This is a genomic window from Bradyrhizobium nivariense, from assembly GCF_029846695.2.
Classification (GTDB): Bacteria; Pseudomonadota; Alphaproteobacteria; order Rhizobiales; family Xanthobacteraceae; genus Bradyrhizobium.
Genome location: NZ_JARWCR020000077.1, coordinates 1 through 45,353 on the forward strand (window position 1 = coordinate 1; position 45,353 = coordinate 45,353).

At 64.3% G+C, this 45,353-nt stretch carries 42 protein-coding genes and 2 pseudogenes; 36 read left to right on the top strand and 8 right to left on the bottom strand.

Translation table 11 applies throughout. The features are described from left to right. Positions 1–243, top strand: a pseudogene (locus QCM77_RS38330) (IS5/IS1182 family transposase); the annotation flags it as partial. Between the two features lie 79 nt (positions 244–322). Here the strand turns inward: QCM77_RS38330 and QCM77_RS38335 are convergent. Next, a complete protein-coding gene (locus tag QCM77_RS38335) occupies positions 323–526 on the bottom strand; it encodes a DsbA family protein (RefSeq protein WP_462804382.1) in 204 nt (67 codons plus the stop codon). Here QCM77_RS38335 and QCM77_RS38340 point away from each other — a divergent pair. After that, positions 500–712, top strand: a pseudogene (locus QCM77_RS38340) (IS91 family transposase); the annotation flags it as partial. The gene QCM77_RS38335 and the pseudogene QCM77_RS38340 sit on opposite strands and share 27 nt — an antisense overlap. 92 nt (positions 713–804) lie before the next feature. Here the strand turns inward: QCM77_RS38340 and QCM77_RS38345 are convergent. Continuing rightward, the gene (locus tag QCM77_RS38345; protein ID WP_280096328.1) at positions 805–1,794 is read right to left on the bottom strand and encodes an alpha/beta fold hydrolase; all 990 of its coding nucleotides are present in this window, start codon (positions 1,792–1,794) and stop codon (positions 805–807) included. Here QCM77_RS38345 and QCM77_RS38350 point away from each other — a divergent pair. From QCM77_RS38350 to QCM77_RS38360, 3 genes are all read left to right on the top strand, one after another. Next, complete coding sequence (locus QCM77_RS38350) at positions 1,775–2,677, top strand: TetR/AcrR family transcriptional regulator (RefSeq protein ID WP_462804383.1); 903 nt, start codon at positions 1,775–1,777, stop codon at positions 2,675–2,677. The two genes, QCM77_RS38345 and QCM77_RS38350, sit on opposite strands and share 20 nt — an antisense overlap. Positions 2,678–2,967: 290 nt before the next feature. Then, positions 2,968–3,147 carry a hypothetical protein gene (locus QCM77_RS38355; protein WP_231171117.1) on the top strand — a complete coding sequence of 60 codons (180 nt, stop codon included), beginning with the start codon at positions 2,968–2,970 and terminating at the stop codon, positions 3,145–3,147. Between the two features lie 130 nt (positions 3,148–3,277). Further along, positions 3,278–4,336: a YeiH family protein gene (locus QCM77_RS38360; protein ID WP_280096329.1), complete on the top strand. Its 1,059-nt coding sequence runs from the start codon at positions 3,278–3,280 to the stop codon at positions 4,334–4,336. Positions 4,337–4,444: 108 nt separating this feature from the next. Here QCM77_RS38360 and QCM77_RS38365 read toward each other — a convergent pair whose 3' ends face one another. From QCM77_RS38365 to QCM77_RS38385, 5 genes are all read right to left on the bottom strand, one after another. After that, the gene (locus tag QCM77_RS38365; RefSeq protein WP_280096330.1) at positions 4,445–5,317 is read right to left on the bottom strand and encodes an ABC transporter ATP-binding protein; all 873 of its coding nucleotides are present in this window, start codon (positions 5,315–5,317) and stop codon (positions 4,445–4,447) included. Next, on the bottom strand, positions 5,314–6,222 hold the full coding sequence (locus tag QCM77_RS38370; RefSeq protein ID WP_462804384.1) for an ABC transporter permease: 909 nt from the start codon (positions 6,220–6,222) through the stop codon (positions 5,314–5,316). Before QCM77_RS38370 ends, QCM77_RS38365 begins: the two co-directional genes overlap by 4 nt. Beyond that, positions 6,219–7,640, bottom strand: a complete 1,422-nt coding sequence (locus QCM77_RS38375) for an ABC transporter substrate-binding protein (RefSeq protein WP_280096332.1) — start codon at positions 7,638–7,640, stop codon at positions 6,219–6,221. Before QCM77_RS38375 ends, QCM77_RS38370 begins: the two co-directional genes overlap by 4 nt. Before the next feature lie 166 nt (positions 7,641–7,806). Continuing rightward, positions 7,807–8,583: a Crp/Fnr family transcriptional regulator gene (locus QCM77_RS38380; RefSeq protein ID WP_280096333.1), complete on the bottom strand. Its 777-nt coding sequence runs from the start codon at positions 8,581–8,583 to the stop codon at positions 7,807–7,809. A gap of 242 nt (positions 8,584–8,825) precedes the next feature. Continuing rightward, positions 8,826–9,122 carry a gamma-butyrobetaine hydroxylase-like domain-containing protein gene (locus QCM77_RS38385; protein WP_279659925.1) on the bottom strand — a complete coding sequence of 99 codons (297 nt, stop codon included), beginning with the start codon at positions 9,120–9,122 and terminating at the stop codon, positions 8,826–8,828. Positions 9,123–9,332: 210 nt separating this feature from the next. On the opposite strand from QCM77_RS38385, the gene QCM77_RS38390 reads away from it, so the two are divergent. The 25 genes from QCM77_RS38390 (at position 9,333) to QCM77_RS38510 (ending at position 36,885) form a co-directional block, all read left to right on the top strand. Continuing rightward, positions 9,333–10,106: a ferredoxin--NADP reductase gene (locus QCM77_RS38390; RefSeq protein ID WP_280096334.1), complete on the top strand. Its 774-nt coding sequence runs from the start codon at positions 9,333–9,335 to the stop codon at positions 10,104–10,106. Between the two features lie 104 nt (positions 10,107–10,210). Next, a complete protein-coding gene (locus tag QCM77_RS38395; RefSeq protein WP_280096335.1) occupies positions 10,211–11,953 on the top strand; it encodes a fumarate reductase/succinate dehydrogenase flavoprotein subunit in 1,743 nt (580 codons plus the stop codon). A gap of 29 nt (positions 11,954–11,982) precedes the next feature. Continuing rightward, positions 11,983–12,216: a 4Fe-4S dicluster domain-containing protein gene (locus QCM77_RS38400; protein WP_008141081.1), complete on the top strand. Its 234-nt coding sequence runs from the start codon at positions 11,983–11,985 to the stop codon at positions 12,214–12,216. A 2-nt stretch (positions 12,217–12,218) separates the two neighbouring features. After that, the gene (locus tag QCM77_RS38405; RefSeq protein ID WP_280096336.1) at positions 12,219–13,196 is read left to right on the top strand and encodes a HEAT repeat domain-containing protein; all 978 of its coding nucleotides are present in this window, start codon (positions 12,219–12,221) and stop codon (positions 13,194–13,196) included. Between the two features lie 111 nt (positions 13,197–13,307). Then, positions 13,308–14,480, top strand: a complete 1,173-nt coding sequence (locus QCM77_RS38410) for a fumarylacetoacetate hydrolase family protein (protein WP_280096337.1) — start codon at positions 13,308–13,310, stop codon at positions 14,478–14,480. 437 nt (positions 14,481–14,917) lie between these two features. Further along, positions 14,918–15,883 carry a galactofuranose ABC transporter, galactofuranose-binding protein YtfQ gene (ytfQ, locus tag QCM77_RS38415; protein ID WP_280096338.1) on the top strand — a complete coding sequence of 322 codons (966 nt, stop codon included), beginning with the start codon at positions 14,918–14,920 and terminating at the stop codon, positions 15,881–15,883. A gap of 115 nt (positions 15,884–15,998) precedes the next feature. After that, positions 15,999–17,543 (top strand): sugar ABC transporter ATP-binding protein, encoded by a 1,545-nt coding sequence (locus tag QCM77_RS38420; RefSeq protein ID WP_280096339.1) that lies wholly within the window; start codon positions 15,999–16,001, stop codon positions 17,541–17,543. After that, positions 17,540–18,532, top strand: a complete 993-nt coding sequence (locus tag QCM77_RS38425) for an ABC transporter permease (protein ID WP_280096340.1) — start codon at positions 17,540–17,542, stop codon at positions 18,530–18,532. Before QCM77_RS38420 ends, QCM77_RS38425 begins: the two co-directional genes overlap by 4 nt. Continuing rightward, positions 18,529–19,509, top strand: coding sequence for a galactofuranose ABC transporter, permease protein YjfF (gene yjfF / locus QCM77_RS38430; protein ID WP_280096341.1), 981 nt, complete (start codon positions 18,529–18,531; stop codon positions 19,507–19,509). Before QCM77_RS38425 ends, yjfF begins: the two co-directional genes overlap by 4 nt. Continuing rightward, positions 19,506–20,282, top strand: a complete 777-nt coding sequence (locus tag QCM77_RS38435; RefSeq protein WP_279659914.1) for a FadR/GntR family transcriptional regulator — start codon at positions 19,506–19,508, stop codon at positions 20,280–20,282. The genes yjfF and QCM77_RS38435 overlap by 4 nt, the downstream gene beginning before the upstream one ends. Continuing rightward, positions 20,279–21,205 (top strand): Gfo/Idh/MocA family protein, encoded by a 927-nt coding sequence (locus QCM77_RS38440; protein ID WP_279659913.1) that lies wholly within the window; start codon positions 20,279–20,281, stop codon positions 21,203–21,205. The genes QCM77_RS38435 and QCM77_RS38440 overlap by 4 nt, the downstream gene beginning before the upstream one ends. Positions 21,206–21,207: 2 nt before the next feature. Next, positions 21,208–22,284, top strand: a complete 1,077-nt coding sequence (locus QCM77_RS38445; RefSeq protein WP_280096342.1) for an aldose epimerase family protein — start codon at positions 21,208–21,210, stop codon at positions 22,282–22,284. Beyond that, the gene (locus tag QCM77_RS38450) at positions 22,284–23,162 is read left to right on the top strand and encodes an SMP-30/gluconolactonase/LRE family protein (RefSeq protein ID WP_279660013.1); all 879 of its coding nucleotides are present in this window, start codon (positions 22,284–22,286) and stop codon (positions 23,160–23,162) included. Before QCM77_RS38445 ends, QCM77_RS38450 begins: the two co-directional genes overlap by 1 nt. Positions 23,163–23,235: 73 nt before the next feature. Further along, positions 23,236–24,309 carry a multiple monosaccharide ABC transporter substrate-binding protein gene (gene chvE, locus QCM77_RS38455; protein ID WP_279689285.1) on the top strand — a complete coding sequence of 358 codons (1,074 nt, stop codon included), beginning with the start codon at positions 23,236–23,238 and terminating at the stop codon, positions 24,307–24,309. Between the two features lie 168 nt (positions 24,310–24,477). After that, positions 24,478–26,055 (top strand): multiple monosaccharide ABC transporter ATP-binding protein, encoded by a 1,578-nt coding sequence (mmsA, locus tag QCM77_RS38460; RefSeq protein WP_279659910.1) that lies wholly within the window; start codon positions 24,478–24,480, stop codon positions 26,053–26,055. Beyond that, entirely contained in the window at positions 26,052–27,242 is a 1,191-nt protein-coding gene (gene mmsB / locus QCM77_RS38465) for a multiple monosaccharide ABC transporter permease (protein WP_279659909.1), read from the top strand. The genes mmsA and mmsB overlap by 4 nt, the downstream gene beginning before the upstream one ends. A gap of 111 nt (positions 27,243–27,353) precedes the next feature. Continuing rightward, the gene (locus tag QCM77_RS38470; RefSeq protein ID WP_280096343.1) at positions 27,354–28,019 is read left to right on the top strand and encodes an HAD family hydrolase; all 666 of its coding nucleotides are present in this window, start codon (positions 27,354–27,356) and stop codon (positions 28,017–28,019) included. 8 nt (positions 28,020–28,027) lie between these two features. Next, entirely contained in the window at positions 28,028–28,978 is a 951-nt protein-coding gene (locus QCM77_RS38475) for a sugar-binding transcriptional regulator (protein WP_280096344.1), read from the top strand. Positions 28,979–29,371: 393 nt separating this feature from the next. Further along, positions 29,372–30,625 carry an ABC transporter substrate-binding protein gene (locus QCM77_RS38480; protein WP_280096353.1) on the top strand — a complete coding sequence of 418 codons (1,254 nt, stop codon included), beginning with the start codon at positions 29,372–29,374 and terminating at the stop codon, positions 30,623–30,625. 90 nt (positions 30,626–30,715) lie between these two features. Then, positions 30,716–31,588: a carbohydrate ABC transporter permease gene (locus QCM77_RS38485; protein WP_279659905.1), complete on the top strand. Its 873-nt coding sequence runs from the start codon at positions 30,716–30,718 to the stop codon at positions 31,586–31,588. 3 nt (positions 31,589–31,591) lie between these two features. Then, a complete protein-coding gene (locus QCM77_RS38490; protein ID WP_279659904.1) occupies positions 31,592–32,422 on the top strand; it encodes a carbohydrate ABC transporter permease in 831 nt (276 codons plus the stop codon). 15 nt (positions 32,423–32,437) lie between these two features. Continuing rightward, the gene (locus tag QCM77_RS38495; RefSeq protein WP_279659903.1) at positions 32,438–33,445 is read left to right on the top strand and encodes an ABC transporter ATP-binding protein; all 1,008 of its coding nucleotides are present in this window, start codon (positions 32,438–32,440) and stop codon (positions 33,443–33,445) included. 40 nt (positions 33,446–33,485) lie between these two features. Further along, positions 33,486–34,259: an SDR family NAD(P)-dependent oxidoreductase gene (locus tag QCM77_RS38500; RefSeq protein WP_279659902.1), complete on the top strand. Its 774-nt coding sequence runs from the start codon at positions 33,486–33,488 to the stop codon at positions 34,257–34,259. Between the two features lie 38 nt (positions 34,260–34,297). Next, the gene (locus tag QCM77_RS38505; RefSeq protein WP_280096345.1) at positions 34,298–35,944 is read left to right on the top strand and encodes an FGGY-family carbohydrate kinase; all 1,647 of its coding nucleotides are present in this window, start codon (positions 34,298–34,300) and stop codon (positions 35,942–35,944) included. A gap of 5 nt (positions 35,945–35,949) precedes the next feature. Next, positions 35,950–36,885: a carbohydrate kinase family protein gene (locus tag QCM77_RS38510; protein WP_280096346.1), complete on the top strand. Its 936-nt coding sequence runs from the start codon at positions 35,950–35,952 to the stop codon at positions 36,883–36,885. A gap of 7 nt (positions 36,886–36,892) precedes the next feature. Here the strand turns inward: QCM77_RS38510 and QCM77_RS38515 are convergent, their stop codons facing one another. After that, positions 36,893–37,780 carry a LysR family transcriptional regulator gene (locus QCM77_RS38515; protein WP_279660012.1) on the bottom strand — a complete coding sequence of 296 codons (888 nt, stop codon included), beginning with the start codon at positions 37,778–37,780 and terminating at the stop codon, positions 36,893–36,895. Positions 37,781–37,904: 124 nt separating this feature from the next. Between QCM77_RS38515 and QCM77_RS38520 the strand changes: the two genes are divergently transcribed. The 6 genes from QCM77_RS38520 to QCM77_RS38545 all read left to right on the top strand — a co-directional run bounded on the left by QCM77_RS38520 (position 37,905) and on the right by QCM77_RS38545 (position 45,066). Further along, on the top strand, positions 37,905–39,425 hold the full coding sequence (locus tag QCM77_RS38520) for an amidase (RefSeq protein ID WP_280096354.1): 1,521 nt from the start codon (positions 37,905–37,907) through the stop codon (positions 39,423–39,425). Positions 39,426–39,657: 232 nt separating this feature from the next. Further along, positions 39,658–40,608 (top strand): ABC transporter permease, encoded by a 951-nt coding sequence (locus QCM77_RS38525; protein ID WP_280096347.1) that lies wholly within the window; start codon positions 39,658–39,660, stop codon positions 40,606–40,608. Further along, positions 40,605–41,498, top strand: a complete 894-nt coding sequence (locus tag QCM77_RS38530; protein WP_280096348.1) for an ABC transporter permease — start codon at positions 40,605–40,607, stop codon at positions 41,496–41,498. The genes QCM77_RS38525 and QCM77_RS38530 overlap by 4 nt, the downstream gene beginning before the upstream one ends. A gap of 2 nt (positions 41,499–41,500) precedes the next feature. Beyond that, positions 41,501–42,514 (top strand): ABC transporter ATP-binding protein, encoded by a 1,014-nt coding sequence (locus QCM77_RS38535; RefSeq protein ID WP_280096349.1) that lies wholly within the window; start codon positions 41,501–41,503, stop codon positions 42,512–42,514. After that, the gene (locus QCM77_RS38540; RefSeq protein WP_280096350.1) at positions 42,511–43,515 is read left to right on the top strand and encodes an ABC transporter ATP-binding protein; all 1,005 of its coding nucleotides are present in this window, start codon (positions 42,511–42,513) and stop codon (positions 43,513–43,515) included. The genes QCM77_RS38535 and QCM77_RS38540 overlap by 4 nt, the downstream gene beginning before the upstream one ends. A gap of 54 nt (positions 43,516–43,569) precedes the next feature. Then, positions 43,570–45,066, top strand: coding sequence for an ABC transporter substrate-binding protein (locus tag QCM77_RS38545; RefSeq protein ID WP_280096351.1), 1,497 nt, complete (start codon positions 43,570–43,572; stop codon positions 45,064–45,066). Positions 45,067–45,353: the final 287 nt, after the last annotated feature.

Genomic DNA, 45,353 nt, shown 5'->3' on the forward strand with positions numbered 1-45,353 from the left:
TTTGATTCCAACTGGATCATCGAAGACCTGAACGAACGCAAGGCCAAGATCGTCATCTCGCAGCACCAAAGGCGCGCCCAGCCTCTCGACATCGACAAGGACATTTACAAATGGCGTCACCTGATCGGGAATTTCTTCGGCAAGCTGAAGGAATTCAAACGCATAGCGATGCGATGTGACAAGACAGACGGCAGCTTCGCAGCGATGATCTACCTCGCCACCGCTGTCATCCATTCCAAGTGAATCTCAACAGACCCTAGAGCATGATCCGGAAAAGTGCGCGGCGGTTTTCCGAAAAGATCATGCTCAAATAATGTAGAGCCTACGCCGGCTTGCGATGGCGGCTGCCGAGCGCGGCCTCGATCGTCTCGGGCTTCTCGATGCGCTCGATCAGCATGTCGATGCGGTCGCTGCCCCAGAACAGCTCGCCGTTGAACACCGTGGTGGGAACGCCGAACACGCCGAGCGCCTCGGCTTCGTCGATGATGCGGTCATGCTCGGCGCGCGCGGGGCCAACATCGCCCAAGCGCGCGAACTGCTCGCCGTTTCAAAACCTGAAGGCCAGCCCACCAGTGCCGCCGTCGATCGCAGCAAGTCGACTTGTCCATGCTGCGGCGGTCGCATGATCATCATCGAGGTGTTCGAGCGCGGTGCCACGCCACGGTATCGGCCCACAGGCCCAACAACCGTCATCAGGATCGATACCTCATGACCGTATCACAATCCCGCAAAACGGCTCGTCGCGCTCGCTCCGAAAACCTTCACAACAGCGGCCATTGACTCTCCGCCACCGCAAGATCGGGCTCAGCTTCCTAAATCTTTCAACCAGGAGGCAATCGTCTGATTAAGGTAGTCCGGCACTTCATGCTGAATGAAGTGGCCAACTCCAGGCACGATTTTGACCGTGAGATTGTCGGGATTTTCAATCCATGACTTTTCCAAATCAATAGTGCTTAGCAAAGCGTGGCTCTCCTCGATTCCGTGCACATGCAAGACCGGGCATTTGATCACGGCACCGTAGAGTTTCTTCATGGTTGGATCGAAAAGATTGAGCGCAAGCTGAGAAAACGCGTAGTTGGCTTTGTAATAACTCATCATGGACAAGATGGAAGATTTCGCGAAAGCCTCGATGTATCGGCTCTTAACCTGAGGATCTACAACCCAGTATGCCAAATCTTGCGCAGTCAAATCGTCGCCTTTGCCTTGAGCGAAGAACCGTGTGGCGTAGGCGCTGGCCTTAGCCTGCGCGATAGGATGGTTCCAAGGGAGCAATTCCCTCGTGATGGCGCCAGGATGAGGAACGCTGAGGACTACAAGTCTTTCGATCAGATCCGGATTTTGCCCGGTGAATAGCCACGACAAAGCGGCGCCCCAGTCGTGCCCAATCAGGATGGCCTTGCGACCGTTTCCCTCTGCATTGATCACGGCACGGATGTCATCAAGGAGAACCGGAAACTTATAGTTCTCGACACCTTCTGGCCGATCGCTCAAATCGTACCCGCGCAGATCAAGAGCGACCACCTGATAATTTGCTGAAAATGCCTGGATCTGATTTCGCCAAGAATACCAAAAGTCGGGAAATCCGTGCACGAACACCATAAGCGGTTTTTGATTGGATCCCATTGTGACGTAGTGGATTTTCGTTCCCGCATTTTCCGCATACTTGTGCAGAAGGTTCGGATCCTTATCGATATCAACGGCGGGCTCACTCAAAGCGACAGGGATTTTATTGTGCCAGATGGCATCGCTTGAAGTCTCTCCGGAAACAACGCGAGTGAACATCGCTGTGAACATGGCAGCTCCTAAAAGCATCATCGAGCAGGTTCTAGAGGCCATCTCAGTGATCCTGTTCGCTAGAACAGTTGCCGAAATCGAAGTTGCTCGAGCTCATTTGAGTATTTCCTGCGCAGCAATCTGGGAGAGTGGCATATGCCTTTGTGCAACTTCTGGCTTACGATTTGATAACGGTGATACGGCGGGACACATTTACTATGGTGATCGCCATAGTATGGCGATCACCATAGCCGTGTCAAGCCAGGCGTGGTATGCTTACGGGATGCCCCGTAAGACTGACGCCCGCGATCGCGCGATTGCCACTGCCGAGCGACTGTTTCGCATCCAAGGCTACACTGCGACGGGATTGAACCAGATCATTGAAGAAAGCGGCTCGCCTAAAGGATCGTTCTATTTTCATTTTCCGCGCGGTAAGGCACAGCTCGCAGAAGAAGCAATCGATCATTACGTTACGAGTAGAATTGCTGTATTGCGGGATATCTCGGCGAATACGACGGGTGATGCCCTGAGTTTTGTTCATCAGATTTTCGGCACGTTCGCGGCCGAAATGGTCGCCTCTGATTTCCAGTATGGATGTCTCATGCAAAATCTGGCGAATGAGCTTCCTGCACTCGACGCTGATCTGACCAAACGGGTAGCGCGCGGATTTGTTGATTCAACCGAGATCGTTGCGGAGCATTTTAGGGGGTGCGGTTTCACTTCCGCGCGCGCATCTTCTACCGCAGCCGCATTGGTAGCTGCCCTCGAAGGCGCACGTACGATCGCCCGGCTGGAACGCACAGCGGCTATATTCGAGGCGCTGGCGGATGTTAGTGTCCAGGGGTGGGCGGCCCCCGAGGGGAGACCCGGTTTCGAGGTCAGCTCTCGGCGGCGCGGCCGGTAGCTGCAACCCCGAGCAGCTCCTTGCGCTGGCAGAAAGAGCGGGTCCATGCATTGCCGGAGCATCCGCAGCCGCTGTCTGGCGCTGTAGCCGGGGGCGCCGGTGCCCAAACAGGCCGGAAGAAGAAAACTATTGCTCCGGGTCCCTCCGGCGGAAGGAGTTTCCCCTCCGGGAGGCAAAAAAGCCAATCGCTTCCATTGCTGTTTGGGGCCGAAACGACGACATTTCGGTCAGAAATTGATGGATTGACTGCTATGGAACGCACCGGGTTTGAGCCTTTCGGCGAGCAATTGGTGTCCGCAACGGACACCCAGCCGCGCTCGCGCGGGTCAAAGCTCCTGCTGCGGGTTGGCACCGGCCTGTTCTGGTCGCTGGTCGCCGGCATCGTGCTCGCGCGTGCGGCCTTTTTCGAGCCGGGCGTTTACGACGGCTTCAGCCGCGTCGCCTCGCTGGCCAAGAGCCTGATCTTCTAAAGCGCGCCTGATCTTCTGAGCCGGATTATTCCGAGCTGAGCGTAGAACTTCCCTCGGCCCTGATATGTCGAAAACTTATTTCCCAATCGGGCAGCGCTGCGTATAAATCTTTCTCCTCGGGGAGAGATTTGTGTCGCAGAATCAAGCATCCAGCCCGGCCGACGCCAAGCCGACCACGGCCACTAGCCGTATCGTCGCGCTGATTCCCGGCATCCTCCTCTGCATCGCCGTGGCCGGCGTTTCGGCCCTGCTCGAACGGGCGGAACTGGGCGTCTTCGAGCATCCCTATGTCGAGGCGCTGGTGATGGCGATCCTGCTCGGGATGGCGCTGCGCAGCTTCTGGAAGCCCGCGCCGCGCTGGCAGTCCGGCATCGCCTTCAGCGCCAAGCAGCTGCTCGAAGTCGCCGTCATGCTGCTGGGGGCCTCGATCAGCTTCGCTGCCATTGCGGCGTCCGGCGTCGCGCTGTTGGCATCGATCGCCGCGGTCGTCGTGATCGCGCTCTGCGTCTCCTTCGGCATCAGCCGCCTGCTCGGTCTCTCGACGCGGCTCTCGATCCTGATTGCCTGCGGCAACTCGATTTGCGGCAATTCGGCGATTGCGGCGGTGGCGCCGATCATCGGCGCCAACAATGACGAGATCGCATCCTCGATCTCCTTCACCGCGATCCTCGGCGTCATGATGGTGCTGGGCCTGCCGCTGCTGATTCCGCTGCTGCAGCTGTCGGCCACGCAGTACGGCATCCTCGCAGGCCTCACCGTCTATGCCGTGCCGCAGGTGCTGGCCGCGACGGTGCCGGCGGGGCTCGTCTCGACGCAGATCGGCACGCTCGTCAAGCTGATGCGCGTGCTGATGCTCGGGCCGGTCGTCGTCGGCCTCTCGCTGACGGCCTCGCGCTGGCACAGCGACGCCAAGAAGACCAATGTCGGCTTCTTCCGCCTGGTCCCGTGGTTCATCCTCGGCTTCCTTGCGCTGGCGACATTGCGCTCGCTGGAAATCGTGCCGGGCACCGTGGTCGGCCCAGTGACGAAGATCACCAGTTTTCTCACGGTGGTGTCGATGGCGGCGCTGGGCCTGGGTGTCGACGTGCGCGTGCTGGCGAATGTCGGCGGGCGGGTGACGGCGGCCGTGACGTTGTCGCTGCTGCTGCTGCTCGGCATCAGCATCGCGCTGGTGCACTGGTTCAAGTGAGATGCGGCTGTAGCCGCGAACTCCTCTTCCTTCTCCCCTTGCGGGAGAAGGTGCCTTGCCGGAGGCAAGGCGGATGAGGGGTCTGCATCTGCAAGCGTCGAGAAGAAGCTAAATCACATCCGCGAGCGAATGCCCGTGCAGCTCGATGTTCAGCCCCTGCAGGCCCATGTCGGTGATCTCGCCGCCCATCGCCTTCAGGCTCTCCTCGCGGATCAGCGACATCAGTCCGCGGCGCAGCGCCAGAAATTCCGACGACATCATCATCGATTGCTGCCGCGGCCGCTCCAGCGGGATCGGAATCTCGGCCTTGATCGAGCCGGGGCGCGCGGTCATGCAGTAGACGCGATCGGAGAGGAAGATCGCCTCGTCGATGTCGTGGGTGACGAACAGCACCGAGATCTTCAGCCGCTGCCACATGTTGGTGAGGATCTGCTGCATGATGACCCGGGTCTGCGCGTCCAGGGCGCCGAAGGGCTCGTCCAGCAGCAGCACTTTTGGTCCCGTCGCGAGCGCGCGGACGATGCCGACACGCTGCTTCATGCCACCGGAAAGCTTTTCCGGATAATGCTTTTCGAAGGCCTCGAGCCCGGCGAGCCCGAGCAGCGTCCGCGCGGCGCGCTCGCGCTGTGAGCGCGGCATGCCGCGCATCTTCAGGCCGAACTCGACGTTCTCCCGCACGGTCTTCCAGGGAAACAGCGAATATTGCTGAAACACCATGCCGCGCTCGGCGCTGGGGCCGTTCACCTTCTCGCCGTCGACGGTGACGATACCCGTGGTCGGCTTGAGGAAGCCCGCGACCGCATTGAGCAGCGTCGACTTTCCGCAGCCCGAGGGGCCGACGATCGAGACGAACTCGCCAGGCTTCACATGGATCTGCGTATCGGTGACGGCTTCGACCGGCCCCTCGATGCTGTCATAGCTGAGGGAGAAATTCCTGACCTCGATATGGCCCTGCGGTGCTTTGGTCATGATCTCGCTCATTTCAGCCTCCACGGCATCACCAATTGTCCGGCCCCCCGGATCAACATGCTCGATCCGAGACCGAGCACGCCGATCGCGATCATGCCGAGCGCGATGTCGGCATACTGGACCAGCGAATAGGCCTCCCAGGTGAAATAGCCGATGCCGTATTGCCCCGAGATCATCTCGGCGGCGATCAGCGACACCCATGCCACGCCCATGCCGACGGTGAGGCCGGTGAAGATGTGCGGGAGCGAGGCCGGGAAATACACATCGCGGAAGATCGAGCGTTCGCGCGCGCCGAGACATTGCGCGGCGCGCACCAGCACGGGATCGACCAGCGACATGCCGTGCAGCGTGTTGACCAGGATCGGGAAGAACGAGCCGAGGAAGGTGATGTAGACGATGCTCTGCTCGTTGGTCGGCCACAGCATGATCGCCATCGGCACCCAGGCGATCGCCGGGATCGGCCGCAACACTTCGGCCACGGGGAAGATGATCTCGTGGATCAGCTTGAAGCGACCCATGATCAGCCCGAGCGGCACGGCGACGATGGCCGCGAGCGAGAAGCCGAAAAAGATGCGTCGACAGCTCAAGAGGACGTGCATCAGGAAATGGGGATCGTGGATCGCCTTGGTGAAGCTGGCATAGACCGCGAGCGGCGAGGGCACGTTGGTGAAGCGCACGAAGAATACGACGCGATAGGTCGTGAGCAGGTGCCAGACCAGCAGGAAAGCGAGCAGCGAGATGATGCCGATCGCGGTCGCACGGAGCCCGTCCCGGTTGAGCCGGCACCAGCGCAGCACGAGCGTGCTGAAGGAGGGGGGCGTCGCGGGCGGAGTGGCGGGCACGGGGCCGGCCTCGCCGATTGCATTTGCTGCCGGCATGCTGTCCTCGGGATGTCTGAGGAGGGCGGGACTGCTCACGTCTTGCCTCCGCCGACTGCCACCTTCACCGCGTCGTCGAAGCCGAGCACCTTGCCGCTGATCTTGGCGGCATAGGCTTCGGCGTCCTTCTTCAACAGGAACGGCGCAACCTCGCCATTGCCGACCGCGAAGAAAGCCTGGTCGGCGAACAGCTTGATGCCGCGGGTGGTATCGAAGACGTAGGCGACGTTGATCTTCTTGCCCTTGGCCTTGAAGTCGGCATAGGCGCTGAGCGTACAGGCGGCCGATGCGAAGGGCAGAATGCCTGAATCGTCGACCCAGACCTCGCCGGCCTTGCGCGGATCGGCGATCGGTTTCTTGCAGAGGGAATCTTCGCCGGCGATCTCGTAATTGCTGGCGCTGGCGAGTCGCGCGTCATAGTCGAGCTTCATCTCGGCATAGGCCTTGCGGATGTAGCTGTCGTCGACCCATTTCTTCGGATCGAACTCCTTCATGCGGCCGAGGTTCTGCAGCACCTTGACGTCGGCCGTGGCGGCGTCGATCAGCGCCGGCTTGATCGAGGGATCAGTGGTCATGTTGCCGCTGGGCCCCAGGAAGATGTAGACGACCTCCTTGCTGATGCCGGTCCACTCCTGGATCTTCTCGGCGGCGAGCTTGGGATCGTCGCGCAGCCATTGATTGGCGGCGATTACCGCCTTCAGATAGGCGGTGACGACTTCAGGATACTTCTCGGCGAAGTCGGTGCGGACCACGATGCCGTGGAAGGTCGGCAAATTGGTCTCGACGCCGTCGAAGATCTTTCGCGCAAAACCGCGGAACGGCAGCAGCTCCGCGAACGGAACGAAGTCGGCATGCGCGTCGATCTTCTTCTCCTGGAGATTGGTCGAGCCGACCTCCGGGCTCTGGCTGACGAGCTGGAAGAAATCGGATGTGTAGCCGCGGTCCTGCATCGCCTTCAGCACCATGCCGTGCGCGGCCGAGCCGAACGGCACGCTGACGAGCTTGCCCTTGAGATCGGCGAGATCGTAGTAGGGCGAATCCTTGTGAACGACGATGCCGTTGCCGGAGCCCGACAGGCTGTAGGCGGCGATGCCGATCAGCCGGCTCTTGCTCTCCGGATTGCTGTCGAAAGTGAAGCCGTTCACGATCAGCGGATAGTCGCCCATCATGCCGATCTGCAGCTTGTTTGCCATCATCGCGTTGGTGACGGGCGGGCCGGAGGTGAAATTCTGCCACTCCAGCTCGAACTTGATGTTGGCGTATTTGCCGTCCTTCGGCAGGTATTTTTCGAGGAGATGCAGCTGGCGAATGACGACGCCGGCCGTGACCGTGTTGGTCGTGGTGTCCTGCGTTCCGATGCCGAGCGTGACGGTTTCCGCCGAGGCCGGCTGCGCGAGGAGAAGCGCCAGCGACGTCACCGACATCGCGATCGAGTGCGTGGGAAGACGGCGGACCATTCTCATCCTCATTCGGTTGGATGTGCTGTGGTTGCCATGATTGGGTGAGGGCGTGGGGAGGGCAAATCCGGAATGAGCGCCGCAGTCGATTAGTTGCCGGGAAAAGCTGATTGCATACTCCTTGGGCAGTCCTGCACTATAAAGCCGCTTGCCTGGGCATCGGCCCCTAGTCAGATCCTTGCCCCCGCATCTCTTCCAGCACGTCGGTCCGGCAGACCACGATCTGCGAGCGCCTAGTCAGCACGATTCTCTTCTCCTGCATGCGCTTCAGGCTGATCGTGACCCATTGCCTGGTTGCGCCGACCATGTGGGCGATATCGGCATGGGTGAAGGCGGCCGCGATTACCCGGCCGTCGGCGTCATCGACGCCGTAAAGCTCGACGAGATGCAGCAAGAGATGCGCAAGGCGCTGTGTGATCGAGCGCGTTCCCAGCATCTGGGCCAGCGCCGAATAGCACTTGCCCTTGAAAGTGAGCCCTTCGATCAGGCCGATGGCGAGATTCGGGATCTCTGCGGCAAGTGCCCGCAGCTCCTTTCCGGGCAGGTGCACCACGCTGCAATTGCTGGATGCAACGCCGCACCATTGATGCACGGTGCCCTCGAATACTTCCGGCCCGCCGACGAAATTGCCGACATGCCAGTAAGCCAGCGTGATCTCGCGGCCGAGCGGGGAGGTGTAGAACACCCGGATACGGCCGCTCTCGATCAGCCAGATGCCGTCATGCTTGCTGCCCTGGCTGAACAGCGTCTGGCCGCGGTTGAGCACTTTCCGGCGGCCCTGCTTCAGCACCAGATCGCGCTCGCGCTGGCTGAGCTTGTCCATCAACGGCGGCGGTCCGCCGATCCATTGCTGGTTCTCGGTGAGCAGCAGCGAGGAGCCGCCGGCAGGCCGGACTGCCGGGGGAACCGCCCCGCGAACCACATTGGCCGCCTGCAACATCATCTGCCTCCGGAACGTTGAAATCGTTCTAAAGAGCAGCAATGTCCGTGCCAGATGGGGGAGGGCGTTCGGCGCGAGCCTGCGCCACCTACTCAGGTGTCATCGCCCGCGAAGGCGGGCGATCCAGTATTCCAGAGAAGGCAATGGGATACGGATGGGCCGCGGCGTACTGGATTCCCCGCCTTCGCGGGGAATGACAGCGAAATTTGTGGCCGCCGTCGCGCCAATCTCAAGGCTGCGTCGGTTTACCGCCCCGCCAAGCTCAACAAATACGGCTTCGGGTAAATCCCCCGGTTGTGCCCATCCGAAAACGAAATGTTCAGCCCGTAGCCGAGGTCACCGATCTCGGTGATCGCGATCCCCGGAAACCGCTCGGGGAAGCGGCCGTCGAAGCGGGCGCGGGTGCAGTGGGCGCATTTGCAGGAGAGGCGGAGCTTCTCCGCGGACAAGTCCAGTTCGCCGTCCTGCGCGGTGCGGACGCGGAGCGTCGCGAGGTCGGCGCTTGCTTCGTAATCTGCCACGGTCGCTCCCACCAAGGTCATGACGTATTCCCGACCCTTCTCTACGTTGTCGCAGCGCTACCGCGATAGCAACTAATTGCCAGGCGCAGGCGCGGGGCGCGCTGATCTTCGCTGCCTGCTCTTCGATCATCGCCCACGAAATGTGAAACTAATCGACCGGGAATTTCAGTTCGGCGTTGCCGGATTCCCGTCTCTCCGAAACCTTGTGCGCAATCGAGGTCAGGAAAGACAATGAGCGCATTTCAGAAGGAAACGGTTTTGTCGGTCAGGCACTGGACCGAGTCCCTGTTCAGCTTCACCGCGACGCGCGATCCGGGCTTCCGCTTCCAGAACGGCCAGTTCGCGATGATCGGACTGGAAGTCGAGGGCAAGCCGTTGCTGCGGGCCTACAGCATGGCCAGCGCCAATCACGAGGAAGCGCTCGAGTTCTTCTCGATCAAGGTGCAGGACGGACCGCTGACCTCGCGGCTCCAGAGGATCAGGGAAGGCGACGTCATCCTGGTCGGCCGCAAGGCGACGGGCACGCTGATCACCGGCAATCTCATTCCCGGCAAGCGCCTGTTGCTGCTCTCGACCGGAACGGGCCTCGCGCCGTTCGCCAGCCTGATCAAGGACCCCGACGTCTACGAGTATTACGAGACCATCGTGCTCGCCCATGGCTGCCGCCAGGTCTCCGAACTCTCCTATGGCGAGCACCTCGTCGAAGGCCTGCGCAATCACGAGTTCTTCGGACCGCTGATCCGCGACAAGCTCGTCTACTATCCCACCGTCACCCGCGAGCCGTTCAGGAATCGCGGCCGCATCACCGACCTGATCGCATCGAACCAGCTCTTCGACGATATCGGGCAGTCGGGTCTCGATATCAAGACCGACCGCATCATGCTGTGCGGCAGCCCGGCGATGCTGGAGGAGCTTCCCGCGATGGTTTCCGCGCGAGGCTTTATCGAGGGCAATCACAGCCGGCCCGGCCATTTCGTGATCGAAAAGGCCTTCGTCGAGCGCTGACCCGCAATTCGCATCCCGGCGACAACTAATTGCTATCGCCGGAAAGCCACCTGAACAAATCTGATGCAAAGGCGCCGGACCTGCCGGCGAACCAGGAGCAAGCGATGGCACTAGATCAGATCGTCGACGGACTTTCGGAGGTTTCCTGCGACGTGCTGGTGATCGGCGGCGGCACAGCCGGCCCGATGGCGGCGCTGAAGGCGAAGCTGAAGAATCCGAAGGCCAATGTCGTCCTGCTCGAAAAGGCCAACGTCAAGCGCTCCGGCGCGATCTCGATGGGCATGGACGGCTTGAACAACGCCGTCATCCCCGGCTACGCGACGCCCGAGCAGTACACCAAGGAAATCACCATCGCCAATGACGGCATCGTCGATCAGAAAGCGGTCTATAAATACGCGCAGAACTGTTACAAGATCGTCGAGGAGCTCGACAGTTTCGGCATTCGCTTCCTGAAGAACGAGAACGGCGACTACGCCGTCAAGAAGGTGCATCATATCGGCAGCTATGTTCTGCCGATGCCGAACGGCGAGACCGTGAAGAAGGCGCTCTATCGCCAGCTCCGCCGCGCCCGCATCCTGATCTCCAACCGCTACATGGCGACGCGGCTTTTGAAGTCCGCCGACGGCCGCATTGCCGGTGCGATCAGCGTCAACACCCGCACGGCCGAAATCCTGGTGATCAAGGCGAAGTCCGTGATCCTCTGCATGGGGGCAGCCGGTCGCCTCGGTCTTCCGACCTCCGGCTACATGTTCGGCACTTACGAGAACGCCGCCAATTCCGGCGATGGCTATGCGATGGCCTATCACGCCGGTGCAGCGCTCGCGAACCTGGAATGCTACCAGATCAATCCGCTGATCAAGGACTATAACGGCCCGGCCTGCGCCTATGTCGCCGGTCCCTTCGGCGCCTTCACCGCCAACAACGAGGGATCGCGCTTCATCGAATGCGACTACTGGTCCGGCCAGATGATGCTGGAATTCTACAATGAGCTGTTGTCCGGCAAGGGCCCGGTGTTCCTCCAGCTCAAGCATCTCCATCCGAACACCATCGAGGAAATCGAATCGACCTTGCACAAGGTGGAGCGGCCGACGCGCGGCCTGTTCCAGCAGGGACGTGGCGTCGACTACCGCAACGAGTCGATCGAGATGCATATCTCCGAGATCGGCTTCTGCTCGGGTCACAGCGCTTCCGGCGTGTTCGTCGACGACAATGCCCGCACCACGGTGCCCGGCCTTTACGCCGCCGGCGACATGGCGAGCGTGCCGCACAACTATATGCTCGGCGCCTTCACCAACGGTTCGGTCGCCGGCGTCGACGCGATGGAATTCGCGGACCATCACGACTTCGCGGAATTCGACGCGGCCGATGTCGCCAGAGAACGTGACCGCGTGATGGCGCCGACCAAACGCGAGGACGGCATTCCGCCGAACCAGATCGAGTACAAGACCCGCCGTCTCGTCAATGACTATCTCCAGCCGCCGAAAGTCACGCGCAAATACGAGCTCGGCATGCGCCGGCTCGCCGAAGCGAGGCAAGACATGCAGGAGCACATGATCGCGCGCAACGCGCACGAACTGCTCCGCGCCCTCGAAGTACAGTCGATCATGGACTGCGCCGACATGGCCGTGCATGCCTCGCTCTACCGCGAGGAAAGCCGCTGGGGCCTCTATCACTGGCGGACGGATTTCCCGGAGAAGGACAACGAGAATTGGTTCTGCCACACGCTGCTGAGCAAGCAGGACGGCAAGATGACCAGCGAAAAGCGTGCCGTGGAGCCCTACGTCGTGCCGATCGCCGACGACGAGAAGGATCTCTACGACAAGCAGCGCATCCGCGCGACAGCCTGACACGCCACACAAGTAACAGGAGACATACGATGCCTCTCGCTTCTTATCAGACATCGGTTCCGGTGGTCGTCGACGACGCCAAATGCATCGCGGACAAGGGCTGCACGGTGTGCGTCGACGTCTGTCCGCTCGACGTGCTCCGCATCAGCGACATGACCGGCAAGGCCTACATGGCCTATGACGAATGCTGGTACTGCATGCCCTGCGAGGCGGATTGCCCGACCGGCGCCGTCACCGTCAACATTCCCTATCTGTTGAGGTAGTCATGTCGAGCCCGTTCGAATCCTACGACGATCTCGAAGATGCCGACGAGCGGCTTCAGGCGGCCGATCCCGCGGAGCGCCGCGTCGCCATCATCGGGCTCGGCCATTCCGGCGATCCCGCAGCCGTCCCGCATCTTGCCAACATGGTGGCTGATCCCGATGCTGGCGTACGCCAGCAGGTCGCGATGGCGCTTGGCGAGTTCGACGGGCCGGAGGCCGCCAGCGCGCTGGTGAAGCTGCTCGTCGACCCCGAACGAATCGTGGCGGCCGCTGCGGCCGACAGCATGGCCGAGTTCAAGGATCCGGCCTGCGCCGACATCATCCTGCCGCTGGTCAAGCACGCCCACGCCTTCGTCCGCATGGGCGCGCTACGTGCGCTGAAGGAGCTGCGCAGCAAGGACACGTTGAAGCCGGCGCTGGAAGCGCTCCAGGACACGGACGCCGCCGTGCGGGTGCAGGCGATCGGCGTGATCGGGTTCCTCAAGCTGGAGGAATCAATTCCGGCGCTGACCGCGCTGATCAACGATCCCGACGCCCATGTGCGCCGTGCTGCGGTGAGCGCGTTGGCGTTCTCGCAGTTGAAGCCGGCGGCCGAGACGATCACCTGCGCGCTGAAGGATACCGACTGGATGGTGCGCGAGATGGCGGCGGAAACGTTGGGCCTCAACGTCAACGGCTCGCTTGCTGCCGACCAGCTCATCGGTTCCCTCGCCGACGAGTTCTGGCAGGTGCGGCTGAAGGTGATCCGCAGCCTCGGCAGAATGAAGATCGAGCGCGCGGTGCGGCCGATCGGCAATTGCATCAACCACGATCAGGCCAATTTGCGCAAGGAAGCTGCCGCGGCGCTCGGCGAGATTGCCCATCCCGACGGCGAGGCGTTTCTGGCTGTCATCGCGGACGACGCCGATCCCGACGTGCGCAAGAACGCACGCTGGGCGCTTCAGCAGATTGCGGCCCGAAAAGCGCGGGCGGGGGCATAGAAGCGCGGCAGGCTGCCGCTCTGGACTTCCCGTCCCAGACGTTTATTGGTCTTCGCCAGCGTGATCGGCCTCTGCGAGCGAGGCCGATCCGAAAGGAGCGAGGACGCGCCCATGACGACATTGACGGTTCACGACCTTCTTCCCGAGGACGGCACGCGGGGAACGCTCGTCGGCCGCGTCTGGCTGCCGCAGGCGAATGGTCCGGCCGTGGTCGCCGTGCGCGGCGATGGTGTGTTCGACGTGACCGCAAGGTTTCCGACCATCAGCACGCTCTGCGAAGAGGACAGTCCGGCGAAAGCGCTTGCGGCAATCAAGGGCGAGCGTATCGGCGATCTCGAGGCCATCGTCGCCAACACGCCGCCCGATCACCGCGATCCGAAAAAGCCATGGCTGCTCGCGCCGGTCGATCTCCAGACCCTGAAGGCCGCCGGCGTCACCTTCGCCATCTCGATGCTGGAGCGCGTCATCGAGGAGCGCGCCAAGGGCAATCCGGCCTCGGCCGAAGCGATCCGCAAAGAGGTGACGCGGCTGATCGGCGATGATCTCTCCAAGCTCAAGCCGGGCTCGGATCAGGCGATGCATCTGAAGCAGGTGCTGATCGACCAGAACGCCTGGAGCCAGTATCTCGAAGTCGGCATCGGTCCCGATGCCGAGGTCTTCACCAAGGCGCCGACCTTGTCCTCGGTCGGCACCGGCATGGATGCCGGGCTGCATCCGAAATCGACCTGGAACAACCCGGAGCCGGAGCTGGTGCTGTTCGTCTCGAGCCGCGGCAAGATCGTCGGCGGCGCGCTCGGCAACGACGTCAATCTGCGCGACTTCGAGGGACGTTCGGCGCTGCTGTTGTCGAAAGCCAAAGACAACAACGCCTCGTGCTCCATCGGCCCACTGCTACGCCTGTTCGACGATACATTCACGCTCGACGACGCGCGCAAGCTCGACATCAGCCTGAACGTGAAGGGCGCGGACGGTTTCGTTCTCGACGGCCACTCCTCGATCAGCAAGATCAGCCGCGATCCGACCGACCTGGTCGAGCAGACCATCGGCAAGGTCCATCAATACCCGGATGGATTCGTGCTGTTTCTCGGCACGATGTTCGCACCCGTCAAGGACCGCGATGCGCCGGGACAGGGCTTCACCCACAAGCGCGACGATATCGTCACCATCTCAGCGCCGCAGCTCGGCAAGCTCGTCAACCGCATGCGCACCAGCGACGAGTGCGAGCCCTGGACTTTTGGCATCGGCGCGTTGATGAAGAATCTGGCGCAGCGGAAGCTGATCTAGCGCCGTCTTTTCCTCACGTTGCCCCGCCGACAGCGGGCGATTGCACAATCGAAATTTGCAGAAGGTCGTCATGCCCGGGCTTGTCCCGCCTGCGCGGCCGAAGCCGCTTCGACGAGGCGAAGGCCCGGGCATCCACGTTCTTTGTCCCGCATGGCAAGGCCGTGGATGGCCGGGACAAGCCCGGCCATGACGATGTGGCGCCGGCCAAGTCGCACACATTCTTTTCATCTCCCCGTTGCATCTATGGAACAAAATCGCGCTGGGCGTGTCATACGATGGCCCTCTCGCCGACTGTCGCGGCCATCGTAAATAGTCAGATAATATGACTAGTCGGAACCGATCTTCCGTGAAATAGTGCCTGCCGCCGCCCTAGAGGTCGGCCTGCGGGTGCCATGCTACCAATAGGCACCCGAGATAACACTTGGGAGACACGCCTGATGATCCTCAAAGCCCTCTTTGCGGCCAGTGCCACGACCGCATTGCTGCTCGCGCTGCCGGCCAGCGCCGCCGAGCTCACGATCGGCTTCTCGCAGATCGGATCGGAATCCGGCTGGCGCGCGGCCGAGACCTCGGTCTCCAAGCAGGAGGCCACCAAGCGCAAGGTCAATCTCAAGATTGCCGACGCCCAGCAGAAGCAGGAGAACCAGATCAAGGCGATCCGCTCCTTCATTGCGCAGAACGTTGATGCGATCTTCCTTGCGCCCGTCGTCTCGACTGGCTGGGACTCGGTGCTGAAGGAAGCCAAGGAGGCCAAGATTCCGGTCGTGCTGCTCGACCGCGACATCGATCCCTCCGGCAAGGAACTCTATCTCACTGCCGTGACCTCCGACAGCGTGCATGAAGGCGAGGTCGCCGGCGACTGGCTGGCGAAGACCGTTGGCGGCAAGGCCTGCAACGTCGTCGAATTGCAGGGCACGGTCGGCGCCAGCGTGGCCGCCAACCGCAAGAAGGGTTTTGACACCGCCATCGCAAAGCATGCGAACCTGAAGGTGGTGCGCAGCCAGACCGGCGACTTCACCCGCGCCAAGGGCAAGGAAGTGATGGAAAGCTTCATCAAGGCCGAAGGCGGCGGCAAGTCGATCTGCGCGGTCTATGCGCACAACGACGACATGATGGTCGGCGCCATCCAGGCGATGAAGGAAGCCGGCTTCAAGCCCGGCAAGGAGATCCTCACCGTCTCGATCGATGCCGTCCCCGACATCTTCAAGGCGATGGTCGCCGGCGAAGCCAATGCCACTGTCGAGCTGACGCCGAACATGGCGGGCCCCGCGCTCGATGCCATCGCGGCCTTCAAGGACAAGGGCACCGTTCCGCCGAAATGGATCCAGACCGACTCCAAGCTCTACACCGCCACCGATGATCCGCAGAAGATCTACGACAGCAAGAAGGGCCTCGGTTACTGAGGCGAGTGCGTCGCCGGACCGCGCCTTGTGGTCCGGCGCCCCTTCGAAACCGCTGCAGGAACGGATAGGCTGGGTGTCCGCATCATCAGCGGACGCCGGTGGGAGTGAATTGGCCATGGAGAACAGCCCGGATCCTGCCGCTTCCCTGCTGGAGGTGCGCGGGATCAGCAAGAGTTTTGGTGCTGTGCGTGCGTTGCAGGAGGTCGACTTCACGCTTCGCGCCGGCGAGATCCATGCGCTGCTCGGCGAGAACGGCGCCGGTAAGTCCACGCTGATCAAGGTGATCACCGGCGTGTTCCCGCGCGATGCCGGCATCGTCAGGATCAGCGGCGAAGAGGTTGCGCCGCGCTCGGCCAAGGCCGCGCTTCAGGCCGGCATTGCCACCGTCTACCAGGAAGTCAATTTGCTGCCGAATCTCTCGGTGGCGCAGAACCTGTTCCTTGACCGGCAGCCAATGCGCTTCGGCGTCGTGCGCGAAGGCGAGATGCGACGTCGCGCGACGACGCTGCTCGCGGATTTCGGTCTCGACATCGACGTGGCCGCGCCGCTCGGCAACTATTCCGTTGCCGTGCAGCATGTTACCGCGATCGCGCGCGCCGTCGATCTCTCGGCGCGCGTACTGATCCTGGACGAGCCGACCGCGAGCCTCGACCGCCATGAGGTCGAGATCCTCTTTCGCATCATGCGCCAGCTCGCCAAGCGCGGCATTGGCATCGTCTTCGTCAGCCATTTTCTCGACCAGGTCTATGAGATTTCCGACCGCATCACGGTGTTACGCAACGGCCGCCTTGTCGGCGAGCGCGAGACCGCCTCGCTGCCGCGGCTCGAATTGATCCGGATGATGCTCGGCCGCGAGCTTGCGGAGACCACGAGCGCGCGGGCCTCGGCAGGCGAGCACACGACGCGCGAGGTCTGTGCCAGCTTCGAGAATTACGGCAAGGCCGGCTATGTCGCGCCGTTCAATCTCGAGCTGCGGCATGGCGAGGTCGTCGGTCTCGCCGGCCTGCTCGGCTCGGGCCGGACCGAGACGGCGCGGCTGGTGTTCGGCGCCGAGCGCGCCGATCGCGGACAAGCGAGGGTGGAAGGCGCGCCCGTGCGGCTCCAGTCGCCGCGCGACGGCGTGCGTCACGGCTTTGGCTATTGCCCGGAGGAGCGCAAAACGGACGGCATCGTCGCCGAGCTCACCGTGCGCGAGAACATCGTGCTTGCGCTCCAGGCCAAGCGCGGTTTGCATCGGCCGCTGTCGCGACGCGAGCAGGACGAGATCGCAAGCCGCTACGTCAAGATGCTCGACATCCGTCCGCCCGATCCGGAGCGTCCCGTCGGCCTGTTGTCCGGCGGCAATCAGCAGAAGGTGCTGCTGGCACGGTGGCTGGCGACCTCGCCGCGACTCCTCGTGCTGGACGAGCCGACCCGCGGCATCGACGTCGGCGCGCACGCCGAGATCATCCGCCTGATCCGCGATCTCTGCGACGACGGGCTTGCGCTGCTCGTGATCTCCTCCGAGCTCGACGAGATCGTGACCTATTCCGATCGTGTGGTGGTGCTGCGCGATCGCGCCCATGTCGAGGAGCTCGCGGGCGAGGCCATCGACGTCGGCAGCATTCTCGCAGCCATCGCCGCCGACGGCGCCAGTGTCGCGCATGAGGGCCGGGCATGACAGCGCTGTTGCCGCGCCGCGGCCTTGCCCAGATCCTCGCGCTGATCGTCATCATGGCGGTCGATCGCGTGGTGTCGCCGCAATTCTTCGATCTGCGCCTTCAGGACGGCCGGCTGTTCGGCAGCCTGATCGACGTGCTTAATCGCGGCACGCCGGTGGCGCTGCTCTCGCTCGGCATGGTGCTGGTGATCGCAACACGCGGCATCGATCTGTCGGTCGGTGCGGTGATGGCGATCTCGGGCGCGATCGCGGCGAGCCTCGCCGACAGCTACAGTCTGGCCGTGGTGCTGGCGGCTGCGCTCGGCGCAGGCCTGATCTGCGGATTGTGGAACGGATTTCTCGTCGCGGTGCTCGGCATGCAGCCGATCGTCGCGACCCTGATCCTGATGGTGGCGGGACGCGGCATCGCCCAGCTCATTACCGAGGGGCGCATCGTGACCTTCTCCTCGCCGGATCTGGTCTGGCTCGGCAATGGCTCTATTCTCGGCCTGCCGGTGCCGGTCGCGATTGCGCTGGGCATGCTGATCCTCACCGGCGCGGTGGTGCGCGGCTCGGCACTCGGGCTGCTGATCGAGGCAACCGGCGGCAATGCGCGGGCGAGTGAGCTCGCCGGTGTCGGCACGCGCGCGATGATTTTGGCGGTCTATGTCTGGTGCGGCGTCTGCGCCGCCCTCGCCGGCGTCATCGCGGCCGCCGACATCATGGGCGCGGACGCCAACAATGCCGGTCTCTGGCTCGAGCTCGATGCGATCCTGGCCGTCGTGATCGGCGGTACCTCGCTGTTCGGCGGCCGATTCAGCCTAATTCTTGCTGTGTTAGGCGCGCTGATCATCCAGACCATGAACACCGGCATTCTGCTGTCGGGCTATCCGCCGGAGTTCAATTTGCTGGTCAAGGCGGTGGTGGTGCTCGCCGTGCTGCTGCTGCAATCGCCGAAGCTGTCCGGTGTTGCCGGTGTCGTGACGCGGCTGCGGAGGACGAAAGCATGAAAGGCCTGCCGCCCGTCTTCATCACGGCCATCGTGCTCGTCCTGGGCTTCGCGCTCTGCGCTGTGCAATTCCCCAACATCGCCTCCACCCGCGTGGTCGGCAACCTCCTCACCGACAACGCCTTCCTCGGCATTGTCGCGACCGGCATGACCTTCGTCATCATCTCCGGCGGCATCGATCTCTCGGTCGGCTCGGTGATCGGCTTCACCACGGTGTTCGTCGCGCTGGCGATCGAGCGCTGGGGCGTGCCGCCCCTGGTCGCCTTCGTCGCCATCCTGGTGTTGTCGGCGGCTTTCGGCGCGGCGATGGGCGCGGTGATCCACGCCTTCGATCTGCCGCCTTTCATCGTGACCCTCGCCGGCATGTTCCTGGCCCGTGGCGCGAGTTTTCTGCTTTCGACGGAATCGGTGCCGATCACCGCGCCGGTCTATTCCACCGTGTCGGACTTCGCACTGCGACTACCCGGCGGTGGGCGGCTGACGGCGGTCGCGATCATCATGCTTACGATCGTGATCGGCGGCGCATTGCTGCTGCAGCTCACCCGGTTCGGCGCCAACGTCTATGCGCTCGGCGGCAGCCGGGCGACCGCGAGCCTGATGGGCGTTGCCGTCGGCAAGATGACGGTGAAGATCTACATGCTGTCGAGCCTGCTCGCCGGCATCGCCGGCATCGTCTTCTCGTTCTATACCAGCGCCGGATACTCGCTCTCCGCCGTCGGCGTCGAGCTCGACACCATCGCGGCCGTCGTGATCGGCGGCACGCTGCTCACAGGCGGGCAGGGCTCGGTGATCGGCACCTTCCTCGGCGTGTTGATCCAGGGCATGATCCAGACCTACATCAATTTCGACGGAACGCTGTCGAGCTGGTGGACCAAGATCGCGACCGGCGTGCTGCTGTTCGCCTTCATCGCCTTGCAGCAAGGGCTGGTCGCGCTCGCGCGCCGGCCGGTGACGAAGAGCGTGGGAGCCGCCTCATGACCTCGCGCATCGTCGTCATCCCGACGCGTCGGGCGCACTCCAATCACGCGGAGGTGGCCCGCTCGATCGGCGTCGACATCATCGCCGGCCGTTACGCTGAAGGGACGCGGCTGCCGGGCGATGCCGAGATGATCGCGATGTTCGGCGTGTCACGGCCGGTGCTGCGCGAGAGCGTAAAGACGCTGGTCGCCAAGGGCCTGCTCACCACCAAGGCGCGGGTCGGAACCGTCGTGCGCGAGCCCGCGGCCTGGAACATGTTCGACGCCGACGTGCTGGCCTGGCACCTGGACGCCGGGATCGACAAGCGCTTCCTCAACGACCTCGCCGAGATCCGCCTCGCGGTCGAGCCGCGCGCGGCCGTGCTGGCGGCGGCGCAGCGGTCGGAGCAGGACGTCGCCGAGCTGCGTCGCTGCATGGAGCGGATGCGGCTTGAAGCTTCCGACTCCGTCGGCTTCGCCGATGCCGACCTCGCGCTTCATGTCGCCGTGGCGCGGGCGTCCGGCAATCTGTTCATGCGCTCGATCGGGCACGTCATCGAGGCAGCCTTGCGCGCCTCGTTCCTGCTCAGCGCACCGGTCGAGCCGGAGGACCGCGACGCCGTGCTGCTCTGGCATCAGAAGATCGTCGATGCCATCGCGGCCGGCGATGCCCAGACCGCCTCGGAGGCGATGGTCTATGTCATTCACAACGGCATGCGCCGCCATGAGGGTACGGTGATCGAGACTGCACCGGCCGAGGCGCTGCCGTCCGCGGATGCTGGAGAGAGCTCGTGACTGAACTTCGTATCGCCATCGTCGGCTTCGGCAAGATCGCGCGGGACCAGCACGTCGGCGCGATCGCAGCGGTAGCGGGCGCGCGGCTGGCGGCCGTTGCCAGCCGCAACGCTTCGCTGCCGGGAGTGCCGCATTTCGCCACCATCGAGGAATTGCTGGAGAAGGGGCCGCAAATTGACGCGGTGTCGCTCTGCACGCCGCCTCAAGTGCGCCGTGCCCAGGCCGCTGCAGCGCTCGCTGCCGGCAAGCATGTCATGCTGGAGAAGCCGCCCGGCACCGGCGTTGCCGAGCTCGATCCGCTGATCGCGATGGCGGCGGAGGCAAAGCGCACGCTGTTTGCGACCTGGCATTCGCGCCATGCGCCCGCAGTCGAGCCGGCGCGCGAGTGGCTCGCCGCGCGGCGGATCACCTCCGTGCACGTCAGCTGGAAGGAGGACGTCCGCGTCTGGCATCCCGGGCAGGCCTGGATCTGGGAGCCGGGCGGGCTCGGGGTGTTCGATCCCGGCATCAATGCGCTGTCGATCCTGACCAAGATCCTGCCGAAGCCGGTGTTCGTCACCGCGGCCGAGCTCGCCTTCCCCGCCAATTGCCAGGCGCCGATCGCCGCGAACCTGACGCTGACCGACATTGGCGGCCTGCCTGTCACCGCCGAGTTCGACTTCCGCCAGACGGGGCCGCAGAGCTGGGATATCCTCGTCGAAACCGACCAGGGCCGGTTGACGCTGTCCGGCGGAGGCAGGCGCATGGCGATCGACGGCAAGACCGTTGCCGAGGCGCCCGATGAGGAATATCGGGAGTTGTACCGGCGCTTCGTCACCCTCGCCGTAACAGGCGCGAGCGACGTCGATTTGGCGCCGCTTCGTCTCGTTGCGGACGCCTTCCTGCTCGGCAGGCGCACGATCGTCGAACCGTTTGTGGATTGATCATGGCTCACTCGAAAATAGAAAAAGACGTCTTCGGAACGTTGCCGGACGGCCGCAATGTGGAGCGCATCGTGCTGCGCGGGGAGGGCGGGTTCGAAGCGCGCATCATCACCCATGGCGCAGTCTTGCAGGCCCTGATCGCGCCGGACGCCAGGGGCGGCCATGACGACGTCGTGCTCGGCCACGATGCGTTCGCCGGCTATCTCGCTGAACGAAAATTCTTCGGTGCCACCGTCGGCCGCTACGCCAACCGCATCGCCAACGGACAATTTTCGCTGGACGGCGAGGCGGTGCAGCTTCCCGTCAACAACGGTCCGAACGCGCTGCATGGCGGCCTCGACGGCTTCGACCGCAAGCTCTGGGAGATTGCGGAGATCGACGATGGCGCCGAGCCCGCGGTCACGCTGACCTATGTCAGCCCGCACGGCGAAGAGAACTATCCCGGCCGGCTCGATGTCCGCCTGACTTATCGCGTCACCGGCCCGACCGAGCTGTCGCTTCATATGGAGGCGCGGACCGACCGGCCGACCATCGTCAATTTGACCAACCACAGCTTCTTCAATCTGGAAGGCGCGACGTCAGGCACGCCCATTCTCGATCACAAGCTGACGGTCGCCGCCGGGCATTTCCTCGCGATCGATCCCACCGCCATTCCATTGCCGGAGCCACCACGCAGCGTTGCCGGCACGCCGTTCGACTTCCGCGAGCCGCGGCCCATCGGCGAGCGCATCCGCGAGAGCGACCAGCAATTGCGCAATGGCAAGGGCTACGACCACACCTATTGCCTCGGGCGTGACGGCAAGCTTGCGCTCGCGGCGCGGCTGGAGGCGCCGCGCTCGGGGCGCATCATGGAGCTGTTCACCGATCAGCCCGGCCTGCAGGTCTATTCCGGCAACTATCTCGACGGCACGATTTCGGGCAAGGGCGGCAAGCTCTACCGGCAGTCGGACGCCATGTGCCTGGAGCCGCATATCTGGCCGGACGCACCGAACCGGCCGGATTTTCCGAGCCCGCGCCTCGATCCCGGCCAAGTCTATCGCCATCACACGGTCTATCGCTTTGCGGTGAGGAGGCCATGATGGAACAGGTGCCGACCTCAGTTCTTTCGGACGATCCTTGCCATCTCGGCGAGGGGCCGACCTATGACGTGACCACGGACACGGCCTGGTGGTTCGACATCCGCGAGGGGCGCCTGTTCGAGGCGCAGCTCGGCAGCGGCAGCATTCGCGTCCATGCGCTCGGCCGGATGGCGAGCGCACTCGGGCGGATCGATGCCGGGCGGCAGTTGATCGTCGCGGAAGACGGCCTCTATATCCGCAAGCTCGCCGACGGTGTGCTGACGCTGCTCTGTCCGCTCGAAGCCGACAATCCCGCGACCCGCTCCAACGATGCCCGCGTGCATCCCTCCGGCACGTTCTGGATCGGCACCATGGGCCGCAAGGCGGAAGCAGGGGCAGGCGCGATCTACGCGTTCCATCACGGCAAGATTTCTCTGCTGTTCCCCAGCATCAGCATTCCCAACTCGATCTGCTTCTCGCCTGATGGCGCCACCGGCTACTTCGCCGACACCGCGCGCGCGGTGCTCTACGCGGTGCCGCTCAATCCCGCGACCGGCCTGCCGCGCGGCGAGCCGGAGGTGCTGCTGCGCCACACCGGAATCGGCGGCCTCGACGGCTCGGTGTGCGACGCCGACGGAAAAATCTGGAACGCATGCTGGGGCGCGAGCCGCATCGATGTCTATAGTCCGCAGGGCGAGCGCCTGCGCTCGCTGAGCGTGCCGGCAAAACAGGCGAGCTGCCCCGCTTTCGTCGGGTCTGATCTATCGCGCATTCTCGTCACCTCGGCCTGGCAGGACATGGACGCGGCGGCGCGCGCCGCCGATCCGCAAGCCGGCTGCACCTTTCTGTTGGAGGCATCCGCGCGCGGTCGCGCGGAGCCCGACGTCAAGCTCGCATAGGAGGCTCGAAGCCACACACGACCAAATTTCTCGACGACACGAACCAACAATCTGACACCCAAGGGAGTGAAACATGCTGAAACTGAAGACGACCTTCCTCGCGCTGGCGCTGGCCGGCGCTGCGACGATGGCCGCAGGCGTCACCGCCTCAGCGCAGGATAAAGCGACAGTCGGCATCGCGATGCCGACCAAATCGTCGGCGCGCTGGATCGACGACGGCAACAACATGGTCAAGGTGCTGAAGGATCGCGGCTACAACACCGACCTGCAATATGCCGAGGACGACATCCCGAACCAGCTCTCGCAGGTCGAGAACATGGTGACCAAGGGCGCCAAGGCGCTGGTGATCGCCGCGATCGACGGCACCACGCTCTCCGACGTGCTCAAGCAGGCCAAGGCCAAGGGCATCACCATCATCGCGTACGACCGCCTGATCCGCGGCACGCCGAACGTCGACTATTACGCGACCTTCGACAATTTCCAGGTCGGCGTGCTCCAGGCCGAGTCGATCGTGCAGGGCCTCGGCCTCAAGGATGGCAAGGGTCCGTTCAACATCGAGCTGTTCGGCGGCTCGCCCGACGACAACAACGCGTACTTCTTCTACAACGGCGCGATGAGCGTGCTGAAGCCGTACATCGACAGCGGCAAGCTCGTGGTCGCCTCCGGCCAGATGGGCATGGACAAGGTCGCGACCTTGCGCTGGGACGGCGCCACCGCGCAGGCCCGCATGGACAATCTGCTCAGCGCCTACTACGGCAACAAGAAGGTCAACGCAGTGTTGTCGCCGTATGACGGCCTGTCGATCGGCATCATCTCCTCGCTCAAGGGCGTCGGTTATGGCAGCGCCGGCCAGCCGATGCCTGTCATCTCGGGCCAGGATGCCGAGGTGCCATCGATCAAGGCGATGCTGCGCGGCGACCAGTATTCGACCATCTTCAAGGACACCCGCGATCTCGCCAAGGTGACCGCCGACATGGTCGACGCTGCGCTTGCCGGCAAGCAGGTCACCGTCAACGACACCAAGACCTACGAAAACGGCGCCAAGACCGTGCCGTCCTATCTGCTCAAGCCGGTCGTGGTCTACAAGGACAATTGGGAGAAGCTGCTGGTCGACAGCGGCTACTACAAGAAGTCGCAGTTCCAGTAAGACTTTTTTTCTTCTCCTTCTCCCTCGCCCCGCTCTTGCGGGGAGAGGGCGGGGTGAGGGGGGTCTCCACAAAGGTGGTGAGAGCTGTTGTTACGGAAACACCCTCACCCGATCGCTGATCGACCTCTCCCCGCAAGACGGGGAGAGGTTAAACAAGGGACAACGACGATGACCGCAATGCTGGAGATGCGCAACGTCAGCAAGAGCTTTTCCGGTGTGCAGGCGCTGCGCGACGTCAACTTCTCGGTTGACGCCGGGCAGATCCACGCCCTCGTCGGCGAGAACGGTGCCGGCAAGTCCACACTGATGAAGGTGCTCAGCGGCGTCTACCCGGCCGGCAGCTACGAGGGCACCATTATCTTTGATGGCGAGGAGCGCCGCTTCCGCGACATCAACGATTCCGAGGCGCTCGGCATCATCATCATTCACCAGGAGCTGGCGCTGATCCCGCTGATGTCGATCGCGGAGAACATTTTTCTGTCGCATCCGCCGTCCAAGCTCGGGGTGATCGACCGCGACGAGGTGTATCGGCGCACGCGGGACCTCCTCGCGCAGGTCGGCCTCAAGGAATCGCCGGACACGCTGATCACCGATCTCGGCGTCGGCAAGCAACAGCTCGTCGAGATTGCGAAGGCGCTCTCAAAGCGGGTGCGGATGCTGATCCTGGACGAGCCGACCGCCAGCCTCAACGAGGCCGACAGCGCGGCGCTGCTCGAACGTCTCATGGCCTTCCGCGAGCAGGGCATCGGCTCGATCCTGATCTCGCACAAGCTGAACGAGGTCGCCCGCGTCGCCGACCACATCACTGTGCTGCGCGACGGCCGCACCGTCGACGGCATCGATTGCCGCGCCGAGCCGATCCAGGAAGACCGCATCATCCGCAGCATGGTCAACCGCGATCTCGCCCACCGCTTTCCGGAGCGCAGTGCAAAGATCGGCGAGCCCGTCCTCACCGTCGAAAACTGGTCGGTCTATCACCCCATCCATCCCGAGCGGCAGGTGATCAAGAACGTCGATTTCAGCGTGAAACGCGGCGAGGTCGTCGGCATTGCCGGATTGATGGGCGCCGGCCGCACCGAATTCGCCATGAGCCTGTTCGGTCGGTCCTGGGGCACCACCATCAGCGGCCGCATCGCCCTCGAGGGCAGTGAGATCGCGCTGCCGAACGTCGCGGCCGCGATCGACGCGGGCCTTGCCTATGTCACTGAAGACCGCAAACAGCTCGGGCTGATCCTCGCCGACGACGTCCGCAAGAACATCACGCTCGCAAGCCTCGATCAGGTCGCACCGGGTCGCGTCATCGACGACATCGCCGAGCTGAAGGTCGCCAGCGACTACCGCAACCGGATGCGCATCCGCTGCTCCGACGTCTATCAGGAGACCGGCCAGCTCTCCGGCGGCAACCAGCAGAAGGTCGTGCTGTCGAAATGGCTGATGACCGACCCCAAGGTGCTGATCCTGGACGAGCCGACACGGGGCATCGACGTCGGTGCCAAATACGAGATCTACTGTATCATCAACGAGCTTGCGGAAGCCGGTCGCGGCGTGGTGGTGATCTCCTCGGAGATGCCCGAGCTACTCGGCATCTGCGACCGCATCTGTGTCATGAACGACGGCGCCTTCGTCGGCGAGTTCATGGGCCTTGATGCGACGCAGGAAAAGATCATGCGCGCCATCATGCGCAACGACAGAAATTATGGAAGCAGCGCCCTTGCGGGTGCGGAGATGGGAGGATCGCAGCCATGACCGACAAGACGGTTTCGCTGCCCGAGGAGGCTCGGCACGGCAGCTTCATCAAGAACAATTTGCGCACCTACGGCATGCTGATGTCGCTGATCGCGATCATGCTGTTCTTCCAGGTCATGACCGGCGGCACGCTGCTGCAGCCGCTCAACCTGACCAATCTGGTGCTCCAGAACAGCTACATCGTCATCATGGCGCTCGGCATGCTGCTGGTGATCGTCACCGGCCATATCGACCTCTCGGTCGGCTCGGTCGCGGGCTTCGTCGGCGCGGTAGCCGCCGTGCTGATGGTGACCTACAAGATCGACTACACGCTCGCCTTCATCGCCTGCCTGCTGTTGGGCGCGGCGATCGGCGCGGCGCAGGGCTATTGGGTGGCCTATTTCAAGATCCCGTCCTTCATCGTGACGCTGGCCGGCATGCTGGTGTTCAAGGGACTCGCGCTTGCGGTGTTGCAGGGCCAGTCGCTCGGGCCGTTCCCGTTGACCTTCCAGAAATTGTCGTCGGGCTTCATTCCGGAGATGCTGCCCGAGGCCGGCACGCTGCATCCGACGTCCATGCTGATCGGTGCCGTGCTCGCGCTCGGCCTCGTCTATGCCAGCGCCAAGGGCCGGTCGCGCGAGCAGTCGCACGGCATCGAAGTCGAGCCTTACGCGTTCTTCCTCGGCAAGAGCATTCTCCTGGCCTGCGCCGTGCTCTATTTCACCTATCTGATCGCCTCGCATCGCGGTCTGCCGAACGTGCTGGTGATCATGACCGCGCTGATCGCGCTCTACGGCTTCGTCACCCGCCGCACCGTCATTGGCCGGCAGGTCTACGCGGTCGGCGGCAACGCGAAAGCGGCAAAACTGTCGGGCATCAAGACGGAACAGTTGACCTTCCTCACCTTCGTCAACATGGGCGTGCTCGCCGCGCTCGCCGGCCTCGTCTTCGCCGCGCGCCTCAACACCGCAACGCCCAAGGCCGGTCTCGGCTTCGAGCTCGACGTCATCGCCGCCTGCTTCATCGGCGGCGCCTCGGCCTATGGCGGTGTCGGCCGCGTCGGCGGCGCCGTGGTCGGCGCCATGATCATGGGTGTGATGAACAACGGCATGTCCATCCTCGGCATCGGTATCGACTATCAGCAGGTCATCAAGGGGCTGGTGCTGCTCGGGGCGGTGTGCATCGACGTTTATAATCAGCGGCGATGACGCTGCGCAGCCGGCATGGAGCCGGCTACGGTTTGCCGCCGCGGTATGCCTGCGGAGGGTGCCGCATGCTGAGCTATTGCCCATGCGTTGGGTATATGATCGAATGGCTGGATGGACCAGGGCCGGCCAAAACCCGATCTGATCATCTTCGACTGCGACGGCGTGCTGGTCGACAGTGAGCTGTTGAGCTGCCGCTGCCTGTCCGACGTGCTGGCCGAATGCGGCATCGCGCTGAGCTTGGAGCAGGCGCTCGAGCTCTTTCTCGGACGCAGCACCAAGGCGGTCGAGCAGCATTATCGGGATCTCGGGCAGGTCGTGCCGGACGGCTTTCTGCCACGCTTGAAGTCGCACGTGCTGACGACGTTTGGGGAGGTGCTTCAGCCGATCCCCGGTATAGACGCCGTGGTGTCCGGATTGAAGATGCCGTATTGCGTGGCCTCGTCGAGCGATCTCGACAGGGTCGCACTGTCTCTGAATGTCACCGGTCTCGCGCCGCTTTTCGGCGACCGGCTCTATACCGCGCAAATGGTCGAGCGCGGCAAGCCGGCGCCAGACCTTTTTCTTTACGCCGCCGAGAAGATGCGAACCGATCCTTCGCGCATCCTCGTGATCGAGGACAGTGCGAGCGGCGTGCAGGCGGGCAAGGCGGCCGGCATGACCGTCTGGGGATTTGTCGGCGGCAGCCATTATCGCGGACGCGACGGGCAGGCTATATTGTCCGGTGCGGGGGCCGACCGGGTCTTCGCGCGCATGATCGATTTCTGGAAGGACGCCTGACGCCTGCCATGGCCGCCGAGAACGAAAAGTCCAGGCTCGATGACGCCGCGCGCGCCGGCTGGCTCTATTTCATTGCCGGTCACACCCAGGACGAGATCGCGAAAATGCTCCAGGTGTCGCGCGCGTCGGCGCAGCGGCTGGTGTCGTTGTGTCTCGCCGAACGGCTCATCACCTTCCGGCTCGAACATCCCATCGCCGCGTGCATGGAATTGGCGGCGCGTCTGAAGGAGCGTTTCGACCTTGCGCATTGCGAGGTGGTGCCGGCCGATCCCGCGGCGCCGCAGGCCACCGCTGGCATTGCCGAACGCTGCGCCAACCTGCTCGACGCGACGCTGCGCTCCGAGACACCCGTCATCGTCGCGCTCGGGACGGGACGCGCGGTGCGTGCCGCGGTCGAGCGCGTCACGCCGATCGACCGGCCCAATCACCAGATCGTCTCGCTGGTCGGCAACATCTCCGCCGACGGCTCTGCGAGCTTCTACGATACCGTTGGCCGGCTCGCCGACCGCACCGGCGCGCGGCATTATCCGATGCCGCTGCCGTTCCTGATGTCGTCGGAGGACGAGCGCAACAGGATGGTCCGGATCGAGCCGATCGCGAAGGTCAAGGCGGTCGCGGCCAAGGCGGATTTGCGTCTCGTCGGCATCGGCCAGATGGACCAGAAGGCGCAGGTCCATGTCGACGGCTTCGTCACCCGCGATGAACTGTTCGAGATGATGCGGCAGGGGGCGATCGGCGAGATCACCGGCTGGGCCTACGATTCCAAGGGCCGCCTGCTGAAGGCCGGCACCAACAAGCGCCTGACCAGCATTCCGCCGGAGGTCCCGGCAAAGACCACGACGATCGGCGCCGCGGTCGGTGCGGCCAAGGTGCCGGCGATCGCGGCGGCGCTGAACGGGCGGTTGATCAACGGGCTGATCACGGACGAGGCGACCGCAAGGGCGATTCTGGAGCGCTGAGGCCGTTCGCTGTTTCTGCGTGGCCGCGAGGCGGGAGTCTCGCCACACACACCGCTGTCATCGTCCGCGAAGGCGGACGATCCAGTACGCTGCGGGCAGGCTTGGGGCAAATCAACAGGCGGCACGGAGTACTGGATGCCCCGCCGGAGCCTGTCATCGGGCTCGCCGAAGGCGAGACCCGGTGGCGGGGCATGACGGGAGGAGGGTATCGCACCGCAGCACTCATAAGTTGCGGGAATGCCTGCGCGCCTGCTTGACAACAGCACTCGCTCGGCTGAACATACGCCCAACGCGTGGGCATATGCCCAAAAGCGCGAACTTAGGGAGGTCACCGTGAAACACGTGCTCGGCGCCGTCTGCGGCGCGTCTGTCCTGCTTCTGGCCGTCCCCGCGATGGCCGAAACGACCCTGACGATCGCCACCGTGAACAACGGCGACATGATCCGCATGCAGGGGCTGACGGCCGAATTCACCAAGAAGAATCCCGACATATCGGTCAAATGGGTGACGCTTGAGGAGAACGTGCTGCGCCAGCGCGTCACCACCGACATCGCCACCAAGGGCGGCCAGTTCGACGTCCTCACCATCGGCACCTACGAGGTGCCGATCTGGGCCAAGAAGGGCTGGCTGGTGCCGCTTGCCAATCTCGGCGCCGACTACGACGTCGCCGACCTCTTGCCCAAGATCAAGGATGCGGTCTCCGTCGACGGCAAGCTCTACGCCGCGCCGTTCTACGGCGAGAGCTCGATGGTGATGTACCGCACCGACCTGTTCGACAAGGCCGGCCTCAAGATGCCGGAAAAGCCGACCTGGGATTTCGTGATCGATGCCGCCAAGAAGCTCACCGACAAGAGTGCGGGCGTCTACGGGATCTGCCTGCGCGGCAAGGCCGGCTGGGGCGAGAACATGGCGTTTCTCTCCGCCATGGCCAATTCGTATGGGGCGCGCTGGTTCGACGAGAAGTGGCAGCCGCAGTTCAACACCCCGGAATGGAAGGCGACGCTGTCGACCTATGTCGACCTGATGAAGCAGGCCGGCCCTCCCGGTGCGAGCTCGAACGGCTTCAACGAGAACCTCGCGCTGTTCAATGCCGGCAAGTGCGCGATGTGGATCGATGCCACTGTCGCGGCGTCCTTCGTCACCAATCCGAAGGATTCCAAGGTCGCCGACAAGGTCGGCTTTGCGATGGCGCCCAACACCGGGCTCGGCAAGAACGCCAACTGGCTGTGGGCCTGGAGTCTCGCAATCCCCGCCGGCTCGAAGAAGTCGGAAGCCGCCGAGAAGTTCATCGCCTGGGCCACCAGCAAGGACTACACCAAGGTCGTGGCTGCGAAGGAGGGCTGGGCCAACGTGCCGCCGGGCACGCGAACCTCGCTCTACCAAAACCCTGATTATCTGAAGGTCGCCCCGTTCGCCAAGCTGACGCTGGCCTCGATCGATGCCGCCGATCCGAACAAGCCGACGGTGAAGCCGGTGCCCTATGTCGGCGTGCAATATGCCGCGATCCCCGAATTCCAGGGCATCGGCACGCAGGTGGGCCAGCAGTTCTCGGCCGCGCTCGCGGGATCGATGACGGTCGATGCCGCACTCACCGCGGCGCAATCCGCAACCGAGCGCGAGATGAAGCGCGCGGGTTACATCAAGTGAACCCGAGCTCCCCCTCCTGAGCTCAGACTTGCGGCCATCCACCGCTACGGATGGATGGCCGCCTTCTTCCCGCAAGCGGAGAAGCCAAGAATGGCAACCCGGCAGACTCAGCTTCTCGCACGGTCGCTCCTGACGCCGGCCGTCGGGCTGCTGTTCATCTGGATGATCGTCCCGCTCGCGCTGACGATCTATTTCTCGACGCTGCATTACAGCCTGCTCGATCCCGGCTCGGAAGCGTTCATCGGGCTGGAAAATTTCCGCTACTTTCTCACCGATCCCGCGTTCCTCGCGTCGCTCCAGAACACGCTGGTGCTGGTCGGCTCGGTGCTGGCGCTGACCGTCCTGCTCGGAATTCCGCTGGCGCTGCTGCTCGACCAGCCCGTGATCGGCCTCAACATCGTGCGGCTGATGGTGATCGCGCCGTTCTTCGTCATGCCGACGGTGAGCGCGCTGGTCTGGAAGAACCTGTTGATGCATCCGGTGTCCGGGCTGTTCGCCTGGATCGCCTCGGTGTTCGGGTTGACGCCGATCGACTGGTTCAACGACGTGCCGCTGCTCGCCGTGATCCTGATCGTGTCCTGGCAATGGCTGCCGTTTGCGACGCTGATTTTGCTCACTGCGATGCAGTCGCTCGACGAAGAGCAGAAGGAAGCCGCCGAAATGGACGGTGCCAGCGCGGTCTCGACCTTCATCTACATCACGCTGCCGCACCTTGCGCGTCCCATCACGGTGGTGATCCTGATCGAGACGATCTTCCTGCTCACCGTCTTTGCCGAGATTTACGTCACCACGGGCGGCGGCCCGGGACTGTCGACCACCAACATCGCCTTCCTGATCTATTCGCAGGCACTGATCCAGTACGATGTCGGCACCGCCTCGGCGGGCGGCCTCGTCGCTGTCGTGATCGCCAACATTGTTGCCTTTTTCCTCGTGCGTATCGTCGGCCGCAACCTGGAGGCATGAGACATGGCGCGAATGGCGACGACGAAGCAGGTGACGATATCGACGATCGGCGCCTGGCTGTTCGGCTTCCTGATCTTCTTTCCGATCCTCTGGATGGTGCTGGCGAGCTTCAAGACCGAACTTGAGGCCTTCGCGATTCCGCCGTCCTTCCTGTTCTTCCACTGGACCACGGAAAACTACGCGACCGTGCAGGAGCGCAGCGACTATTTCCACCACGCGCTGAACTCGATCATCATCGCCGGCGGCTCGACGCTCATTGCGCTTTTGATCGCCATTCCCGCAGCCTGGTCGATGGCGTTCTCGCCGACCAAGCGCACCAAGGACATCCTGCTCTGGATGCTCTCGACCAAGATGATGCCGCCGGTCGGCGTGCTGGTGCCGATCTACCTGATCTACAAGTCCTTCGGCCTGCTCGATTCCCGCATCGGCCTCGTCTTCATCCTGTGCCTCGGAAATTTGCCGATCGTGATCTGGATGCTCTTCACCTATTTCAAGGAGATCCCACGCGACATCCTGGAAGCCGCGCGCATGGACGGCGCCACCATCGGCCGCGAGCTGGTCTATGTTCTGACGCCGATGGCGATCCCGGGGCTCGCATCGACCATGCTGCTCAATTTGATCCTCGCCTGGAACGAGGCGTTCTGGACGCTCAATCTGTCGACCTCGAGCGCTGCGCCGCTCACCACGTTCATCGCGTCCTATTCGAGCCCGGAAGGGCTGTTCTGGGCAAAGCTGTCGGCGGCCTCGACGCTGGCGATTGCGCCTATTCTCGTCCTCGGTTGGTTCAGCCAGAAGCAGCTCGTGCGCGGGCTCACCTTCGGCGCGGTGAAGTAAAGGGGCTGCCGGATCATGGGTCAGATCACACTTCAGGACGTGCAAAAATCCTTCGGCCCCGTGCACATCATCAAGGGCGCCGACCTCGAGATCGCCGACGGGTCGTTCGTGGTGTTCGTGGGTCCCTCGGGCTGCGGCAAGACCACGCTGCTGCGACTGATCGCCGGGCTCGAGGATGTCAGCGGCGGCAAGATTCTGATCGACGGCAAGAACGTGGTCGACACGCCGCCGGCCAAGCGCGGGCTGTCGATGGTGTTCCAGTCCTATGCGCTCTATCCGCATATGAGCGTGCGCGGCAATATCGGCTTCGGCCTGAAGATGGCGGGGCTGGCCAGGGACGAGATCAACCGCAAGGTCGAGGCGGCCGCCGCGACGCTGAACCTCACGCCTTATCTCGACCGCAAGCCGCGCGAGCTCTCCGGCGGCCAGCGCCAGCGCGTCGCGATCGGGCGTGCCATCGTCCGCGAGCCCAAGGCGTTTCTGTTCGACGAGCCGCTCTCCAACCTCGATGCGGCGTTGCGCGTGCAAATGCGCATCGAGGTGACGCGACTCCAGAAGCAGCTCGGCACCACCGCGATCTACGTCACCCACGACCAGGTCGAGGCCATGACCATGGCCGACAAGATCGTGGTGCTCAACGGCGGCAAGATCGAGCAATATGGCTCGCCGCTGGATCTCTACGAGAAGCCGGCCAATCTCTTCGTCGCCGGTTTCATCGGCTCGCCCAAGATGAACTTCGTGACCGGCGAGCACGCCTTGCAGAAGGGCGCGGCAACGATCGGCGTACGGCCGGAGCATCTCAAGATCGAGCGCGACGGCGCCGGCGGCTGGCAGGGAACGATCGCGGTGGCCGAGCATCTCGGCAGCGACACCTTCCTTTATGTCGATGCCGGTCAGCTCGGCATGCTGACGGCGCGCTACATCGGTGAATTGAGCCTGCACGCCGGCGACCATGTGTCGCTGGTGCCGGAGCCCGCGCGCATCCATCGCTTCGACGCGAGCGGCAACGCTATCAGGGGCTGACAAGAAACGGCAAGAAACGGCAAGAAACGGAAAGAGCAACATGTACCTGGAAAAATTCAAGCTGAACGGCAAGACGGCGTTCATCACCGGCGGCGGGCAGGGCATCGGGCTCGCCTGCGCCGAAGCGCTGGCTGAAGCCGGCGCCAGGGTCGTCATCGGCGATCGTGACAGCAAGGTCGCCGACAGTGCGAAGGCCAGCCTGAAGGCGAAGGGCTTCGACGCCGAGACGGCGATCATGGACGTCACCGACACCAAGCGCGTGGCGGAGGTCGCGAGCGACCTCGTCGCCCGCCACGGCAATGTCGACATTCTCGTCAACAATGCCGGCATTGCGCGCAGCGAGACGCCGGCGGAGACCGTGGCCGACGAGCACTGGCTCAACGTCATCGACGTCAATCTCAATGGCACCTTCTGGTGCTGCCGCGAGTTCGGCAAGCACATGCTCAACGCCAAGAGCGGCGCTATCGTCAATATCGGCTCGATGTCGGGTTTCATCGTCAACAAGCCGCAGGAGCAGTGCTTTTACAATGCCTCCAAGGCCGCGGTGCACCATCTCACGAAATCGCTGGCCGCCGAATGGGGCGCCCGCGGCGTCCGCGTCAACGCGGTGGCGCCGACCTATATCGAGACGCCGCTCAACGCCTTCGTGAAGAGTAACCCGAGAATGTACGACGCCTGGATCGGTGGAACCCCGATGGCGCGGATGGGGCAGGTCGAGGAGATCGCCTCCGTGGTGCTGTTCCTTGCTTCCGAGGCCGCGAGCCTGATGACCGGCAGCATCGTGCTGGTGGATGGCGGCTACACTTGCTGGTAGGCTTGCGTCAAAACTGACGAGAGCTTCCAGGAGCGACAATGCCGCGAGCGTATATCGGCGTCGACGTGGGGACCACGAGCACGCGGGCAGGGGTGTTTGACGAGGCCGGCACCTTGCTGGCGATCGCGCGGCATCCGATCAGGATATGGCACGAGGCCGGCGACATCGTCGAACAGTCGTCCCAGGATATCTGGGACGCTTGCACGGCGTCGGTGCGCGCCGCGATGGCGGAAGCTGCCATCGCGCCCGACAGCGTCGGCGGCATCGGCTTCGACGCCACCTGTTCGCTCGTGGTGCTCGATATCAGGGGCGAGCCGATCACGGTCAGCGCCTCCGGCGACAGGCAGCGCAACGTCATCGTCTGGATGGATCACCGCGCCATTGCTGAGGCGCGGCTGATCAACGAAACCGGTGACGCCGTGCTGCGCTATGTCGGTGGCTCGATCTCGCCCGAGATGGAGATGCCGAAACTGCTGTGGCTGAAGCGGCACATGCGCGCGAGCTTCGATGCCGCCGGTCATTTCTTCGATCTGGCGGATTACCTGACCTGGCGCGCGACCGACTCGCTGCAGCGCTCGACCTGCACGGTCACCTGCAAGTGGAACTACCTCGCGCACGATGGGGGCGGCTGGAGCGCGCCGTTCTTCCAGCGGATCGGCCTATCGGATTTCGTCGCCGAGAAATATGCCCGGATCGGCACCGAGATCGTCGCCCCCGGTACGCGCCTGGGTGCGGGTCTCACCCGCACTGCCGCGGCCGATCTCGGCCTGCCATCGGGCACACCGGTCGGTGCGTCCCTGATCGACGCGCATGCCGGCGGCATCGGCGCGATCGGCGGCCGCGATGAATCGGACGGCGCGACAGATGTCGGCGACCGCCTTGCCTACATCATGGGAACGTCGGCCTGCATCATGGCGACGACCAAGGAGCCGTGCTTCGTGCCGGGCGTATGGGGTCCATATTACTCCGGCATGGTGCCGGACTTCTGGCTCAACGAGGGCGGACAGTCGGCTGCGGGCGCGGCGATCGACCATCTTCTCAAATCGCATCCCGGCCACGCCGAAGCGAGCGCGGCGGCGCGCAGCGAGGACCTCGACCTCATCGAATTCCTCGAGCGCCGCATCATCGCGCGCACAGGCGGCGCCAGCCGCGCCGCGCTGCTGGCCCGCGACGTCCATGTCCTGCCCGAGTTCATCGGCAACCGCTCGCCCTACGCCGATCCTGACACGCGCGCGGTGATCGCGGGCCTCGATCTCGACACCGACATCGCTTCGATGGAACGGCTGTTCGTCGCCGGCCTGTGCGGGCTCGCCTATGGGCTTGCCGAGGTGATCGAGGCCTTTGCCGCGCATGGCGTCCATTCCAGCATCATGATCATGGGCGGCGGTGCCAGCCGCAGTCCGCTGGTGCGGCAGATCATGGCCGATACGACTGGTCTCACCGTGGCGCTGCCGCAGACCAGGGAGCCGGTGCTGCTGGGCGCCGCGATGCTCGGCGCGGTCGCCGGCGGCGCCTATGCCTCGATCGGCGAGACCATGGCAAAGATGTCGGCGCTGGGACGGAAGAGCGAGCCGACCACGCCCGACATCGCCGCCTTTCACGCCCGCAAGCGCGAAGTCTACAAGCTGCTGCGCGAGGTCGATCGCGGCAGCCGCGCGGCGATGCGCGACATCGCAAGAGGTTGAAACGGATGCTGATTTCCTGCGGCGATGCGCTGATCGATTTCGTGCCGACGCGGAGCGGCGACGGCCGCGAGGCGGTGATGCCGGCTGTCGGCGGCTCCTGCCTCAACGTCGCAATCGGCATGGCGCGGCTGGGCGCGCCGACAGGCTTCGTCGGTGGCATCTCGACGGACATGTTCGGGCGCATGATCGCCGACCACGCCGCTGGCTCCAATGTCGAACTCGGTCTCGCCACAAGCAGCGATCACCAGACCACGCTCGCCTTCGTTCGCATCGTCGCAGGCGAGTCGCACTACGCGTTCTACGATGCCGAGACCGCGACGCGGAACTGGACCTATCGCCGCGGCACCATTCCATTCGCGACCGTCGAGGCCGTCCATGTCGGCTCGACCACGCTCGTCAACGACCAGGGCGCGACCGAGACCAGGGCCCTGATCGCGGACGCACGGGCGTCCTCGACAATCTCCTTTGATCCGAACTGCCGGCCCAACCTCGTCAAGGACAAGCCGGCCTATCTGGCGCGCATGACCGAGTTTGCCGGCTGTGCCGATCTCATCAAGATGTCGGACGTCGATTTTGCTTACCTGTTCGGCGACGAGCCGTATCAGCAGCGCGCGAACACGCTGCTTGCACGGGGCGCGAGCCTTGTCGTCATCACCCGCGGCAACAACGGCGCGATCGCGTGGCATGCGGGGGCAGGGCAGATCGAGGTCGCCGCGCCCAAGGTCGCGGTCGCCGACACCATCGGCGCGGGCGACAGTTTTCAGGCGGCGTTGTTGTTCGCCCTGCACAAGCAGGGGCGTCTCGCCCGACACCAACTGAAGGACATCGGCGCAGACGAGCTTCGCCGTGCGCTGTCCTTCGCCGCCAATTGCGCCGGCCTGACCTGCACCCGTCCCGGTGCCGATCCGCCGTGGAGCCATGAGGTCACCTGGAGCTTGTAGCGCCGCGTCACAGCGGCGCGACGACCTTCTCGGCGCATTTGAGGAAGGTGCGGATCAGCGGGCTGTGAGAGTCCCGCCGCCAGCACACCGCGATGTCGATCGAGTCGGTCGCATCCCGCAGCGGCCGGAACACGATGCCGCGCGGCGCCCCGAGCTGGGCGCAGGCGGGCAGGATGGCGAGGCCTTCACCGGCCAGCACCAGGCTCATTGCCGAATGCACCGTCTCGACCCGGCCGGCGATCGGCATCACGATTTGGTGCCGCCGCAGCAAGGCCGTGACCGCGGAGGAGGCGGGGTCCTGGTCCGGACGGGGCAGCGCGATCAGCGGGCGGCCTTGCAACCGCGCCATCGGCACCGAGCCCAGGCGGGCGAGCGGCGAGCGGATCGGCATCGCCAGCATGAACGGTTGCGCGCCGATCCGCGCCACCTGGATCTCGGGATGATGGATCGCCGGCATGCACAGCGCGACCGTGACGCTGCGGTCGAGCAGCCGCGCCTCGCGGGTCGAGGCGCTGAGCTCGGCGAAATCGAGATCGACGCCGGGAATGGACCGCCGCAGCTCGGGGATCAGGCGCGGCAGCACTGCATTTGCCAGCACGAACATGTATCCGACCGAGATTCGCCCGCGCCGCCCGGATGCAACCGCGCGGGCGGCTTCGGCGCCGTCGGCCGCGAGCGCCAGCGCCTCGCCGGCGCGCGCGAACAGCGCCTGGCCCGCCTCGGTCAGGTCCATGCCGCGCGTGCCGCGGCGGAACAGCGGCGCGCCGATCTCGGCTTCGAGCTTGCGGATCTGGACCGAAAGCGGCGGCTGCGCCATCCGCAGCCGCTCGGCGGCCTTGCCGACGCTGCGCGCCTCGGCGACGGCGACGAAATAGCGGAGCCGGCGAAGATCCATTGGCATACCGAAATCGTATGGGTTGATCACCAAAATCGTATTGGACGGCGAGTTAACAAAACTGTCATTCTCGCTGTCAATGTCTTTGGGCCAACGGCGGCCCGCTTCGGAGCGTGATGTGACGATGAACGGCGATCCCTGCCTGCTGTCCGCGACCGAACTGCGCGGCCTCCTCGCCGAAAAGCAGATTTCCCCTGTCGAGCTCGTCAGCGCCGTGCTCGCGCGCGCCGAGGCGCTCCAGCCCCAGTTGAACTGCTTCATCACGCTCTGCGGCGACGCGGCGATGGCAGAGGCGCGCGCGGCCGAGCGCAAGATGCTGGCCGGCGAGCCGCTCGGCCTGCTGCACGGCATCCCCGTCACCGTCAAGGACATCGTCAACACCAGGGGCGTGAAGACCACTTTCGGCGCCGTTCCCTACAAGGACAACGTTCCGAACGAGGATGCCGTCGCGGTTGCAAGGCTGCGTGCGCAAGGTGCCATCCTGATCGGCAAGACCACAACGCCCGAATTCGGCAGCAAATGCCTGACCGACTCGCCCCTGTTCGGCCGCACCCGCAATGCCTGGAGCAGGGAGCGGTCGTCGGGCGGCTCCAGCGGCGGTGCGGCAGTGGCGGTGGCGAGCGGCATCGCGCCGCTTGCGATCGCGACCGATGGTGGCGGCTCGACGCGAATTCCCGCCGCCTGCAACGGCGTGGTCGGGCTGAAGCAGAGCAACGGCGTGATCCCGCATAGCCAGGCGCTGGACGTCTTCGGCAACCAGACCTATGTCACGCCGATGACGCGAACCGTCGCCGACACCGCGCTGATGATGCAGGCGATGGCCGGCGAGGATGCCTGTGATCCCTGGTCGATCGGGGTGCCCGTGCCCGATTTCATCGGCACGGCCGCTCCGCGCGGCGATCTGCGTGGGCAGAAAATCCTGTACTGCCTGTCGCCGCCCGGACGCCCTGTCTCTGCCGATGTCGAGGCCGGCTTCAAGGCGAGCCTCGACCGGCTGGCGGGCCTGGGTGTCGAACTCGAGGAGTTTTCCGGCGAGGGGTTCGACATCGAGCCGATCTGGCGCGCCATCAATCACACGGTCTGGCGGACGCGCTTTGCAAAACTCGCGGCCGAGCACGGGGATGCGCTGAGCGAGGCGTTCCTCAAGCAGCTTGCGCTCGCCACCGACGTCAGCGGCGTCGCCTATCAGGAAGCGATGTTCGCGCGCACGGCGTTGTTCCGCCGGGTGCAATCCCTGCTTGCGCGTGGGCATCTGCTGGCGATGCCGACCATCACCCGCACCGCGCTGCCGATCGAGCAGGACCTGTTCGGCAGCATCGAGATCGACGGCAAGCACTTTGACAGCGTCCGACCGCACTGGTTCCCCTGGACCATGCCGTTCAACATGACCGGGCACCCCGCGATCAGTCTGCCCTGCGGCTTCGGCCGCGATGGCCTGCCGATCGCCCTTCAGCTCGTCGGCCGCTTCCGCAGCGATGCGGACTTGCTGCGCGTGAGCGCGCTGTTCGAGGCTTCGCATGACCTCCTGTCCCGCTGGCCGGCTCGAGGAGATGGGCATGCAAAGGACTTGTGTGCAAAGGAGTTCTTTGCAAAGGACTTGCCTCCGGCGCCCGGACATGTTGATCGTGCCGCGGATGAGCCCTGAATCCGAGCGCGCATGAGCGTATTTGTCCCAATGCGGCATGGCGCCCGCAACCCCCCCGGTGTCGTCCTGGCGAAAGCCAGGACCCATACCGCGGAATCTATCGGTGGCGGACGGTGCCAGTACCGGAGGACCAGTCTTCGCCAATTCGCTCACTGGGGTTATCGCGACGAGCGCGAAGCGCTCGCTCGGGGGTCCTGGCCTTCGCCAGGACGACGTCGGAGCTCGTGAGCGCATGAGCGTATTTGTCCTCCGACGTCTGCTGACCTTGCTGGCGACGCTGGTCGGCGCATCCGTGATCATTTTCCTGGTGCTGGATGCTCTTCCGGGCAACGCCGCGCAGATGCTGATGGGCGCCGATGCCTCGGCCGACGCGGTGCGTGCGCTCACCGTCAAGCTCGGGCTCGACCAGCCGCTGGCGGTTCGCTATTTGCAATGGATCAAGGGTCTCCTCGTCGGCGACCTCGGCAACAGCTATGTCTACGGCACGCCGGTAGCCAGCCTGATCGCGGAGCGGCTGGTGCTGACCATTCCGCTCGCGATCATGTCGATGCTGATCACGGTGACGCTGGCGCTTTCGGCTGGCATCTACACTGCCGCCAACCACAACAAGCTCGGTGACGTCGGCGTGATGTCGCTGACGCAGGTGGGCATCGCGCTGCCGAATTTCTGGTTTGCGATCCTGCTGGTGCTGTTGTTCTCGGTGCGGCTGCAATGGCTGTCCGCGGGCGGCTTTCCCGGCTGGGAGGACGGCATCTGGCTCGGCATCAAGTCGCTGCTGCTGCCGGCGGTCTCGCTCGCGGTGGTGCAGGCCGCGATCCTCGCGCGCGTCACGCGCTCGGCCGTGCTGGAAGTGCTGCGTGAAGACTTCGTCCGCACGGCGCGCGCGAAGGGGCTCGGCAAGCGCGAGGTGCTGTGGAGCCACGTGCTGCGCAACGCGATGATCCCGGTGATGACGGTGATGGGGCTGCAATTCGCCAATCTGCTGGCCGGCACCATCGTGATCGAGAACGTGTTCTATCTGCCCGGCCTCGGCCGCCTGATCTTCCAGTCGATCGCCAACCGCGACCTGATCGTGGTGCGCAACTGCGTGATGCTGCTCGCGACCATGGTCGTCATCGTCAATTTCGTGGTCGACGTGCTCTATGCCTTCGTCGATCCCCGCATCAAGGTCCACGATTTGTGAGCGCGCCGCTGACCACCCTCGTCGACGCGCCGGCCGCAACGCGCCCTCTGCCGGCCCGGACCTTCTGGCGCCGCGCGCTGCGTCATCGCAGCTTCGTGCTCGGCGGCGCGATGAGCCTGCTGGTTCTCGCCTCGGCCCTGTTGTCGCTGGTGTGGACGCCCTGGTCGCCCTACGAGATCGACATCGCGTCAAAACTCCGGCCGCCCTCGGCGGCGCACTGGCTCGGCACCGACGTCTTCGGCCGCGACATCGTCTCGCTGCTGCTCGCGGGGGCGCGCTCCACCATCATGGTCGGCATCATCGCCGTGAGCATCGGTCTCACCTTCGGCGTCTGCCTCGGCCTGGTCGCATCGGCAAAGCGCGGCTGGACCGAAGAGATCATCATGCGCTTCACCGATTTCACCTTCGCCTTTCCGGCCGTGCTCTCCGCCATCATGCTCTCTGCGGTCGTCGGGCCCGGCATGGTGACCTCGATCGTCGCCATCGGCATTTTCCAGATCCCGACGCTGACCCGGCTGACGCGCGGCTCGGCCAACGCGATCTGGGCGCGCGAATTCGTGCTGGCCGCGCGCGTCGCGGGGAAAGGGTCTTTCCGCATCACCATCGAGCACGTCCTGCCCAACATCCTGTCGATCCTGATCGTGCAAGCGACTATCCAGTTCGCGCTCGCGATCCTTGCGGAGGCCGCCTTGTCCTATCTCGGCCTCGGCACGCAGCCGCCGCAGCCCTCCTGGGGCCGCATGCTGAACGACGCACAGACGCTGCTGTTCCAGTCGCCGATGCTCGCGGTCTATCCGGGCGCTGCGATTGCGATTGCGGTGCTCGGCCTCAATCTGCTGGGCGACGGACTGCGCGATCTGTTCGATCCAAGACTGGCGCGGGAGCGGTGACCATGGCTGATCCCGCAACCAAGCCGTTGATCGCGGTCGAAAATCTCGGCCTGCGCCTCAACACCAGCCGCGGGCCGGCGCAGGCCGTGCGCGGCGTCAGCTTCGTCCTGAAGCGCGGCGAGACGCTCGGGCTCGTCGGCGAATCCGGCTGCGGCAAGTCGGTGACGGCACTGTCGCTGATGGGACTGCTGCCGGACAGCGCCGTGGTCTCGGGCAGCATCAAGCTTGATGGTAACGAGCTCTCTGGGCTTTCGGATGCGGATTATTGCGGCTTGCGCGGCAATCGGATCAGCATGATCTTCCAGGAGCCGATGACCGCGCTCAACCCGATGCACACGATCGGGGACCAGGTCGCCGAGCCGCTGCGGCGTCACAGGAAATACTCGGCATCGCAGGCGCGCAAGGAGACGATCGCCTTGCTCGATCGTGTCGGGCTGCCCGATCCGGCCAGGCGCGTCGATGCCTATCCGCACCAGTTTTCCGGCGGCCAGCGCCAGCGCGTCACCATCGCGATGGCGCTCGCCTGCGAGCCCGACCTGCTGATCGCGGACGAGCCGACCACGGCGCTCGACGTCACCATCCAGGGCCAGATCCTCGACCTCATCGCCGACCTCGTCGAGGAGCGCGGCATGTCGATGATCCTGATCTCGCACGATCTCGGCGTCATCGCCGAGAACGTGCAACGCATGATGGTGATGTATGGCGGCACCGTCGTCGAGAGCGGACCGACCGACGAGGTGTTCCGCCGCATGGGCCATCCCTACACGCAGGGCCTGTTCCGCGCCCGGCCGAAGCTCGGCGCACGCAAGGGGACGCGGCTGACGACGATATCGGGCACAGTGCCGGAGCTCGCCGATCTGCCGTCCGGCTGTACCTTTGCCGATCGGTGTCCGCTCGTGATCGAGCAGTGTCGGGTCGCGCTTCCACCGATGGTGGACGTCGGACCTGGCCACGTCGTGCGCTGCATCCGGACGGATGTGTCGATGGCCGAACGCGTCGGAGCGTTGTCCGCATGAGCACCGCGCCTCTTCTCGACGTGAAGGATCTCGAGCAGCGCTACACGCTGCCGCGCGAAAGCCTGTTCCGCCCGCCGGGGCAGGTGCGCGCCCTCAATGGTGTCAGCGTGCGGGTCGATGCCGGCAAGAGCCTCGGCATCGTCGGCGAATCCGGCTCTGGTAAATCCACCTTCGCGCGGGTGGTGATGGCGCTGGAGCGTCCGACAGCGGGACAGGTCGCGCTGCTCGGGCGCGATCTCAACCGCATCTCCGCCGACGAGCTGCGCCGCGCGCGCCGCGATTTCCAGATGGTGTTCCAGGATCCCTACGGATCGCTCGACCCGCGCCAGACCATCGCGCGGATCGTCGCCGAGCCGCTGACCGTGCTGGAGGGCGCCGACCGCACCGTTTTTCGCACGCGCGTCTCCGCGGTGCTGCGGCAGGTGGGCCTGCGCGATGCCGACATGGAGAAATATCCACACGAATTCTCCGGCGGCCAGCGCCAGCGCATCGCGATCGCGCGCGCGCTGATCACCCAGCCGAAGCTGATCGTCGCCGACGAGCCGGTCTCCGCGCTCGACGTCTCCGTGCAGGCGCAGGTCTTGAACCTGATGCAGGATCTCCAGGAGCAGTTCGGCCTGAGCTACGTCCTGATCAGCCACGACCTCGCCGTCGTCGACTATCTCTGCGACGAGGTTGCGGTGATGTATCTCGGCCGGATCGTCGAGCAGGGCCGGCCGGAGGATTTGTTCGAGCGCTGCGCCCATCCCTATACGCGAGCGCTGCTGGATGCCGTGCCGCGGGCGCGCGCCGGCGGCGGCCGGCGCCGGCGCGGGGCCCAGGCAATCGCCTCGCAATCGGCGGCCGCGACCGGGTGTCCTTATGTGTCGCGGTGCGCGCTCGCCGACCAGCATTGCCGCGAGGTTCTGCCTGAGCTACGCAGGGTGGGCGAGACGCATCTCGCCGCCTGCCACAAGGCGGAGGCCGTGATGGCGTTGCCGCAATTGCCCGTGGAAGGTTAGCGTCCGCGGCGGGATTAGCGTAGGTTGGGACAAGAGAAGGCCGGGGAGTTACGCATGTTCAGGAAACTATCCATCGTCGCACTTGCCGCCGCGCTTGCCGCGGCACCGTTGCCGGTGTTGGCGCAGAGCAAGAAGGACAGCGTCGTCATGGCAATGGCGCTGGAGCCGCCGGGGCTCGATCCCACCAACGCCGCCGCCGCCGCGATCGCAGAAGTCGCGCTCTACAACATCTATGAGACGCTGACCAAGATCAACGAGGACGGCACCACTTCGCCCCTGCTGGCGGAGAGCTGGACTGCTTCGCCCGACCTGAAGACCTATACGTTCAAGCTGCGCAAGGGCGTCAAATTCCACAATGGCGAGCCGTTCGATTCCGCGGCGGTGAAGTTCTCGTTCGAGCGCAATGCGGTCGCCACCAGCACCAACAAGGACAAGAGCCTGTTCCAGAGCTTCGAGTCCGTTGCCGCGCCCGATCCCGACACGGTCGTGATCACCCTGAAGAACTCCGAGCCGAACCTGCCGTTCTTGCTGGGACAGGCGAGCGGCTCGATCGTCGAACCAAAGAGCGCTGCCACCAATGTCACGCAGCCGGTCGGCACCGGACCCTATCAGCTCGGCGCCTGGGCCAAGGGCTCCTCGATGACCTTGAACAAATGGGCGGACTACCGCAACGCCGCCGCGATCAAGCTCTCGAAGGTGACGATCCGCTTCATCTCCGATCCGTCCGCGCAGACCGCGGCGCTGCTGTCGGGCGACGTCGACGCGTTTCCACGCGTGGCGGCCCAGCGCACCATCGCGCAGTTCAAGGCCGATCCGCGCTTCACCGTGCTGGTCGGCGGCTCCCGCGCCAAGACCATCGTCGCCATCAACGAACGCAAGAAGCCGCTCGATGACGTCCGCGTGCGTCGCGCCATCCTCGCGGCGATTGATCGCAAGGCGATGATCGACGGCGCGGTCGACGGCTTCGGCACGCCGATCGGCAGCTTCTACGTGCCGAGCGCGCTCGGTTATGTCGATACCACCGGTATCAACCCCTACGACCCCGAGAAGGCCAAGAAGCTGCTCGCCGAGGCCGGCATCACCACCCCGCTCGAGCTGTCGCTCAAGCTGCCGCCGCCGTCCTATGCGCGGCAGGGCGGCGAGATCCTTGCGGCCCAGCTTGCCAAGGTCGGCATCATCGCCAAGATCGAGAACGTCGAATGGGCGCAATGGCTGTCGCAGGTGTTCGCCGGCAACGGTCCGCACAATTTCGACCTCACCATCGTCAGCCATGTCGAGCCGTTCGACCTCGTCAAGATCACCGAGCCGGACTACTATCTCGGCTACAACAACGAAGCGTTCAACGCGCTCTACAAGCAGATCGTGTCGACGCCGGACGAGGCTGCCCGTGCCAAGCTCCTCGGCGACGCCCAGCGCATGCTGGCAACCGACGCCGTCTCCGGCTATTTGTACCAGCCGCAGCTGATCACCATCACCAACAAGAAGCTGAAGGGCGTCTGGAAGGACGTGCCGCAATACGAGAACGATTTCTCGACGTGGGCGTGGGAGTAGGGGGCTTGAGTCTGCAGCTCTGGCGTCTGAATGTAGATCTAACACCGTCACGCTGAGGTGGCCGCTTCTTCAGCGGCCCTCGAAGGGCGACGGCCCGGCTGCATCTCGGCCGTTCATCCTTCGAGGCTCGCTCTGCGGTGCTTTGCACCGCAACCTCGCACCTCAGAGGGTGTGATCTATTCGACGGCTCATCGAGCACTATAGCCGAAAGCCGTCGCAGTGTGATTCTCTGGCGATGGCGGATTCGCAGGAGACCACGATGGCAAGCGATGAATTGTTCGGAGCAC

What these genes read in the sequence shown, in the direction of transcription:
- QCM77_RS38345 (WP_280096328.1), bottom strand. Translation starts at nt 1,794, where the DNA reads ATGTTCACAGCGATGTTCACTCGCGTTGTTTCCGGAGAGACTTCAAGC.
- QCM77_RS38365 (WP_280096330.1), bottom strand. Translation starts at nt 5,317, where the DNA reads ATGAGCGAGATCATGACCAAAGCACCGCAGGGCCATATCGAGGTCAGG.
- QCM77_RS38375 (WP_280096332.1), bottom strand. Translation starts at nt 7,640, where the DNA reads ATGGTCCGCCGTCTTCCCACGCACTCGATCGCGATGTCGGTGACGTCG.
- QCM77_RS38380 (WP_280096333.1), bottom strand. Translation starts at nt 8,583, where the DNA reads ATGATGTTGCAGGCGGCCAATGTGGTTCGCGGGGCGGTTCCCCCGGCA.
- QCM77_RS38385 (WP_279659925.1), bottom strand. Translation starts at nt 9,122, where the DNA reads ATGACCTTGGTGGGAGCGACCGTGGCAGATTACGAAGCAAGCGCCGAC.
- QCM77_RS38390 (WP_280096334.1), top strand. Translation starts at nt 9,333, where the DNA reads ATGAGCGCATTTCAGAAGGAAACGGTTTTGTCGGTCAGGCACTGGACC.
- QCM77_RS38395 (WP_280096335.1), top strand. Translation starts at nt 10,211, where the DNA reads ATGGCACTAGATCAGATCGTCGACGGACTTTCGGAGGTTTCCTGCGAC.
- QCM77_RS38400 (WP_008141081.1), top strand. Translation starts at nt 11,983, where the DNA reads ATGCCTCTCGCTTCTTATCAGACATCGGTTCCGGTGGTCGTCGACGAC.
- QCM77_RS38405 (WP_280096336.1), top strand. Translation starts at nt 12,219, where the DNA reads ATGTCGAGCCCGTTCGAATCCTACGACGATCTCGAAGATGCCGACGAG.
- QCM77_RS38410 (WP_280096337.1), top strand. Translation starts at nt 13,308, where the DNA reads ATGACGACATTGACGGTTCACGACCTTCTTCCCGAGGACGGCACGCGG.
- ytfQ (WP_280096338.1), top strand. Translation starts at nt 14,918, where the DNA reads ATGATCCTCAAAGCCCTCTTTGCGGCCAGTGCCACGACCGCATTGCTG.
- QCM77_RS38420 (WP_280096339.1), top strand. Translation starts at nt 15,999, where the DNA reads ATGGAGAACAGCCCGGATCCTGCCGCTTCCCTGCTGGAGGTGCGCGGG.
- QCM77_RS38425 (WP_280096340.1), top strand. Translation starts at nt 17,540, where the DNA reads ATGACAGCGCTGTTGCCGCGCCGCGGCCTTGCCCAGATCCTCGCGCTG.
- yjfF (WP_280096341.1), top strand. Translation starts at nt 18,529, where the DNA reads ATGAAAGGCCTGCCGCCCGTCTTCATCACGGCCATCGTGCTCGTCCTG.
- QCM77_RS38435 (WP_279659914.1), top strand. Translation starts at nt 19,506, where the DNA reads ATGACCTCGCGCATCGTCGTCATCCCGACGCGTCGGGCGCACTCCAAT.
- QCM77_RS38445 (WP_280096342.1), top strand. Translation starts at nt 21,208, where the DNA reads ATGGCTCACTCGAAAATAGAAAAAGACGTCTTCGGAACGTTGCCGGAC.
- QCM77_RS38450 (WP_279660013.1), top strand. Translation starts at nt 22,284, where the DNA reads ATGGAACAGGTGCCGACCTCAGTTCTTTCGGACGATCCTTGCCATCTC.
- chvE (WP_279689285.1), top strand. Translation starts at nt 23,236, where the DNA reads ATGCTGAAACTGAAGACGACCTTCCTCGCGCTGGCGCTGGCCGGCGCT.
- mmsA (WP_279659910.1), top strand. Translation starts at nt 24,478, where the DNA reads ATGACCGCAATGCTGGAGATGCGCAACGTCAGCAAGAGCTTTTCCGGT.
- mmsB (WP_279659909.1), top strand. Translation starts at nt 26,052, where the DNA reads ATGACCGACAAGACGGTTTCGCTGCCCGAGGAGGCTCGGCACGGCAGC.
- QCM77_RS38470 (WP_280096343.1), top strand. Translation starts at nt 27,354, where the DNA reads ATGGACCAGGGCCGGCCAAAACCCGATCTGATCATCTTCGACTGCGAC.
- QCM77_RS38475 (WP_280096344.1), top strand. Translation starts at nt 28,028, where the DNA reads ATGGCCGCCGAGAACGAAAAGTCCAGGCTCGATGACGCCGCGCGCGCC.
- QCM77_RS38480 (WP_280096353.1), top strand. Translation starts at nt 29,372, where the DNA reads ATGGCCGAAACGACCCTGACGATCGCCACCGTGAACAACGGCGACATG.
- QCM77_RS38485 (WP_279659905.1), top strand. Translation starts at nt 30,716, where the DNA reads ATGGCAACCCGGCAGACTCAGCTTCTCGCACGGTCGCTCCTGACGCCG.
- QCM77_RS38490 (WP_279659904.1), top strand. Translation starts at nt 31,592, where the DNA reads ATGGCGCGAATGGCGACGACGAAGCAGGTGACGATATCGACGATCGGC.
- QCM77_RS38495 (WP_279659903.1), top strand. Translation starts at nt 32,438, where the DNA reads ATGGGTCAGATCACACTTCAGGACGTGCAAAAATCCTTCGGCCCCGTG.
- QCM77_RS38500 (WP_279659902.1), top strand. Translation starts at nt 33,486, where the DNA reads ATGTACCTGGAAAAATTCAAGCTGAACGGCAAGACGGCGTTCATCACC.
- QCM77_RS38505 (WP_280096345.1), top strand. Translation starts at nt 34,298, where the DNA reads ATGCCGCGAGCGTATATCGGCGTCGACGTGGGGACCACGAGCACGCGG.
- QCM77_RS38510 (WP_280096346.1), top strand. Translation starts at nt 35,950, where the DNA reads ATGCTGATTTCCTGCGGCGATGCGCTGATCGATTTCGTGCCGACGCGG.
- QCM77_RS38515 (WP_279660012.1), bottom strand. Translation starts at nt 37,780, where the DNA reads ATGGATCTTCGCCGGCTCCGCTATTTCGTCGCCGTCGCCGAGGCGCGC.
- QCM77_RS38520 (WP_280096354.1), top strand. Translation starts at nt 37,905, where the DNA reads ATGAACGGCGATCCCTGCCTGCTGTCCGCGACCGAACTGCGCGGCCTC.
- QCM77_RS38525 (WP_280096347.1), top strand. Translation starts at nt 39,658, where the DNA reads ATGAGCGTATTTGTCCTCCGACGTCTGCTGACCTTGCTGGCGACGCTG.
- QCM77_RS38535 (WP_280096349.1), top strand. Translation starts at nt 41,501, where the DNA reads ATGGCTGATCCCGCAACCAAGCCGTTGATCGCGGTCGAAAATCTCGGC.
- QCM77_RS38540 (WP_280096350.1), top strand. Translation starts at nt 42,511, where the DNA reads ATGAGCACCGCGCCTCTTCTCGACGTGAAGGATCTCGAGCAGCGCTAC.
- QCM77_RS38545 (WP_280096351.1), top strand. Translation starts at nt 43,570, where the DNA reads ATGTTCAGGAAACTATCCATCGTCGCACTTGCCGCCGCGCTTGCCGCG.